Origin of the sequence: Streptomyces sedi, from assembly GCF_006335015.1 — a bacterium.
Taxonomy (GTDB): domain Bacteria; phylum Actinomycetota; class Actinomycetes; order Streptomycetales; family Streptomycetaceae; genus Streptomyces; species Streptomyces sedi.
On the sequence record NZ_VDGT01000023.1, the window covers coordinates 57299 to 109914 of the forward strand.

The following is a 52616-nucleotide window of genomic DNA, read 5'->3' on the forward strand; positions in this document are numbered from 1 at the left end:
GCTACGACGGGCTGCTCGGCCACTCGTTGGCCACCACCCGCAGGGCCGACGCGCTCAAGGTCGTCGCCACCTTCCTCGCGCTCGGCAGGCGCGGCGTGGGACGGATGCTGGAGACCTGCCACGACCTGGCCCTATTCGCCGCCGAACGGATAACGGCCCACCCACGGCTGGAACTCGTCGCCGACCCCGTGCTCACCACCGTGGTCTTCCGCTATGTCCCCGCCGGCGGCAGCCCCGACCCCGAACGTGCCGACGCCGTCAACGGCGCGCTGCGCCGCCGGCTGCTGCTCCAGGGCCGCGCGCTGATCGGCCGCACCGACGACCTGGCCGGCGACGAGGCCACCGGCCGCGTCCGACTCAAACTCACCCTGCTCAACCCGCGGGCCACGCGGGACGACATCCAGGAGCTGCTGACCGCCGTCGAGGTGGCGGGACGCGCCGTGGAGACGGAGGAACTCCCGTGACCGAGTCCGAACCCGGGCCCCCGGCCGAGCCCGAACTCGACCTGGCGGCCGTCGGCATAGGCCCGTTCAACCTCGCCCTCGCCGCGCTCGCCGACGAGGTGCCCGAGCTGCGCTTCGCCGCGTTCGACCGCCGCCCGCGCTACGACTGGCACCCGGGCCTGATGTTCGACTGGGCCTCGCTCCAGGTCGGCTTCCTCGCCGACCTCGTCACACTGATCCGCCCCACCAGCCGCTGGTCGTTCCTCAACTACCTGGTCGAACACGACCGGATGTACCCCTTCTACATCGCCGAACGCTTCCACGTCCCGCGCCGCGAGTACGCCGACTACTGCGCCTGGGCCGCCGCCCGGCTGTCGGGCTGCCACTTCGGCACCGACGTCACGGCCGTCGACTGGGACGCCACGACCGAACGCTGGCTGCTCACCCTCCGCGACACCGCCACCGGCGCCGTCACCACCCGCCGCGCCCGCCACCTCGTCATGGGCGTCGGCACCGAACCCGTCCTGCCCGAGCCGCTGCGCCGGCTCGCCGGCGAACGGGTCTTCCACTCCGGCGAGTACCTGCACCGCGTCGACGCGCTCGCCGATGCCGGCACCCGTTCCGTCACCGTGGTCGGCTCCGGACAGTCGGGCGCCGAGGTCTTCCTCGACCTGCTGCGCCGCCAGCGCGACGCCGGCTGGTCAATCAACTGGCTCACCCGCTCCTGGGGGTTCGCCCCACTGGACTACTCCAAACTGGTGCTGGAGTACACCACCCCCGCCTACATGCGGTACTTCCACGCCTTGCCACCGGAGACCAGGGACCGACTGGTCACCTCCCAGTGGCAGCTCTACAAGGGCATCGACAGCGAGACCATCGACCTCATCCACCAGGAGCTCTACGACCACCTGCTCGACGGCGACCGGCCTCCCGTCACGCTGCTCCCCGCCACGGCCGTGCGCGGCGCCGAGGCCGACGAGGACGGCGGCCTGCGCCTGACCACCTGGCACGCCGACACCGAGCGCGAGGCCGTCCACCGCACCGAGGCGGTGATCGCCTCCACCGGCTACGCGGCGCGCCGACCCGACTGCCTGGCCCCCGTCGAGAAGCTCATCCTCTGGGACGCGCGGGGCCGTTACGACGTCTCGGCCGAACACCGGGTGGCGACCGCCCCCGAGGTCACCGGCGGGCTCTTCGTCCAGAACGCCGAACTCCACACCCACGGTGCCGCCGCCCCCGACCTGGGCATCGGCGCCTACCGCAGCGCGCTGATCCTCAACGCGGTCGCGGGGCGGGACGTCTTCCGCATCCCGAGGAACACGGCGTTCCAGACGTTCGGACCGGGGGCGCCGCCGGCCGGATGACGCCGGCGCCGGGGGAGGTGCGGCAGAATCGGACCGATGAACGGGATGACAGCGCGCATCGACCCCGAGTCCGCCGTGCCGCCCTACGAGCAGCTGTGCCGCCAGGTGGCCGAGCAGGCCAGGGGCGGCACGCTGCCCGTCGGCTACCGGCTGCCCACCGTGCGAGCCCTCGCCGCCGAGCTGGGCGTCGCGGTCAACACGGTCGCCAAGGCGTACCGCACCTTGGAGGCCGACGGCGTCGTGGAGACGCGGGGCCGCCAGGGCACGTTCGTCGCGCCCGCCGACTCGGCCGCCGCCCGGGAGGCGGCAGCCGCGGCCGAGACCTTCGCGCGCCGCGCGAAGCGGCTCGGCCTCGACGCGGACGAGGCCCTCGCGGCGGCCGTCGAGGCGGTCCGCGCCGCCTACGCCTCGTAGCGCGCCGGGAGTCGCTCACTCACCCGGCCGGTCGGCCCGCCGCCACGCGGCAGCGGGCCGACCCGCCGGGGCGACGTCACCCCCGGGCGGAGCCACCGCCCCAGAGCCAGACCGTCGTGTCGGGGGGCAGCTGGCCGTTGACCAGTCGTTCACTGGTCAGCAGCACACCCCAGTTCCTCGGCAACGGGTACGGCTCGTCGGAGAAGTTGACCGCGCACCGCAGCACCGGGGAGCGCTCGAAGGCGAGCACCCCCTCCGGGGTCGCCAGCCAGCGCAGCGTCCCGCTGTCGAAGCCCGGCTGCTCCCGCCGCAGCCGCAGCGCCGAGCGGTATAGCTCCAGCATCGACCAGGGGATGCCCGACTGCGCCTGCGCCGTCAGGCTCTTCCACTCCGCCGGCTGCGGCAGCCACGGCTCCGTGCCCTTCGGGCCGAAGCCGAACGGCCCGTCGAGCCCCGACCACGGCAGCGGCACCCGGCAGCCGTCGCGCCCGCGCACCGTGCGCCCGGAACGTTCCCACGTGGGGTCGGCCAGCACCTCTTCCGGCAGGTCCTCGACCTCCCACAGGCCCAACTCCTCGCCCTGGTACAGGTAGGCGCCGCCGGGCAGCGCCAGCGTCAGCAGCGCGGCGGCGCGCGCCCTGCGCGTTCCCAGCTCCAGGTCGACGCCGCCCCCGACGGTGTTGTGCTCGTGCGTCGTGGTGTCCTCGCGCCCGTAACGGGTGACGTGCCGGGGCACGTCGTGGTTGGAGAGCACCCAGGTCGGCGGCGCGCCGACCGTCGCCAGCGTGGTCACGCTGCGGTCGATCACCTCCCGCATCGCCTTCGGGTCCCAGGAGGACTTCAGATAGGGGAAGTTGAACGCCGTGTGCAGTTCGTCCTGGCGCAGATAGCCCGCCAGCCGCTCGTCCCGCACGTGCGCCTCGGCCACGAAGACCCGGTCGCCCGCGTAGGAGTCGGCGATCTTGCGCCACGCCTGGTAGATCTCGTGGACGCCGTCCTGGTCCCAGTGCGGGTGGCTCTCCCGGTGCCGCTCGTGCTCGAAGACGGCGTCCTCGGGGATGCCCAGGTCGGGCAGGTCCGGGTCCTTCACCAGCCCGTGCGCCACGTCGATCCGGAAGCCGTCCACCCCCCGGTCGAACCAGAAGCGCAGGATCGACTCGAACTCGTCCCGCACCTCCCGGTTGCCCCAGTGCAGGTCCGGCTGGAGTGAGTCGAACAGGTGCAGGTACCACTGGCCCGGCGTGCCGTCGGGCTCGGTGACGCGCGTCCACGCGGGTCCGCCGAACCGGCTGCGCCAGTCGTTGGGCGGACGGGCGCCGTCCTCACCCAGGCCGTCCCTGAAGACGTAGCGCTCCCGCTCGGGCGAGCCCGGTGCGGCGGCCAACGCCTCCTGGAACCAGACGTGTTGCTCGGAGGTGTGGTTGGGGACGATGTCCAGCACGACGCGCATCCCGAAGGTGTGCGCCTCGGCGATCATCTCCTCGGCCTCGGCGAGGGTGCCGAAGGCGGGGTCGATGTTCCGGTAGTCGGCGACGTCGTAGCCGCCGTCGGCCATCGGGGACGGATACCAGGGGTTGATCCACAGCGCGTCCACCCCCAGTTCCTGAAGGTAGGGCAGACGGGCACGCAGACCGGCGAGGTCGCCGATCCCGTCGCCGTTCCCGTCGGCGAAGCTTCTGATGTAGACCTGGTAGATGACGGCGTCTCGCCACCAGGGCGCGGCCGACTTCTGGTCAATGCGGGTGCGGGGCACGTATCTTCCATTCCTCTTGCGAGTTGACCCTGGGAGATGCGCGGTCGGCGGCGGCTCACCGCGCGGTGGTGCTGTGCTGGTCCGGTTCAGGTCCCGGCCGAGGTGTGGAGTGATATCGGGGCGGATGTTCCCGCGCCGCGCCGGTGGTGCCCCGGACTACCAGCCGGGTCGGCACCACCACCTGGGTGGGCTCCTCGTCGCCCCCGGACAGCGCGTCCAGTATCTGGCGGGCGAGCAACTCTCCCTGGTGGGCTACGGGTTGCGCGATCGTGGTGAGATCGAGCAGCTCGGCCGTCTCGTGGTCGTCAAACCCGATGACCGAGACATCGTCGGGGGCGGATAGCCCCATGCGGCCCAACGTCCGCAGTGCGCCGAAGGCCATCTGGTCCGACTCGGCGAAGACCGCCGTCGGGGGTTCGGCGAGGCTCAGCAGCTGTGCCATCGCCGAGGCGCCCTCGTCGATACTGAGATGGCCAGGCACTTCCAGATCCGGGTCGTAGGCAATCCCGGCCTGCGCGAGCACCGTGCGGTAGGCGTGCTGGCGAACGATCGGGGTGGTGAACCCCCGAGGATCTCCGGGGGCGGCGGTGATCATACCGATGCGCCGGTGCCCCAGGTTGATCAGGTGGCGCACGGCGGTGCTCGCGCCCTCCTGGTTGTCGATCGAGACATGCCAGCAGCCCGGAATCGAGCCGCCGAGCACGGCGATCGGCACCTCCATCGAGACCAGCGCCTCGCTCTCCGCTGCGGACAGCGGGAGGTTGAGCACGATCAGGGCGTCCACCCTGCGGCGCAGCGGCATCCTGGTGAAGAACCGCTCGTGCACCCGCTCGTCACCGAGGTTGTAGAGCAGCAGATCGAGGTCGTGGGCGCGCAGCACCGAGTCGACGCCGGCCAGCACCTGGCTGTAGAACCAGCGGTTGACGAAAGGCACCACGACGCCGACGGTGCCCGTGCGGCCGGAGGCGAGCGAGGAGGCGTGCGGGGAGACCGAGTACGACAGCTCCTCGGCGGCGCGCAGCACGCGCTCCCTGGTCGCCGCCGACACGTTCGGCAGCCCGCGCAGGGCACGGGAGACGGTGGCGGTCGACACCTCGGCCCGCTTGGCGACATCGATGATGCTCGTGGCCATAACCCTCCGATCAACGGCGGTACGCCGAACGTACTGCCGACACCGGAGGTGGTGCAATCGCTTACATGAAAAAATCTTGTGCTTTCAGCCAACTCAGGGCGCGAAACGGGCGATTGACGTCCGTGTCGACCCGTCAGCCCTGTCGCGGCGCGTTGTAAACGTGTGCATGAGAACAGTTCCCGTGAAACGTTCCCCGGAAGGCATACCCACTCGGCGCGCCCGGAACGGCCGGACCCGGCCGGCCGACGCGTGGGCGTCGAGCCGACCGGGCCCGGCCGTCGTGAACGGCGTGCGCTAGCCGTCGAGCCGGGCCCGCGCGGACTCGGCCGTGGCGAGGAACTCCTCCACCGGCGCCTGGTCCAGCGTGCCCATCTGGCCCCAACGCACCACCGTGACCAGGCTTCCCTCGCGGACGACCGCGAAGAGGTTCACGTCCTGACCGGCCTGCTCCGGCGCGGTGTACACGCCGAACACCCGCCCGTAGTCCGCCTGTTCCAACTCGCCAAGCTCGTCCCAGGAGGCGGTGCCGCCCGGGTTCTGCCACAGCCAGTCGGAGGCGCAGTCCGTGCCGGCCTCGTGCAGCACCTCGACCAGCCCGGCGGCGTCCTCCTCGTTGCCGAGGTCCATCACCACCTGGGTGGCGTTGGTGTCCAGCTCGGTGCGGTGGTTGACATGGCCGGCGTTTTCATCCGGCAGCAGCGAACCGAAGCAGAACACCGGCACCTCAGGCAGCCCGTCGAACGGGCCGTCGCTGTACCAGCCGTCCGGGTGCGTCGGCAGCTCGTCGCCCGTGACGAACGTGTCCGCGTCCCTGGCCGTCGACTCCCCGGCGCTCTCCCCGGCCGTCGCGGAGCCCGCCAGCGCGGTCAGCGCCAGCGCCCCGGCCCCGAGCGCCGCCCCCGCGGCGACCGCCAGTCCGCGTGCCGACCCTCGTGTGTGTCGCATGGGTCTCCCCCTCGTCTCGTCGGCCTCGTGGGCCGTCTCCCGGCGGCCCACGGCCGCCCTGCCGAGCAGCCTGGGACGCCCCGCGACCCGGCGGCAACCCGGGCGGGAACATCTGGGAAGGTGGAACGGCCGAAGCCCCTCTGACGTCGAAGAACGTGAGCCCCTGGAACGCGGAACGGGACGCGGGAACGGGCGGACGGCGGGGGAGAGAGGCACATGGGGAACGGGCCGGCCGGCGAGTTGGCGGCCAGACTGCGGGCGCTGAAGGAGCGCTCGGGGCTCAGCTACGGCGCGTTGGCGCGGCGACTGCACACCAGCACCTCCACCCTGCACCGCTACTGCTCGGGCGCGGTGGTGCCCGCCGACTACCCGGCGGTCGAACGCCTGGCGGCGGCGTGTGGCGCGCGCCCCGACGAGCTGTTGGAGCTGCACCGGCTCTGGCTCGCGGCCGACGGCGCGCGGGGCCGCGCGGCGCCGGCGCCGTCCGCCGAGCCGCGGTCGGCCGCCGCGCCCGCGGCGGAGGAGCCCGTTCCGGCTCCGGAACCCGCCGCCGACCCCGGCCCCGTTGCCGTTCCGGCCCTCGTGTCCGCCCCCGTCCCGACCCCTGTTCCGGCCCCCGGGCGCGGGCGCCGGCCGTGGGCGGTGCTGGTGGCGGCGGCGCTGCTGGTGGCCCCGGTCGGCGGCTGGGGGCTGTGGCGGTCGGCGACGGGACCCGGCGGCGACGGCGCGTCCGCCGCCGCCCCTGGCGACGCGCCCGGCGACGCGCCCGGCGACCAGGACGCGGCGCCGCGACAGGCCGCCGCGCCGCCGCCGTTGGAGTACGCGGCCCGCTCCCACGTCTGGGCCGAGGGCTGCGGGCACCGCTATCTCGTGGACCGCGCCCCGGACGCCGTTCCGCCGCCCCCGGTGGCCCAGGACGCCGAGGCGTGGGCCACCGGACTGGGCGCGGTGCACGGCGACTCCACCATCGTCGAGGCCACCCTGACCGGCACCGCGCCGGGGCCGGTGGTGATCGAGGCACTGCACCTGCGGGTCGAGGAGCGCCGCGCGCCGCTGGAGTGGACCGCCTACGACATGTCCCCGGGGTGCGGCGGCGCGCTGACCCCTGCCGCCTTCACCGCCGACCTGGACGCCGAACGGCCCCAGCTCCGCCCCCGGGACGGCTACGACGCCATGAGCGAAAGCGAACTCACGCCGCCGAGCCTGCCGTTCGCCGTCACACCCGAGGAGCCGCTGGCGCTGCGGATCGAGGCGCAGACGGCGGAGTGCGACTGCGACTGGTACGTCGAGCTGGAGTGGACCAACGGCGACGACGGCGGCACGCTGCGGCTCGACGACGGGGGAGCCCCGTTCCGCACCAGCGGTTCAGGCGGCGGGGGCGCGCTGGCGCACGACCATGCGACGGGGGAGTGGACGGACGCCGGCTGGTGATCGGCCGCTCAGGGGGCCGCCCGTGTGGCTGACCGGAACCGACCGGTTCCGGTGGGGCACGATCACCCCATGAGCAACCTCGACCCACACCCGGCGCCCTCCCCCTGCGGCGCGGCCCACCACACAGGACCGGTGCGGGAGCTACAGGAGGGGCGTGAGGTGCCGCTCGGCGAGTCGACCGTCGTGCGGCGCCTGCTGCCCACCCTGGGGCGGCGAATGATCGGCGCCTGGTGCTTCGTCGACCACTACGGACCGGACGACATCACCGACGCGCCGGGGATGCGGGTACCGCCCCATCCGCACATCGGGCTCCAGACCGTCAGCTGGCTCCACGAAGGGGAGGTGGTGCACCGCGACAGCGTCGGCTCGTCGGCCACCATCCGGCCGCGCCAGCTGGGCCTGATGACCTCCGGGCGCGCCATCGCCCACTCCGAGGAGTCCCCGCGCCCCCACCGGCACGCGCCGGTCCTGCACGGCGCCCAGCTGTGGGTCGCGCTGCCCGACCAACACCGCCACACCGCGCCGCACTTCGAGTTCCACGAGGAGCTGCCCCGGGTCGCCGGGGGCGGCGGCCTCGACGCCACCGTCATCCTCGGCACCCTCGACGGCGCGACCTCGCCCGGCACCACCTACTCCCCGCTGGTCGGCGCCGACCTCACGCTGGCCGGCGGCACCGACGCCCGGCTGCCGCTGGAGGAACAGTTCGAGTACGCCGTCCTCACCATCGCGGGCGAGTCGGAGGTCGACGGCGTGCGCCTGACCCCCGGCTCCCTCCTCTACCTCGGCCAGGGCCGCGCCGAACTCCCCGTCCGCGCCGACCACGACGCGTCCGTGCTGCTGCTCGGCGGCCTGCCGTTCGAGGAACGCCTCCTGCTGTGGTGGAACTTCATCGGGCGCACCCAGGAGGAGATCGCCCAGGCCCGCGCCGACTGGACCACCGGCGACCGCTTCGGCACCGTCACCGGCTACGCCGGCCCACCCCTCGCCGCCCCACCGCTGCCCTCGACCCCGCTGAAGCCGCGCGGCAGGGTGCGGTGACCCCGGCTTGGCGGGGGCCGTGCTGGAACCGGTCGCGCGGGGGAGGAGGGGACGAGGGGTGACAGTCGATCATGAGTTTCCCTCCTCGTCTTCACCTCACCTGGAGCGCCTTCGCCGTCACCGAAGGTAGTATCGGGGCACGGCAGTTGGCGGGTCGGATGTCGACGGTGCCGAGGCAGAGGCGCGGGAGGTGGCCGGGGTGACGAAGCCCGCGGTGTGGGGCGTGGCCGCCGAGGAGCCGCGCGGACCCGGTCCCGTCGAGCCGCCCCCGGCCAGGTTCACGGACCGGCGCGCCGCCGGGGCGGAGGCGCCCAGGGCCCTGCTCTACGTGTCGCTGCGCGCGGTGCGTGACGCCGCCGCCAGGCGGGCGGCGGACCGCGACGCCGCGCGGCAGTGGTGCCTCCGGGAGAACGTTTCCCTCCACACCGACGACGTCGACGAGGAGGACGGTCCCGAGGTGCGCGTGCACCAGCGCACCGGATGGCGGCGGGTGCGCGCGCTGGTGCGGGACGGGTCGGTAGGGGTGGTGCTCGTCCCCGACCCGCTGTACCTCTCGATCGACGGCCGCGCCCGCCGGGACGCGGAGGAGGACCTCCACGCGGACGGCGGCGAACTCGTCTATCTCGACGGGGATTGACGTGCTCCCTGGCTTAAAGTCCAGGGATTCCGGCCTGGGTCGTCTGACCCTTCCGGGGGCTTCCTGCTTCACCGCGCTGTGCGGGCACGTGTGCCCGTCTTACCGGCGCTCCACAGGCGTTTAGCGTCTCCGCCCGTCCGGCGGCGACGATACGGCGTCCTTCGAAGAGGACGTTGCGGGCTGCGTTGTGGTCGCGGTCGTGCACCGTGCCGCACTCAGCGCACGCCCACTCACGGACGTGGAGAGGCTTCGGGCCGTCCCGGAATCCGCAGGCCGAGCAGACCTGAGAGGACGGGAAGGCCCGGTCCACCTTGGCGAAGGTGCGGCCGTGCTTGACCGCCTTGTACTCCAGCATGCCGACGAACGCGGACCATCCCGCGTCGTGCACGGACTTGGCGAGCCGGGTGCGGCCGAGGCCGGACACCGCGAGGTCTTCCACGTACACCGCTTGGTTGTCGCGGATGATCTGTGTGGATACCTTGTGGTGGAAGTCCCGGCGCCGGTCCGCCACCTTGGCGTGCTGGCGTGCGACCTTGATGCGGGCCCTGGCCCGGTTCTTCGATCCCTTGGCCTTGCGGGACAGCTCCCGCTGAAGGCGCTTGAGCTTCTTCTCGGCCCGGCGCAGGAAGCGTGGGCTGTTGATCTTCCGGCCGTCGGACAGGACGGCGAATGCGGACAGGCCGAGGTCGATACCGGCGTCGGTCTCCGCCTCGGGGAGGATGTCCGGCTCGGTGTCGACGACGAAGCTGACGAAGTACCGACCGGAGCTGTCCTTGGTGACGGTGAGAGAAGTCGGGGCTGCCGGAAGTCGGCGCGACCACTTCACCTTGAGGTTGCCGACCTTGGCCACGTACACCGTGCCGTTGCCCTGGAGGGAGAAGGCGTTGGTGTTGAGGCGGATCGACTGCCGGGTGTCCTTCTTCGACTTGTACCGGGGCGGCCTCATCTTGCGGCCCTGCCGCTTGCCCTTGACCGAGTCGAAGTAGTTCTTGTAGGCGGTGTCCAGGTCCCGGAGGGACTGTTGCAGGACGACCGCCGACACGTTGGCGAGCCAGGTGCGTTCCTCGGTGCGCTTGGCCTGGGTGATGCGCAGCCGGGACAGCTCGGCCGACTTCACGTACGGCAGCCCCGCCGCGTGCGCTTCCTTCCGGTCACGCAAGCAGTCGTTCCACACCACGCGGGCGCACCCGAACGCACTCGCCAGCGCACGGCGCTGGGAGGCATCCGGGTAGACCCGGTAGTTGTAGCGGAGCTGCACGGCCAAGATCCTACTACGATTGGTCTCATGGATGGGCAGAACGATTACAGGCGTGGCAGGCATGTGGTTTCGGCGATGCACGTACACTTGGTCTTTGTGACGAAGTATCGGCGCGGGGTGTTCAACGACGAGATGCTGACGCGCTGCGAAGAGATCATGCGCAAGGTCTGCGAGGACTTCGAGGCGGAGCTGAGGGAGTTCAACGGCGAGCGCGATCACGTCCACCTCCTGGTGCACTACCCGCCGAAGGTCGCCGTCTCCAAGCTGGTCAACAGCCTCAAGGGCGTCTCCGCCCGGCGGATACGGCAGGAGTTCACCGGCAGGACCAACCGCGCCATCATGCACGGGCACCTGTGGTCACCTTCCTACTTCTCCGCGTCGTGCGGCGGTGCGCCGTTGGCGATCGTCCGCCAATACATCGAGCAGCAAAAACGTCCGCTCTAACGTGCACGTCAGAGCAGTCTTGAGATGCATTCATCTCCGGCGTGAACGCCGGGGCTTTCTGCAAGGAACCCGGTAACGCCCCCGGGCGGCGCGGCGCGTTCTCCGTCCTGACGGTGTGCCCCGGCCGGGGCCGTTCCCTGCCCCGGCCGGGGCCGTTCCCTGCCCCGGCCGGGTGTCTGCCGTGTCCGCTAGGCGTAGGTCTCGTACTCGGCGACCCGCGGGGTGCCGTTGGCGCTGGTGATCTCGAACGTGATCTTGCGTACCGAGGTGGAGGCGAAGCGGATGGTGCCCGCGCCGTTGCCGGTCGCCAGGACGGAACCGGTGTCGGCGTTCACCACCCGCCAGTTGCCGATGACGCCGGTCGCTCCGGACGCCTCGCGGATGGTGACGGCGGAGACGCCGGTCGCCGACGGCCACTTGATGGAGATGGCGCCGGTCGAACCGGTGGGCGACCAGTAGGTGTTCATGTCGCCGTCCCGCACGTTGCCGTAGGAGGTGCCGCTGGCCTTGCTGCTGCCGTCGGCGTCGGCCGTGAGGCTGAGGTTGGTGCCGCCGGGCGGGTCGGTCGGGTCCGGCGGGTCGGGGTTGTCCGGCGGGTCGGTCGGGTCCGGGTTCTGCGGGACGCAGTTGCCGTCGGAGACCCGGTTCCCCTTGTTGGCGCCGGCGGTGTCGCGCACCACGCTGGGCACGCAGTTGGCGCCGTCGAGGCTGTGGGCGTAGGGGATGCTGACCGAGGTGTTGGACTGGGGGTTCGGGCCGGCCGGGTTGTTCTGGTTGCCGGGGCTCGACCAGCGCACGTTGTCGAAGACGTTGCCGTTGACCTGCCAGTAGCCGGCCTCGTTGGTGTAGAAGGTGCCGAGGACGTCCTTGGAGTCCTCGAAGTAGTTGTTGTCCACCCTGGCGCGGGCGCCGGCCCGGGAGTTGATGCCGGAGTCGTTCACCCTCAGGTAGTGGTTGTTGTACATGTGCCCGATCCCGCCGCGCAGCAGGGGCGCGCGGGAGTCGATGTTCTCGTACAGGTTGTGGTGGTACGTGATGAAGCCGTTGGAGGTGTCGCTCTCGCTGGAGCCGACCAGTCCGCCGCGCCCGGAGTTGCGCAGGACGCTGTAGGAGAGGGTGACGTAGCGGGTGTTGTTCTTCAGGTCGAACAGCCCGTCGTAGCCCTCCGACTCGCCGCCTGACGCCTCCAGCGTGACGTGGTCGACCCAGACGTTGCGGACGTTGTTCTCCATGCCGATGGCGTCGCCGCCGTTGGAGGTGGGCGAGCCGGACTTCTTGACGTTCCGCACCGTGACGTTCTGGATGATGATGTTGCTGGACTCCCGGACGTGGATGCCCAGTTGGTCGAAGACCGCGCCGTTGCCCACGCCGACGAGGGTGACGTTGCTGATCTGCTTCAGCTCGATCACGCCGGCGGCGGTGTTGCAGCTGCCGCCGGAGACCTTGCTGGTGTTGCCGTGGTTGATGGTGCCCTCGACCTGGATGGTGATCGGGGTGCTGCTGCTGGCCCGGCCGCAGAGGGCCGCGTGGATGGCGGTCCCCGTGGTGGCGCGGACCGTCTGGCCCCCGGCGCCGCCGGTGGTGCCGCCGTTCTGGGTCGCGAAACCGGTGGCACCCCCCGTCGCCGCCGAGGCCGTCGGGGCCGGGAACGCCACCGCTGTGGCGGCGACCATGGCCATCAGGGCCAGCGCGGCGAAGAGTCTGAGTCGGAAGCCGACGCGTCTTCTCATCTCTGGTTCGCCTTTCGTCTGCGTAAGAGGTCGTCTTCGAGACGGCGGAAACCGTGGGGAGGGGGCTTTGGCCCCCGGTGACCTGGCCGTTCGGGCGCGCGGTCCACCTGTCGGCCGGCCTCGGCGAGGCGCCGGGGACGGGTGGGGAGGAGGAGATGGGGGTGGCGGGCGACAGCCCGCCGCGGCTGCGGCGGGCCCGGCGCCGCCGGGCGTGGACGCCGTCGACGGACGTCCGCGCGTGGTGTCACGGCTCGGTGCGGGGTGGCGCGGCGCGGCCCGAGGGGGCGCGGCGCCTCACGCGCGAGGAACGCCGACCGTCGGGGGCGGCGTCCCTCCGCCCCCTCGGGCCTGCTTCTCTGACTCAGAGTAAGGGCGTGCTGCCGACAATCCAGCGCGGGGCGTGGACAATACCGCGCACCGCCGACCACGAGGGGGTTCCGATGGGTCACCGCCACACCGCGCCGCGCGTCGGGCGGCGACTGGTCCTCGCGCCGGGCGACGGCGCGCCGGACGCCGAAGCCGTGGTGACGAAACGGGGACCGGTCCACCGCCCGCGCTACCTGCTGGACGGCGGCCTCGTCACGGTCAGCGCCTTCCGCGGCGCGGCGGAACGCGACCGGGGCTACGCGGGCACCCACGGCAGCCAGGACTGGCTCTGGTCGGGCGACGACGAACTGCGGTTCCTGGACGGCACGGGCGAGCTGGCGAGCGTTCTCCTCCACGTCCCCGACCAGCCGCCGGCCGACCCGGCGACGCACGCGAGGTGGCTCGAAGTCCCCTCGGTGCGCGGCGGGTTGGCCATGCCGGAGCGGCGGGACTTCGCACTGCCCCGCACCGTGACGCGCTGGAGCGGGGACCCGGACGGCCCCCTCGTGTGCCTGCGGGAGGAACCGGGCCCCGGCGGCGCGGGACGGGCGCGGCTGCGGATCGCCGAGGGCCTCGACCTGCTGTTCCGGGACGGGACGCTCACGGGCTGGCTGCTTGCCCACCCGGAACGCTTCCTCACCGACTCCTGGGACGCGCCGACCGCCCCCGCCCCCCGCGCTCCCGCCCCGGCCGCGCTGCTGCGCGCGTACCTCGCCCTCGTCTCCGCCCCCGCCTTCGGCCTCCTGGAGGACGCCGACCCCGCGGCCGTGGCCGCGCTGCGGGCCGTCGCCCGCGCGGCCGAAGCGGGGAGCGAGGCCGGCGACCCGCGCCACCGGGCCCTGCGCGAGGCGGCGCGAGCCGTCCTGGAACGGGTGGTGGAGTAGACGACCGGCTGACGCTGTGCTCCGCTGCCGCCGGGGGCCCGGACGAGGCGGCGGCGACCGGCGGCGCGGGGCCGAACCCCACGGCGGGGCTGACCGGTTGCCCGTTGAGCTGCCCGGCCGCCGGCTCCCTCAGGAGGCGAGGCGGGGGCGCGGCAACGGAACGCCGCGCCGCGCTCTTCCACACGGCCTCACGCGGCGCCGAGGGACTCTACCCGCGATGACCGTGCCCCTTCTCTGTGCGTGGTGTGCATGTCAAAGTGGACGGGTCGCGTTCTCGCACCCCACCTCTGGAGACGCTCATGCACCTGCCCGCGCCCGTCTCGACCCGTCGACGCCGAGCGGCCGTTCTGGCCGCGCTCGGCGGTCTGGTGGCCACCGGCCTCGGCGTCGCCCCCACCGCCGCCCAGGCCGGGGAGTCCGGCGACTCCGCCACCTCGGTGACCTACCACGGCCTGAGCGTCGAGGTGCCGGACGACTGGCGCGTCGTCGATCTCGCCGAAGACCCCTCGGCGTGCGTCCGCTTCGACGTGCCCACCCTCTACCTGGGCAGCCCCGCCGGGCAGCGCGACTGCCCGGCCGGCCTCGTCGGCCGGGACGTCGGCATCGTCCTCGAACCCCTGGCCGAGGTCGCCCCCGAGCGCCTCGACGCGCGCACGGCCGTCGCCGAGGGCGCCCCCGCCGCCGCTGCCGCCCGCGCCACCTCGCACGACGGCACCCTCCAACTCGCCGTCGAACAGGCCGGACTGCTGGTCACCGCCGCCCACACCCCCGCCACCGAGGGCGAGGCGCGGGCCGTGCTCGAAGGCGCCGAGATCACGGACGCCGCGCGCCCGGCGGCGACCCCCGCGCCCGCCGAGACCGCCGCGCGTCCCACCGCCGTGGGCCCGCAGCCGGGCGACTACACGGGCCTCGGCTTCGACGCATGCGCCGCGCCCTCCCAGGCCGCGATGGACGCCTGGGGCGCCGACTCGCCGTTCCAGGCCGTGGGCGTCTACATATCCGGCGCCAGCCGCGCCTGCGACCAGCCCAACCTCACCGCCGCCTGGGTCGAGGCCCAGACCGCCGCCGGCTGGCACCTGACCCCGATCGACGTCGGTCGGCAGGCCCCGTGCACCAGTTACGCCCAGCGCATCTCCGAGGACCCGGCCACCGCCCGCGCCGAGGGCGCGCAGGCCGCCGACGAGTCGATCGCCGCCGCCGCGGCCCTGGGCATCCCGGCCGGCAGCGTGCTCTACAGCGACATCGAGGCCTACACCCCGGGCGCCACCTGCACCGCCGCCGTGCTCAGCTATCTCTCCGGCTGGACGGAGGGACTGCACGCCCAGGGCTACCTGAGCGGCGTCTACTCCAGCGGCGCCTCCGGCATCCAGGACGTGGCCGCCGCCTACGACGACCCGAACCACACCCGCGTCGACCACATCTGGTTCGCCTGGTGGAACGGCCAGGCCGACACCGACGCCGGCAGCTACGCCCCCGCCGAGTACTGGGCCGACCGCCAGCGCATCCACCAGTACGTGGGCGAGGTGACCGAGACCCACGGCGGGGTCTCGATCAACATCGACCGCAACTACCTGGACGTCGCCCCCTGACGGGGCCTCGGCGCCGCTGACCCCCCACGGTTCCCCGCGCCCCATCAGGGGCGCGGGGAACTGCGCGAGCAACCACAGTTCTGCCGCACGTGCCCCGCAGGGCCGGCGAGCAACCCCGACCGTGCCGCACGCGCCCCCGCAGGGCCCCGCCCCGCCGAACTCCACCCCTCCGCGGCAAGCGGCCCGCGTCGAAGGTATTTCCATCGCTGTAACTCCCGTGATGACATGAGCGGGTCGTCAACCGATCCCGTCACGTCGTCCGTTGGACGCGATGAGAACAAGGGAGCCGCCGATGCGCGCCCGTTCCAGAAAGAACCTGGTCGTCGCGGTGCTCGCACTGCTCGTCGGCCTGGCCTGGGTGCCGCAGGCCACCGCAGGAGACTCCATGCCACAGCACCAGACCCCCGCCACGCGGTCCGCGACCCAGACCCCCGCCGAGGCCCCCGCCGGGAACGCGACGGAGAACGCCACGGAGAACGCGGCCGAGAACGCGGCCGAGGACGCCACCCCGGCCGCCTCCGGAACCTTCCGCAACCCGCTGAACCCCGGCCCCGACCCGTTCCTCGCCTACGCGAACGGCGAGTACCACCTGGCCACCACCCAGGGCGACGGCATCCGGATGTGGAGCGCGGCCTCGCTCGCCGACCTGCTCGCCGCGGACCCCGTCACGGTCTGGACCGACACCGACCCCTCGCGTGACCAGCACATCTGGGCCCCGGAGTTCTACCAGTTCGGCGACCGCTGGTACATGTACTACACGGCCGACGACGGCGTGGACGAGCACCACCGGCTCTTCGTCCTGGAGTCGGAGGGCGACGACCCGAGGGGTCCGTACCACTTCAAGGCGAAGCTCGAACCGCCCAACCACGTCGACAAGTTCGCCATCGACCCGGGCATCCTCCAGCACGACGGCAAGCTGTACCTGGCCTACAGCGGTCTCAACGAGTACCAGCACAACGGCCTGAACATCGCCCCGATGTCCAACCCGTACACCGTCTCCGGCGACGCGGTGCCCTTCGACGCGGCCGGCGGCTGCCCCGAGGTCCGCGAGGGCCCGGCGTTCCTCTACCGCAACGGCAAGACCTGGATGACCTACTCGGCCTGCGACACCGGCAAGCCGGACTACCAGGTGTGGATGATGTCGCTGCCGGAGGGCGCCGACCCGCTGGTGCGGGAGAACTGGACCCAGCACGACGGCGCGCTGTTCTCGCGGAACGACGAGGTGGGTGTCTACGGCCCCGGCCACCACACCTTCTTCACCTCGCCGGACGGCACCGAGGACTGGATCATCTACCACGCCAAGAACACCTCGGAGAACACCTACACCCACCGCACCACCCGTGCGCAGCCGATCAGTTGGAACGAGGACGGCAGCCCGGACCTCGGCCGGCCCCTCGCGCTCGGCGCCACCCTCGACCTGCCGTCCGGCGACCCGGGTTCCGGTAACTACTGGATCAACGACGACGGCCGTTCCAGCGGCGAGGGCACCGTGACCTTCGAGGGCGACTGGAACTCGGGCTCCGGCTGCGCCACCCAGTGCTTCTGGAGCGACGACCACTGGAGCGACGAGGCGGGCGCCACCGCGACGTTCACCTTCACCGGCACCAGGATCGCGCTGCTCTCCGTCGAGGACACCGGCAACGGCATCGCCGCGATCAGCGTGGACGGCGGCCCCGAGGAGCGGGTCGACTTCCACGGCCCGATCCGCACCGGCGAGACCGTGCACTACCTCAGCCCCCGGCTGCCGGCGGGCGAGCACACGTTGACGGTCCGGGTCACCGGCGAACGCAACGGCGACTCCGACGGGGCGTTCGTGAGCGTGGACCGGGCGGAGGTCTACACCGACTGACGCGCCCACGACAGGGGGGAGACGGGCACCGGCGAGCCGCCTGGCCGCCGGTGCCCGACGCGTCTCGGGGGGCGCCGTTCAGCGGACAACCCGAGCCGTCAACGGGGGAAAACCGGCCGAACTCCCGGGAAAACGGGCCCGGAAAGCGACTGGAAGGCGACGGAACGGGAACGCTCGCTCCCACGGAGGTGGTGACGGGTCCGAGAGGCGGACCCCACGACGTCGAGGGGAGCGGACTGATGAACGGCATTCGGACGATGGGCCGGGCGAGCGCCCCACGCGGAGTCACCGTCAGCGTCGCCGGCGCGCACGGGGCCGACGTGGCCCGGGCCCGCGACCTCACCCGCGCCTTCTGCGGTGGCCTCGGCCCCGCGCGGGACCCGGAGGACGCCCTGCTGCTGGTGGTCTCCGAACTGGTCACCAACGCGCTGCGGCACGGCGGAGGAAGCTATGTGCTGCGCCTGACGGCCACCCCCGAGACCGTGGTGGTCGAGGTCGACGACGGCGAGTCGCGCCCGCCACGGCCGCGCGAGCCGGACACGCTGCGCGGCGGCGGCTTCGGCTGGCACCTGGTCACCTCGCTGGCGACCGGAGGCGTCAGCGTGCTGCCCCGCGGCGGCGGCAAGACGGTGCGCGCCGCGTTCCTCCGCGAGGCGGAGGCCCCGCGGGCGGCCTGACGGCCGGTCGGACGAGCGGGACGTGGAGCCCGTCAGCTCGGCGCATTCACGGTTCTTCGGACAGGACGGACGATCGGGATATTACTCCTTGAGGGTGGATGCCATGATGGTGGTACGGATGCGCCCCGGGGCGCCGGGGGCACCGGGGAAGGGATGATTCCCGAAGTGGCGCGGGGCGCTGGCGTGTTCGTCAACCCCGTTGCGGGAAAGCTGATTCAAGGGACCGGGATACCCACGTGTCCTTGTGGGGCGTTAGGGTTACTCTGCCCGGACCGGGTGCCGCTGTACGGGTGGGAGAGTCATGAAGCAGATAACAGCGCACGGCAGGCCGCCGCGAGTGCCTGCGATCAACTGTGGGAGCACGGTCAACAGCGCGCGCCTCGACAGGCACTTGAGCGTGCTCTCGGGCCCCGCCGTGCCGGCGGTGGAGACCGAGGAGGCGACCACGCTGATGCGTGAGCTGACCCGGCGCGACCACAAGAGCCCCACCAGGACCAACCGCACCGCGAGGGTGCTGCTGTTCGCCCCGCTCCGCCGGCTGCGCCGCACGCTCTTCGGCGGACGCGGCTGAGCCCGGCCGGCTGATTCCGTCGCCGCCGGGCCCGGTCCGGTCTTCGGCGGTGACGGCGCCCTCGGAGGAGGGCGCCGAGCGGCCCCCGCCCACGCGTCGTCCCACCCGGTCCCCGACGCCACCCGGCCCGCCTCCCGTCGCGGGGTCTCCCCACCCGCCCGCGCGGCCCCGCGTACCCGGTCGACCCCAAAAGCGCGGCGGCGTCCCCGTGCGCGGCTGGCGCGCCCAGTCAGTTGAGCCGACGTGCTCAGTTGAGCGTGCCGAGCCCGTTCTCCCGGGGCGCGACCCGCCCAGGCCCCGCGTCCTCCGCCTCCTCACCGGCCTCGACGGTGACCGTGAACGCGAAGCGGTCGCCCCGGTAGGACATCAGGGCCACGTCGACCACCCGCTCGGAGAGGTCGAACTCCACTCCCGTGATGTGCAGGATCGGGCTCAGCAGCGGCACCTGGAGCAGCCGGGCGGTGGTCGGGTCGGCCAGCCGGGCCTGCGCCGTGTTGTCGATCCTCCCGACCCGCACGCCCGCCACGTCCCGCAGCACCCGCGTCATCGGCCAACGCACCAGCGCCGAGGGGTCGATGGCGTCGGCGACCTCCGGGTGGATCAGGTTCTCCACCCAGTTGACCGGTTCCCCGTCCGGCGCGGCCCGGCGCAGCCGCCGGAAGCGCACCACCTCGGCGACGCCCGGGAAGTGCTCCGCCCACTCGGCAGGCACCGGCACGGCCACCGGCTCCGGGTCGAGCAGGGTGGTGTGCCCGCCGGACTGCTGCGCCACGATGGCGTCCAGCGAACCCAGCAGCCGCACCGGCACGCCCCTGCGGGCTTCCGGCTCGATGAAGGTGCCGCGCCGCCGGTGCCGGCTGATCAGCCCCTCGTTCTCCAGCTCCTTCAGCGCCTGGCGCATGGTCAGCACGCTCACACCGAAGTGCTCGGCCAGCCGCTCCTCGGTGGGCAGCCGCAGTGGCGCCTGCGGCGAGCGGCCCAGTATCGAGGCGCGTAAGGACTGGGAGACCTGGTACCAGAGCGGAAGCTTGCGGTTGAGGTCGAGTGAGTCGGGGGCGAAGACGTTCACGGATCAGGGCTCCGGATCGGGGAGGACCGGCGCCGGCCCGGCGGGCCCTCGCTACGGTCGCTTCGGGGAGTGGTGCCGCTCCAGACCTTGCCACACCTGGTCGTAGTGGCGCTGGCGATGGGGCGCGTCGGTGGCTGCCGCGGTCAGCGTCACCGGCCAACGTGTCTCGAACATGAACGCGAGCCCGTCGTCGACCCGTTGGGGCCTCAGCTCGGCGGCGCTCGCCCGGTCGAAGGTGGCCCGGTCGGGACCGTGGGCGGACATCATGTTGTGCAGCGAACCACCGCCGGGCCGGAACCCCTCCGCCTTCGCGTCGTAGGCGCCCTCGACCAGCCCCATGTACTCGGTCATCACGTTGCGGTGGAAGTACGGCGGCCGGAACGTGTCCTCGCCGACCAGCCAGCGGGGCGCGAAGACCACGAAGTCGACGCCCGCCTGGCCCGGCAGCTCGGACGGCGAGGTCAGCACCGTGAAGAGCGACGGGTCGGGGTGGTCGTAGCTGATCGTGCCCAGCACGTTGAACCGGCGCAGGTCGTAGAGGTAGGGCACGTGGGTGCCGTGCCAGGCCACCACGTCCAGCGGCGAGTGCGCGTACTCGGCGGCCCACAGCCGCCCGCAGAACTTGTTGACCACCTCGACCGGCCCCTCGGACTCCTCGGGGGCGGCCGTCGGCGCCAGGAAGTCGCGGGGGTTGGCCAGGCCGTTGGCGCCGATCGGGCCCAACTCGGGCAGGGTGAACGGCTGGCCGTAGTTCTCGCAGACGTATCCCCTGGCCTCGCCGTCCGGCAGCTCCACCCGGAAGCGCACCCCGCGCGGGATCAGCGCCACCTGCCCCGGCGCCGCCACCAGCACGCCCAGCTCGGTGCACAGCCGCAGCGCCCCGCGCTCGGGCACCAGCAGCAACTCGCCGTCGGAGTCGCCGAAGACCCGGTCGGTCATGGGGGAGTTGGCGTGGTAGAGGTGGATCGCCATGCCGGAGCGCAGCCGGGCGTCCCCGTTGCCGCCGAGCGTCCACAGCCCGGCGACGAAGTCCGTGCCGGCGGGCGGCTCGGGCAGCGGGTCCCAGCGCATCCGGTTCGGGTCGGGCTCGGTCTCCTCGAACGGCGCGCCGCGCAGCGAGCCGTTCCCGATGCGGTGGAACGGCGGGTGCGCGGCGGAAGGGCGCGCACGATAGAGCCATGTGCGCCGGTTGTGCGCCCTCGGCTCGGTGAACGCCGTGCCGCTGAGCTGCTCGGCGTAGAGCCCGAGGGGCGCGCGCTGCGGGGAGTTGCGCCCCACCGGGAGCGCGCCGGGCTCGGCCTCGCTGCTGTGCTCGTTGCCGAACCCGGACAGATAGCGCGGCGCGGCGTCGGCCGGCCGCCCGTCCCCCGCCGCCGACGCGGTCACCTCTTCGGTGTCCATCCCACACTCCCGCCGCCCGATGATTCCTTCGGTGTCGCTGAGGAATCGACGGTAGAAACGTCCGTCGGGCAAGTCAACGACCCTGCGGAGTACGGCTCAACAACTCGGCCGTCTGCCGCCGGTTGCGATAGGGCTGCAACGCCTGGCGCATCGCGCGGAGCGCCTGCTCGGCGTCGCCGGAGCGCAGTCGTTCCCGCCCGTCGAGGAAGCCGCTCCAGGCCGCGCACGCCTCGTCCAGCCGCCCGGCGCGCAGCAGGAGTTGTCCGAATCTCGCCTGCGTCAGTGCCCGCCCGCGCAGATCGGCCGCCGAGCGTTCGACGGTCGAGCGCCGCAACGCCCCCAGCGCCCCCGGCAGGTCGCCCAGCGCCTCCAGCACCTCCGCCGTCTGGAAGTGCAGGGCCGCCGCCGGATAGCTGTCGAACGGTCCCCCCTGGGTCCCCGCCTGCTCCGCCGCCCGCTCGGCCCGCCCCAGCGCGGCCAGCGCCTCCCTGCGGTCCCCGCTGTGCGCGAGCACCACGGCCAACTGGGTGCCCACGTAGAGCTGGTGGGGCACGGGCGCCCCCCGCGCGCCCTGGTGCGCCGCCTCCGCGAGCTGGAGCGCGGAGGGCAGATGGCCCAGGCGCTGGGCCTGCGCGCTCATCGCGCGCAGCACCACGCTCCACGCCGTGCGGTCACCGGACTCGCCGGCCAGCCGCTGCGCGTAGTTGTAGTAACGCTGGGCCACCCCGTGCAGCAGCCCGTCCTCGTACATCCTGGCCAGCAGGAACGCCAGCCGGCTCGCCAGCACCAGCAGCTCGGCGCGCATCCGGGGCGTCTGCCGGGAGCCGAGCAGCGGCACCACGTCGTCGGCGAGATAGGCGGAGAGCGCGCTGCGCGCGTGTCGCCCGCCGTGCGAGTCGATCGAGGTGGCGAAGAACTCCACCGCGTCGTGCAGCGCCTTGGTCTCCTCGGTCCGCCGCCCCAACCCCCGGAAGAGTGGCGGGCCCTGCGGCGGCTTCGGCACCACGGCGTCGGCGACCCGGTACGGGCGCTGGTGGAGCGGGACCCGGCGGGCCGCGTCGGCGTCGGAGCGGCACAGCGCGGTGAAGCCGGTGACGGGGTCGATCGGCGGGCCCTCGCTGGCCAGGTCGACGAAGCCGGCGGCCTCCGGCGTGATGGCGCGGCCGATCCGCCGGGAGAGCGCCTCCGCCGCGAGCTGCGGCACGGGGTGGCGCGGCTGGGTGCCCGAGAGCCAGTGCGCGACGGCGGTGCGGTCGTACCGGAGGGAGGAACCGATCTCGGCCCCGAGGATGTTCACGGAACGCGCCAGCGCCTCCTGAGTCCAACCGGCCTCGGTGAGTAAGGCGCGCAGCCGGTGGTTCGGCCCCTGCCGCTTCTTCATGCCCTCAGTCGTCTCACGCGGGGGGCGCGAGACACCAGGGCGCATGGAGGCATGGGGCGCGGGCGTCCTGCACCCCGATCACACGATCGGGTTGCTTTTGGGGCATCCGCTCACTCTCAAGTGGCGTGTGCCGGGCGGTTGGTTGACCGTATGGGCATGAATGATCCCCACGCCTACGCAGCCGTCGTCCGCCCGCCCCAACCGTCCGACACCGCCCCGCCCACGCCCGCCGAACCCCGGCCGCCCGCGCCGCCGCCGGGCGCGAACACCCGAGCCTGCCCCGGGACTCGGGGGTGCGAGGGCCCCGGCCGTCTCAGAGGGCGAAACGGGTGAGGGTCTCCGCGGCGCACACCGGCCTGGCTCCGCCCTCCCGCTCCACCGTGACCGCCAGTGTCAGCTGCCAACCGCCGGGCACCGGCTCCGCGTTGACCACCGAGCCGTGCGCCCGCACCCGCGAGTCCACCGGCAGGGGGGCCGGGAAACGCACCCGGTTGCTCCCGTAGTTGAGCGCCATCCGCACCCCCTCGACGCGCAGCAGCTGGGGGGTCAGCACGGGCAGCAGGGCCAGGGTCAGATAGCCGTGGGCGATCGTCGCCCCGAAGGGGCCGGTCGCCGCCCGTTCCCGATGGGTGTGAATCCACTGGTGGTCGCCCGTGGCCTCGGCGAACTGGTCGATCCTGCGCTGGTCGACCAGCAGCCACTCGGTCGGGCCCAACGGCTCGCCGATCGCGCCCGGCAGCTCGTCGGGCGAGGAGAAGATCCGGGGTTCAGCCATCGGGCCAGGATACTCACGAGTAGCCCCGCGGGGGAGTGCGCGCCCGCGCTCAGCCGAGCGTCACCACGGTCAACACCCCGGCCGCCACCGCCAACAGGACCACCGCACCCGCCGCGAACAGCACCGTCGACGCCGCCACCCCCTGGCCGCCGCTCCGCGACAGCGCGACGATCCGCCGCTGCGCCAGCACCAGGAAGCCCGCCCAGACCAGCCCTCCGCACGCCACCACCCACGCGCCGACCAGCACCCCCGAGCCCGCCATCACCAGGCCGCGCACCGCCAGCCCCAGCGTCAGCGCGAACGCCAGCGTCGTCCGCCGCCAGGAGAGCCGGGTGCGCTCCGCCTGCCCCCCGGCGTCGGCCCCGCCGCCCGGGCCTAGCGCGGCCACAGCAGCGCGCCGATGACCAGCAGCGCGATGAGCACCGTGCCCACCGAGAGCACCGCGGGGAAGCGGGTCAGCGGCAGGTCGTCGCCGCGCCGTATCGCCCGTTCCGTGCGCACCCAGCGGTCGACGGCCCGCACCGCGCACAGCGCGCCGCCCGCCACCAGCAGCAGCGCGACCGTGGTGCGGAACGCCCGCGGCAGCTCGGTCAGGAACTGCTGCACGGCGATCCCGCCGGCCAGCAGCGCCAACGCCGTCCGCAGCCAGGCCAGAAACGTCCGTTCGTTGGCCAGCGAGTAGCGGTAGTCGGGCGTCGGCCCCTCGTCCCGCACCCGCCGCGGGGCGAACCACCAGCGCAGGGTCTCGCGCACGCGTCCGATCATGTGTGTGAGCGTAGGTCACGGCGTTCGGTTCCCCGCGGGGCACGGTGTCGCGCCGTTTCGTCCCCTCCCCACGGTTGACGACCGCCTCCGGCCCGCCCAGGATCACTAACGGTCGAACGAAAGGTCCCTGGGATGGCGTATGACGCCGACGTGATCGTGATCGGTGCCGGACTGGCGGGCCTGGTGGCCGCGGCGGAGGCGGCCGACGCCGGCCGGAAGGTCATCCTGCTGGACCAGGAACCCGAGGGCTCCCTCGGGGGCCAGGCGCACTGGTCGTTCGGCGGGCTCTTCCTGGTCGACTCCCCGGAGCAGCGCAGGCTGCGGGTGCGCGACAGCCGCGAACTGGCCTGGCAGGACTGGCTCGGCACCGCCGGCTTCGACCGTGCCGAGGACCACTGGCCGCGCCGCTGGGCCGAGGCGTACGTCGACTTCGCGGCGGGGGAGAAACGTTCCTGGCTGCGCGGGCAGGGCGTGCGCTTCTTCCCGGCCGTCGGATGGGCCGAGCGCGGCGGCTACGACGCCTCGGGCCACGGCAACTCCGTGCCGCGCTTCCACATCACCTGGGGCACAGGACCCGGCGTCGTCGCGCCGTTCGAGCGCCGGGTCCGCGCGGCGGCCGAACGCGGCCTGGTCGACCTGCGCTTCCGCCACCGGGTCAGTGGCCTCGCGCGCACCGGCGGGCGGGTCGACACCGTCCTCGGCGAGGTACTCGCCGACGACACCGCGCGCCGGGGCGTGGCCAGCAACCGCGAGGTGGTCAGCGCCTTCGAACTGCGCGCCCAGGCCGTGATCGTCACCTCGGGCGGCATCGGCGGCAACCCGGAGCTGGTCCGCGAGGCCTGGCCCGAACGGCTCGGCGCCCCGCCGGCCCACCTGCTCAGCGGGGTCCCGGCACATGTCGACGGCCTGATGCTCGGCATCGCCGAACGGGCCGGCGCCCGGCTGATCAACCGCGACCGGATGTGGCACTACACCGAGGGCATCACCAACTGGGACCCCATCTGGGCCCGCCACGGCATCCGCATCCTGCCCGGGCCCTCCTCGCTCTGGCTGGACGCCAGGGGACGCCGGCTGCCCGTCCCGCTCTTCCCCGGCTTCGACACCCTGGGCACCCTGGAACACCTCAGGCGCACCGGCCACGACCACAGCTGGTTCGTGCTGACCCAGAAGATCGTCGAGAAGGAGTTCGCGCTCTCCGGCTCCGAGCAGAACCCCGACCTCACGGAGAAGAGCCTCCGCCAGGTCGCCGGGCGCGTCCGCCCCGGAGCCCCGGCCCCCGTGCGGGCGTTCCTCGAACGCGGCGCCGACTTCGTCGTGGAGCACGAACTGGGCGCGCTGGTACGGGGGATGAACGCCGTCTCGGGTGAGCGGCTGATCGACGAGGGCGAGCTGCGCCGGACCATCGAGGAACGCGACCGCGAGATGGGCAACCGTTTCACCAAGGACGCGCAGATCACCGCGATCCGGGGCGCGCGCGGCTACCTGGGCGACCGGCTGGTGCGGGTCGCCTCCCCGCACCGGCTTTTGGACCGGAAATCCGGGCCGCTGATCGCGGTGCGGCTGCACATACTGACCCGCAAGACGCTCGGCGGGCTGGAGACCGACCTCTCCGGCCGGGTGCTCACCGAGGGCGGCGAGCCGCTGCCCGGCGTCTACGCGGCGGGCGAGGCCGCGGGCTTCGGCGGCGGTGGGATGCACGGCTACCGCTCCCTGGAGGGCACCTTCCTCGGCGGCTGCCTCTTCTCCGGGCGCACCGCGGGCCGCGCCGCCGCCCGGGACCTCTGAACCCGCCCGCCCCGGAACGAGGGAGACCCCGGGGCGGACGGCCGGCGCCGACCACCCCGGGGTCTCCCACCGAGCGGGGTACCGCTAGGACTTCGCGGGACCCGAGGGCCCGGTGTCCTTGACGTCCGTGGAGCCGGAGCCCCCGCCGTCCTCGCCGTTGCCCTCGCCCGGGCCGATCCGGATCTCGAAGTCGCCGGCGTACTTCTCGCTGCCCGCGATGACGGCCATCTCGACGACCTCCTCGCCCTTCTCGGCGCGCAGCACCAGGGCGTCGCGCCGCAGGTCCTTCATCAGCGCGAAGCAGAGGCCGATCATCACCACGGTGAACGGAACGGCCGCCAGAATCGTCATGTTCTGCAGGCCGTCCAGGGCCTTGTTCTCCCCGTCCTCGCCCGTGCCGCTGCCGACCAGCAACATGATCGCGGCGACCGCACCGGTCAGGGCGCCCCAGAAGATGACGACCAGGCGGTGCGGCTCCTGCGAGCCGTGCTGCGAGAGGGTGCCCATCACGATGGAGGCCGCGTCGGCACCGGAGACGAAGAAGATGCCGACCAGGATCATGACCAGCAGCGAGGTGACCGTGGCGATCGGGTACTCGGCGAGCACCGCGAACAGCTGCGCCTCCTCGGCACCCTGGCCGGCGACGTCCACGCCGCTCTCCTGCACCCGCATCCCGGTCCCGCCGAAGATGGCGAACCACAGCAGGCTGACCGCGCTGGGCACCAGGATCACGCCGCCGACGAACTGACGGATGGTGCGGCCACGGCTGATGCGCGCGATGAACATGCCGACGAAGGGCGTCCAGGAGATCCACCACGCCCAGTAGAAGACGGTCCAGCCGGAGAGCCAGGCGCCGACGCCCTCGCCGCCGCTGGCCTCGGTGCGGGCGGCCATCTGCGGCAGCTGGTCGACGAACGAACCGATCGAGGTGGGGATCAGGTCCATGATGATGACGGTCGGACCCGCGAGGAAGACGAACAGCGCGAGCAGGCCGGCCAGCACCATGTTGATGTTGGACAGCCACTGGATGCCCTTGGCCACACCGGAGACGGCGGAGAGGATGAACGCCGCGGTCAGCACGGTGATGATGACGACGAGCAGGCCCTCGCCGACGTCGGTCATCCAGTCCAGTTCCTCTATGCCGCTGCCGATCTGGAGCGCGCCGAGACCGAGGGAGGCGGCGGAGCCGAAGAGGGTGGCGACGATGGCCAGGATGTCGATGACCTTGCCGAGGCCGCCCTCGGCGCGACGCTTCCCGATCAACGGGGTGAAGACGGCGCTGATCGTCTGCCGGCGCCCGCGCCGGTAGGCGCTGTAGGCGATGGCCAGACCGACGACCGCGTAGATGGCCCAGGGGTGCAGCGTCCAGTGGAAGAGCGTGGTCGCCATGGAGGTCGCCATGGCCTCGCCGGAGTCGCCGGGCGTGGTGCCGGGAGGGGCGGTGACGTAGTGGCTGATGGGCTCGGCCACTCCCCAGAACATCAGCCCGATGCCCATGCCGGCGCTGAACATCATCGCCACCCAGGACACGGTCTTGAACTCGGGCTCCTCGCCCTCCTTGCCCAGGGTGATCCGCCCGTAGCGGCTGGCGGCGAGCCAGAGCGCGAAGACCACGAAGCCGGACGCGGCGAGCACGAAGGCCCACCCGGCGTTCTTGATGATGCTCTCCAACGCTTCGCCCGCCGCGTCGGCCAGCGAGTCGGTGGCGACGGCGCCCCAGATGACAAAGGCGAGAGTGATCGCGGCGGAGACGCCGAACACCACGGGGTCGGTCCGTGGCTTGGCGAAGGCGGCCCGCCGGGGCTCTTCCGTTGTCGGTGAGTTCTGATCGCCTGGCACGCGATTCCACCTATCTGTTTCGTTGTGTTCCCTGGTCAGGATGGAAACCCGCACAGGGCAAGCGGTTGGTACGCGGTGGCGGCTACCCGGGCTCGGCACCGCCATGCGTCATGGTTATCGACCCGATACCTCACGTTCTTGGCAGAAAGTGATCCTGCCGACGCAAACGGTAGCCGCTGGGTCTGACAAAGCCCTTGATTGGGGTGGAGGTGTGGACGTAACGGCGTCGCCGGCGTCCGCTCTCCGTGTCGCGTCGCTCGCCCTGCGTTTCTCTCCACCGCCGGTATGAGGGCCCGTCAGGCCGGTCACGCCGTTCCGTATGTGGAGGATTCATGGTCGCGTCGCGGCGTCAAGAGGGCATGGGCGAAGGGCAGTTGATCGGGCGACAGCAAGAGGCGGTCAACGGGGTGAAGTGTTCGCCCAATGTCGCTCGTTATTGACATGGGCACTTCCATCAACGCGCGTTGCTTGGTACAAACGGTGCCACAGCGACCGCCATGGAGGTTCCGTGAGACTGACCAGACGCCTGTCCACCGCCGCCGCCCTCGTCCTCGGCTTCGCGCTGGCGATGATGGGCGCGACCCCCGCGCAGGCAGCCGGCCCCGCGTATGTGGCCCTCGGGGACTCGTACTCCTCGGGCAACGGCGCCGGCTCCTACATCGACTCCAGCGGTGACTGCCACCGCAGCGAGAACGCCTACCCCTCCCTGTGGGCCGAGGCCAACGACCCCTCGTCGTTCGACTTCGTGGCCTGCTCCGGCGCCGTCACCAGCGATGTGACGGGCTCCCAGCTCGGCGCGCTCGACAACTCGACCGGCCTGGTGAGCATCACCATCGGCGGCAACGACGCGGGCTTCGCGGACGTCATGACGACCTGTGTGATCAGCTCCGACAGCGGCTGCCTGAACCGGATCGCCACCGCGCGCGACTTCGTCAACAGCACCCTCGCCACCCGCCTCGACGGCGTGTACAACGCCATCAAGACGAACGCGCCCAACGCGCAGGTCGTGGTGCTCGGCTACCCGCGCTTCTACACCGAGCCCTCCGGCATCTGCCTCGGGCTCAGCCAGACCAAGCGGCAGGCCATCAACGACGCGGCCGACCTGCTGAACTCCGTGATCTCCTCGCGCGCCGCCGCCCACGGCTTCGCCTACGGCGACGTGGCCGCCGCCTTCGACGGCCACGAGCTGTGCTCGGGCGACGACTGGCTCCACGACCTGGCGCTGCCGATCTGGGAGGCCTACCACCCGACCGCCCTCGGGCACTCGGGCGGCTACTACCCGGTCCTCAACGCCAACGACTGACCCGCGTCCGCCCACGGCACGCGGCGGCGTGCCGTGGGCGGCTCACCGCCGCGCCGCCGACGGCCGAAGTCCCGCCCCCGAGCGGAATCCCGTGGCGGACGCCCCGCGTCGCGGGTGATACTCCGGCACCATGAGCACGTCTCCCTCCCCGTTCCCCGTCCTGTGGCTCAGCGGTCCGCCCGGGGTCGGGAAGTCCACCGCCGGGTGGGCCCTGTACCGGCGGCTCGCCGCGGGCGGGACGCCGGTGGGGTACGTGGACATCGACCAGCTGGGGATCAACTACCCCGAGCCGCCGGGCGACCCCGGCCGCCATCTGCTGAAGACCGGCAACCTCGCCGCCCTGGCCGCCAACCACCGGGCCCACGGCGCCCGTTGCCTGGTCGTCTCCGGGGTGGTCGACCCGGTGGCCGGCGTCGACCGGGGGCGGCTTCCCGGCGTGGACCTCACCCTGTGCGCGCTGACCGCGGGCCGCGAGGAGCTGAGCCGGCGCTACCGGGGGCGCGGCACCGGGCCCGAGCACCTGGCGAGGGTGCTGGCCGAGGCCGAGTGCGAGTCCCTGGGAACGGCAGCGGCAGGCCCGCCCGACGTGCGAGTGGACACCGACGGCCTGGCGCCGGCCGAGGTCGTCGAACGGGTGCTGGCCCACTGGTGTCCGCCGACAGCCGCTCCCGCGCCGCCGCCGGAGGAGGAGGCCGTGGGGGAGCGGGAGCGGAGCGACGCCCGCGTGGCCGTCCTGCTGCTCTGCGGCGCGGAGGCCGTCGGCAAGTCGACCGTCGGCTGGGAGGTGGGGCAACGGCTCCAACGCGCCGGTCGGCCCACCGCGTTCGTCGACCTCGGGCAGGTCGGCTTCCTGACGCCCGCGCCCGTCGACGATCCCGGCGGGCACCGGCTGCGCGCGGCCAACCTCGCCGCCCTCCTCGACCGCTACGCGGCCCTCGGCACCCGCCGGCTGGTGGCCGTCGGCCCGGTCCCCGACGCCGCGACCGCCGACCTCTACCGCCGCGCCCTGCCCGGGGCGGCGCTCGCCGTCTGCCGGCTGGACGCGGACCCGGGGACGCTGCTCGACCGGGTCCGCCGGCGCGGCGCCGGGCAGGCCCCGCCGCTCGCCGGCGACCGGCTGCGCGGCGCGCCGGACACGGCGCTGCGCCGCGTCGCCGCCGAAGCGGCGCGCGGGGCCCGCGCGTTGACGGCCGCCGCCGTCGGTGACCACCGGGTGGCCACCGACGGGCGGAGCGTCGCCGAACTCGCCGACGCCGTCCTCCGGCTCTGGGCGGCGGACGCCCCCGACGCCGGCTGAGCCTCAGCCCGCGCCCTCGACCACGAAGAACGTGGTCAGGAACCCGACCACCCGCCCCGCCGCGTCCCGCCCGACCCAGGTCGGGTACGCGCCGTCGCCCCAGCCGGAGGGGAACGCGACCATGCCCACCCCCGACTCCGGCTCCACCACGGCCGCCGGCCGGGGCGTGAGGGAGGGCGACGCCGTGCCGTAGACCGCGTCGATCAGCGGGCCCCCGTCGCCGTCCTCGCCCAGCAGCGGGCGCAGGCGCGGCGTGACCGAGGCGTCGACGAAGCAGGCGGTCCCGGTGTCCACGCCGTAGCCGAACCACTCGCCGTGCGCCAGCTCCGCCGGGTCCTGCCCGGCCGTGAGCGCCGCCGACCAGTCGGCGGCCGGCCGTTCGCCGATCCGCAGCCAGGCGGCCGCGGCCCGTTCGTGGGTGTACGACGCGTCGTCCGGGCGCGCGACCTCCGCGACGGAGAGCACCACCGGGTAGGTGCCCGGCGGCACCTCGTCGGTGAACGGCTCGACGCCCTCCTCGATGCCGATCATCGGATCGCAGGCGGCGACTCGCCCGGTCGGCAGCGTCAACGGCGCCTCGTGCAGGGAGACGACCGTGGCGATCAGCCCGTCCGCGCCCCGGTGGGAGCCGCCCACGGTGAAGAGACGCGCGACATCGGGGGCGGGGAGGGTCATCACGGGGTCCGATCGTGTGCTCGGGAAGGGAGGGGGAAGGGGGCGCGTTCGGGTCGGTGGGCGCCGTGCTCAGAACCCCCAGGGCGCGGGGTGCGGTTCCCGCGCCGGGTCGGGGGACCAGACCAGCCGGGTCTCCAACGCGTCGCCGAGCAGCGCGCGCAGCCGCCGGGCCGCCCAGCCGTTCCAGTGCACCGCCGTCGGGTACTGCGGGATCCGGAACGCGGGCAACGCCGTCGGGACGGCCTCGGGGCGCAGCACGGTCCGCTCCAACTCGCCGGTCGACTCGTAGCGCACCGTCGAACGGCCGGCATCCACACAGTCCACGACGGCGTCCACCCGCAGCAGCCGGTACTCCTCGGCTTCCAGGCCGTCGATCTCCACCGGCAGCAGCTCCCCCGCGGACGGGATCTCCTCGGCCAGCGCCTCGCGCGACCGGGCGCCCAGCACCGGGGCGCCCGGGTATCCCGAGGGGAATTCGGGCCTCCGGCCGCCCGCCGACGCGTACCACTCGGCGCGCACGCCCGTGGGCAGCGGTCTGGCGTCGCCGTGCAGCTGCCACTGGGCGAGCGCCGCCAGCGACTCGTTGGTCAGCCGCAACGTCGCCGTCTCGGAGGCGGAGGGGAGGAGCCGGTAGACCTCGTCCGGCTCGCCCCGGGTGGGATCGGTCATGGTCGTTGTGTCCAGACGTCGGCCGGATTGGACTGGTTGTTGGCGGTCTGAGTCGGAGTCAGCCCGTTCACCTCCGCCTGGACCTCGCTGCCGATCCTACGCAACTCGGCGCGGAGGTCCGCGGCGATCTGGGTCTGGTTGATCCCCTGCGCGATCCGGGTCTGCTCGAAGTTCTGGAGGTGGGTGTCGAGCCGGTTCAGATAGGCGTTGGTGTGGGTGTAGTTGTGCGGGCGGGGGTGGTTCAGCGGGACGCCGTTGGCCGCCTCGTTGACGTCGATGTTGTAACGGGACAGCAGCGCCCGCATGTTGGGCGCGCCGCCGCGGTTGAGCCCCGAGGGGACGATGTGCGCGGCGGCCTGGCCGGCGCCGACCGGGCGGCCGTCGGCGGTGAGGTTGCCGCTGAGGATCGTGGAGCACTGGGTCAGCCCCAGGTAGTCCGTCCACACCAGCGGGTTGAGCACGTAGCCGCGCGGGTTGGGCCCGGCCGCCAGGCCCAGCGGGTCGGGGGTGAGATACCGCCCGGTGTCCGGGTCGTAGGACCGGAAGTAGTTGTCGTGCAGGCCCGTCTCGGCGTCGTGGTACTGCCCGGGGAAGCGCAGCGGCGTCTCGGTGCGCGCCGCGGGGTCCTCCACGGTGCGTCCCCAGAGCGTCGCCTCGCGCCGCCAGGCGATCTCGCCGTCCTCGGTGACCAGCTCGGTGGGGGTGCCGACCAGATCGGTGACGATCGCGAAGAAGCGCTCGTCGACGACCTCCTGCGGCCGGTCGGCCGCGCCGCGCCGCTCGGTCTGGGTCAACGGGTGCACGTCGTCCCGCTCCCAGCTGAGCGTCACCGCCTCACCGCCGTCGACGAGCGTGGTCTGCTCGACGAGATGGGTCTCGGACCAGGTGAAACGCGTCTCCTCCACGACGCGTTCACCGTCGGCCGCCAACCGCAGCTTCGCCACCCGCCGGCCCTTGGCGTCGTGCAGATAGCGCCACCGCGTGCCGTCCGGGGTGACCACCCCGACCAGCCGGTCCTCCGCGTCCCAGGAGTAACGCCACACCTCGGGCTTCTTCGACAGCCGCTTCCGCGCCCGCAGCACCACCCGGCCGGCCGCGTCGAACTCCTGGCGGACGGCGCCGGCCCGCACCACCCGGGTGCCGGAGAACGTGCGCTCGCCCCTGGCGTCCGCCCCGCCGCCCTCGGCCGGCCACTCGGCGTGGGTGAGGTCGCCGGCCGCGTCGTAGGCGTACCGCTCGGTCCACTCCCCGGCCCGCACCTCGGTGACCCGCCCCGCCGCGTCCAGGCCGAAGTCCCGGCGCGCCGCCTCCCGCCCGGCGACCCGGTCGACCACCGCGGTCGGGTAGCCGTCGGCGCGGTAGTGGTAACTCCGCTCGCGCGGACCGCCGTTCGGCAGGGTCAGCTTCTGGGCGCTCAGCCGGCCGCCGTCGTCCCAGGACTGCTCAAGGACCGGGCCGAGGTCGCCCACGTGGCGGCTGACCTCCCGCCCCACCGCGTCCCTCCGGGAGGTCAGGGTGCGCCCCGCGACCGTGAGGCCGGTGCGCCTGCCGACGACGTCGTAGGCGAACTCGCTGGTCACCCCGGCCGGGGTGGTCCGTCGCACGGGCAGCCCCCGCGCGTCGTAGGCGGTGCGCAACGTCCGCCCGTCGACGGTCTCCTCGACGCACCGGCCGACCGGGTCGTAGGCGAGGGCCAGCGACACCTCGGGGCCGACGGCGCTCAGCAGCCTGCCCTCGGCGTCGTGGGCGTAGCGGATGACGGACCCGTCGACGTCCTTGGTGGTCAGCCGGCCTCCGTCGTCGTAGGCGAAGGTCACGGTCTGCCCCAGCGGGTTGGTCCGCCGCACCAGCCGGCCCAGCCCGTCGTGGGCGTAGGTGAGCGTCCGCCCGTCGAAGTCGGTCTCCGAGGCGAGGTGGTAGCCGGCGTTGTACGTGTACTCCCAGGCGCGGTCCCGCGCGTCGGTGACGCGGACCAGGTGCAGCTCCGTGTCGTGCGCGAAGCCGTGCCGCCCGCCGTCCGGGGTGCCGCGCGCCGTGAGCTGCCCGAACGGGCCGAACTCCCGCCAGGTGGTGCCGCCCAGCGGGTCCGTGTGGCCGGTGCAGTTGCCCTCGCCGTCGTAGGACCAGCTCTCCACGGCGCCGTCCGGCGCGGTGCGGGAGGCCAGCAGCCCGTCGTCCGTCCAGGTCAGCCGGGTGACCTGGCCGAGCTGGTCGGTGATGTCGGTGGTCCTGCCGCACGCGTCGTAGGCGTAGTGGAGGGTGGCGCCCAGCGGGTCGGCGGTCGCGACCGGCCGGCCCGCCGCGTCGTTGACGAACGTGTGCGTCGCGCCCGCCGCGTCCGTCAGCGACGTCAGCGCGCCGAACCGGTCGTAGGCGAACGTCGAACGCGCGCCCGCCGGGTCGGTGAGCGCGACGCGGTTGCCGCGCGCGTCCCACTCCGTGCGCCACACCGCGCCGTCGCGCCCCCGGCGCTCCACCGGCAGGTCGTTCTCGTCGTAGGTGACGGTCGCGGCGCCGCCCTCGGGCTGCCGGACGGCGACCAGGTTGCCCCGCGCGTCCCACTCCAGCCGCACGGTGTTGCCCACGGCGTCCGTGAAGGAGAGCAGCCGGTCGTAGCGGTCGTGGGTGCGCTCCGTGTGGTGGCCCAACGGGTCGGTCTCGCGCACCAGTTGGTAGCTGTCGTTGAACTCGTAGACGAAGGTGTTGCCCAGCGAGTCGGTGAACAGCGTGCGCCGGGACGCCGTGTCGTAGCTGATGCGGCTGGCCAGCACGCCGCCGGAGCCGTCGGTCGCCACGCAGCGGCCCTGGTCGTCGTACGTGTACGTGTACCAGTCCCCGAGGCGGTCCTCCCAGCGCACGATACGCCGCCTGTCGTCGTAGAACAGCCGGCGGGGCCGTTGGTGCGGGGCGTGGTGGATCTCGGTGAGGTTGCCCCGCTCGTCGTACCCGTAGCGCACCAGCGGGCGCCCGTTCGCCGCGCCGCGCACCCGGAGCGCGGTCACGCGCCCGCCGCCGGTGGTGATGTCGACGTGGTAGCCGCCGTCGTGGACGAGGGAGGCCGGCGCGCCCTCGGCGTCGTAGCCGACGGTGATCCGGGTGCCGTGGCGGTCCTCCACGGCGATCAGCGGCAGCTCGCCGCCGCGCCGGCCCCGCACCGGCGCGAAGTGCAGCGCGTGGCCGGTCTCCGGCTGCCGCACCACGAGCGGGGCGCCGGGCTGCCCGGTCTCCCAACCCAGCTCCCAGCGCGGGCCCTCCACGGGCAGCACCGGCTCGCCCGGCAGCGGCCGGGGGTAGTCCAGCACCATGCCGTCGTCCGTGACCAGTCGGGCGCCGCTGTCGTCGAGAACCAGCCGCTGGTCCAGCGTGGAGGCCCAGTTGGGGCCGAACCAGGTGCCCTCGCGCAGGCTGGTGCGGTAGTGGCGGCGGACCACCAGCGGCAGCACGCCCGGCAGTCGGAGGTCGGTCTGGTCCATGACCATCTCGCCCGTGGCCATGTCGACGGGGTCGGTCCTGCACACCAGGTCGTCGCCGCCGCGCCCCAGCCGGCGGAGGTTCTGCCCGAGCCCGCGCACGCCCTGCTGGATGCCGCGCAGCCCGGTGCGCCCGAGGCCGCGGAGTCCTCGGGCGAGGCCGCCGAGCGTCGTGAGCCCCTTCAGGCCCGGGATGCAGTCGAGTGCGGCGAAGGCGACGTCGAGGAGTCCGGCCTTGCCCTGGGCGAACTTGATGAGGGTGTCGGCGAGGACGACGACGGCGGCGGCGAGGACGACCCAGGCGAGGGGGCCGCCGATGATCATGACGACGACGCCGAGGACGGCGACGATGACCTTGCAGATCTCGACGAGGGTGTCCCAGGCGTCGGAGAACCACTCGATGAGCTTCTCCCACCACTTCTTGTTCTGGATGCCGGCGTCGGAGGCCTCCTCGATGCCCTGGGCACAGACGCGGGCGGCCTCCTCGCGCATCTCCTGGGCGTCGAGGGCGAGTTGGCGGGCGGCGGAAAGGCGTTCCTCGGCGTCGGCGACGCGGGACTGGGCGGCGCCGGCGGCGGCCTCGGCGGCCTGCTGGTCGCGGGCGGCGGCGCGGACGTCGGACTCGGCGGGGGGTTCGACGTCGTCGCGTTCGCCCTCGCGTTGGAGGCGGTCGGACTCCTCGCCGGCGCGGCCGACCCAGTCCTCGGCGTCGCCCAACGCGCCCTGGGCGGCGGCGAGGTCGACCTGCGCGGAGAGCGCGCGGTCCAGGGCGCGGTCGGCCATGCCCTGGGCGGTCTGGAGCTGCGGCCAGTAGCCGTCGAGTGCCTGCGCGCACAGGCCGTAACTGTCTTCGAGCTTGGTGAGGTTGCCCGGGACGCCGTCGAACTCGGCGCGGAAGGTGTCGGCGGAGAGCCCGGCCCACTCCAGCATCGCGCGCTCGGAGGACATCGCCCGGATCTTGCCCAGCGCCTCCCCGACATCGTCGGCGAACTCCTGGAGCTCCTGCGCCAACTCCCTTACCTCGTCGGGATCGCCGGGCGTCGGGTCCCGGTCCATGTCGACGGGCGACCAGTCGGACGGACGTGCCACGGGCTTCCCCTCCCACGGGCGGCGGGGGCGCGACCGGAGCGAGGGGGCGCCACCCAACGCGAGCACACGCTGACGTGGCGTCAGTATCGCCCAGACGGCGCGGCGAGGGAATCCCACATTCGGGCGAAGTCGGGACGCGGCTGCGGGAGTGGCGTCGGCGCGGGCGGCTGAGTCGACCGGAGCTGTCCTCGAACGGGCGCGCACGGCCGCCCCGACGGGCTGAGCCGTCCGCGTCACTCGTCGGGGCAGCGCACCTCGTCCCTCGGCACGTAGTGGGTGTCGAAGCTCTGCCGGTCCACCTCGGAGCCGTCGCGCACGAAGATCCGCTCGACCGTGACGTCGAAGCCCTCCAACGGCGGCTGCGGCACGCAGTCCTCGCCCTCGCCCTCCCGGCGTTCCGGCTGCGCGACGTTCTCCCGCGAGCCGGTCTCGGAGCGCACCTCGTCGAAGCGCCCGGTGCCGAGGAAGGTGATGGTCACCGAGCTGTCGCCGGCCGAGGCCAGCACGTAGAGCGCGTTCCCCGAGTCGTTGCGGAAGCGCAGGTCGAGGCTGCCCCAGGCGACGGTGGCCTCGCGTCCCTCCGGGTAGCGCTCGATGTAGAACGAGTGCGCCCCGTACTCCACGATCTCGACGCCGGCGAAGAACATCGCGTTGAAGACCGTGGTGGCCACGGCCGAGACGCCGCCGCCCTGCGCGGTCTGGTACTGGTCGTCGAGGATGATCACGCCCTCGACGAAGCCGTTCTCCGGGGTGCGTTCGCCGACCGTCTCGTTGAAGCTCCACACCTCGTCCGGCAGCACCAGTGAGCCGTTGATCAGCTCGGCGGCCCGGCCGATGTTGGTGATCCGGTAGGCGGCCGGCTCGAACTCGACGGTGAAGGAGGAGATCTCCTCGACCACGCCGAGCTCGCGGAAGTTCTCCTCGCTCAGGGTCGGTTCGACGGTCTCCATCGGCAGCACGCCGGTGCGCGCGCCCGCGCCCGCGCCGGTGAGCAGCGGCAGCACGGCGGGGCCGACCTCCGCGACGTCGACCTCGCTGCCCTCGCCGCCGCCCGAGGCGACCACCTCGCCGCCGGACAGGCTCAACGTCGCGTCGCTCGGCTCGGTCGAGGCGGCCTCCAGCATCGGGACCACCCGTTCGTCGCCGACCAGGCCCTCCTCGTCCAGCCGCGGCTCCAACCCGCCCTCGTCGTCGGCCTCCAGCGTCAGATGGTCGCCGAGCACCGCGGGGGAGAGGGAGACCTCGGCCCCGCCGTCCTCGGCGCGCAGCACCACCGGGCCCGACATGGCCGGCTCGGCGAACTCCGCGAGGGCGCGCGCCACCTCGTCCTCGTCGGTGCGGGGCGCGGCGAGCGAGACCGGAAGCCGTACCGGCTGGGTCTCCTCGCGGAGATAGCCCTCGCGCAGCAGCTCGACGGAGGGGCCCACGTCCAGCGCCCTGCCCGAGGACGGCTCGGTGACGCGCACCGCTCCGTCCTCGAAGGCCACGGCGCCCTCGGTGACGGCGGCGTCCGCCGCCTCGGCGAGGCCGGTCAGCGCCGCCTCGGAGCGCTCCTCGTGCTGCACGACGACGGGGTCGAGCGCGCCGCCGCCGGTGCCGAGGAGCTGCCCCAACACGCCCGGGCGGCTCGCTCGTTCGACCGTGGCGGAGACGTCGAGGAGCAGTCCGGCCTCCTCGGGGTCGACCTCGTGGACCTCCTCGTCCCGCTCGCCGAGCACCACCCGGATCGGCGCCGACCGCTCCTCGCGCAGCTCCTCGTCGAGCCGCTCGGCGGCGGCCTTCTCGGAGAGCCCCCCGATGTCCACGCCCAGCACGGTGGTGCCGGAGGCTATCCGCCCGCCCCAGACCATGCCGGCCAGGAGATAGAGGAGCACGACGACCAGCAGTCCCGCGCCGCCCCACAGCGCCCAGCGCTGCCAGTGCGGCGGGTCGGGCCGCGGCACGCGCGGCGGATGGGCCGGGATCGGCGGGATGACGGCCACGGAACTCCCTTGAGGCGACGGGCGGCGAGCGTGCGACGCGGGAAGTACAGCCTCGAAAGGCTAGCAAAGGCCGGGCCGTCGACAAGGTCCGGGTGACAGAAACGTGCGGCCTCGGAACGTTCCGGTGCGGAAACGCTCAGCATGTGGAAAAAAAGGGCCAACCGCTGCGGTGGGACGCGTGTGCGAGGGCTGGTTCAGCCGGGAAGCAGCGCCTCGCGCGCCCGGGACGGCGCCCGCTCGGTGGCCGAGGCGGCGGGGGGTGCGGCGGCGGGGTCCGACTGCTGGGCGGCGGCGGTGAGTTCGGCCCAGACGGTGCAACCGGACCGCTGGTCGGGGGAGACCACGCCCCAGCGGACGGCGAGCGCGTCGAGCAGCAGCAGGCCCCTGCCGTTCTCCGCCTCCGAGTCGGCGGCGCGCGGGCGGGCGCGGGAGAGTCCGGGCCCCTCGTCGGCGACCTCGATCCGCAGCAGCTGCCCGCTGGACCACAGCAGGCATCTGACGTGACTACTCCGCGTGTGCAGTATGGCGTTGGTGACCAGCTCGGAGACGACCAGCAGCGCGTTGTCGCAGGTGGTGCTCGGCAGACCCCAGCCGTACAGTTGGTGCCGCACCCGGCGCCGGGCGACGGCGACCGAGGTGTCCCTGGAGGGCAGGGCGAAGCTCTCGCCCGGCGGTCGCGGGGGAGCTGCCGCTGGTTCTCCGAGGGGGGACGGCGTCGCGCCGTGAGCAGGGGGCACGAGCGTGGTCGCCTTCCGGGGAGCTGGGGCCGTCGTGAGCCGGGTCACGCGAACAACTATGCGGTGGGTGTGGCGTCCACGCAAGGGGAGTTCTGCAATTCGCAGAAAGCGAAGGGATCTCTGTGGATGTCGCTACCCGGTGTGGCAAACTTCTGTGCAGCGTAGGCGAGATGACGAAGGCGCGGCACGAACGGCAAGAGGAGCCAAGGTGGCAGAGGCGCGGTCGGGGCCGACCGTGGGACAGATCGTCCTGGGGTTGCGGCTGAAGGAGTTGCGCGAACGGGCCCGGTGTTCCTTCGCCGACGCGGCTGCCGCGCTCAGCGTCAACAGCACCACCGTGCGCCGGATGGAGAAGGCCGAGGTCGGCCTCAAGCCGCTCTATGTGAAGGCCCTGCTGGAGCGGTACGGGGTGGGTGCCGAGGAGTCCGAGTCCTTCCTCCGGCTGGTCGAGGAGGCCAACCGCCCCGGCTGGTGGCACGGCTACCGCGACGTGCTGCCCGACTGGTTCAGCCTCTATGTGAGCCTGGAGGGCGAGGCCAGCCTCATCCGCGCCTACGAACCGCACTGCGTGCCGGGTCTGCTGCAGACCGCGGCCTACGCGCGCACCCTGCTGCGCACCGGGTTTCCCGGCGCCTCCGACGCCGAGTTGGAGCGCCGGGTAGCGCTGCGGATGGAACGTCAGGAGCTGCTCACCCGGCCGCGCGCCCCACTGCTGTGGGCCGTGATCGAGGAGCATGTGCTGAGGCGTCGGGTCGGATCACAGGCCGCGATGCTCCAGCAGGTGGACCGGCTGATCGAGGCGACGCAGTTGCCCAATGTCACGCTTCAGATCATGCCGTTCAGCGCCGGACCCCATCCCGGCATGTTCGGGCCTTTCCAGCTTTTTCGATTCGAGATCCCGGAGCTGCCCGACATCATCTACGCCGAGAGTCTGACCGGAGCGACCTACCTCGACGAGCGGCCCGACACCGTGGCCTATCTGGAGGTTCTGGACCGCATGGGAACGCAAGCGGCGTCAGCGCAGGACACCGAGGTCATCCTCGGTGAGATTCGCAAGGAGCTGACCGCATGATCACACACATATACAACGGAATGCCGGCGAGGGAGCTGGGCAGCGAGGGCTGGCGGAAGCCGTGGAGCGGCACCAACGGCGGGAACTGCGTCGAGGCCCTGAAGCTCTCCGACGGCCGGGTGGCGATCCGCCAGTCGACCGACCCGGACGGCCCGGCGTTGATCTACACCATGCACGAGATGGAGACGTTCATCAGCGGCGCCAAGCGCGGTGAGGCCGACTTCCTGTTCGCCTGACCCCGCCGTGCCGCACGCGTCCTGCCGTGTGGCGCCCGACCGGGCCACCCCTCGGCCCGTGTGAGCCGACCGACCACCAGCACAGCACAGACCCCCCTTGACCCGTCCGCAGAGGCGGGGTGCATCCTCCGACCCCCGGGCCGCGGCGTGGGGGTCTTTTCCGTGTCCGGGGCCGGCGCCGCGTCGTTGTACGGGCGGGCGCGCGTGATCCATGTCTCAGGGGGGCACCCGACGGCAGTCCCGCCCCAATGGTTTAGGGTTCAACCATTGTATCGGTCCCGCTCGATCCGGAGGTCAACTCCCCATGTCCACTCCCGTCAAGGTCGCCATCGTCTACTACTCCTCGACCGGAACGGTCTCCCGGCTCGCCACCGAGCTGGGCGACGCCGCGACCAAGGCCGGCGCCGAGGTGCGGGTGCGCAAGGTGACCGAGCTGGCCCCCGCCGAGGCCATCGCCTCCAACGAGCGCTGGGCGGCGCACGCCGAGGCCACCGCCGACGTGCCGGTCGCCACCCCGGACGACGTCCTCTGGGCGGACGCGGTGATCTTCGGCACCCCGACCCGGTTCGGCAACGTGGCCGCGCAGCTCAAGCAGTTCCTCGACACCCTCGGCGGGCTCTGGGCCGAGGGCAAGCTGGCGGACAAGGTCTACAGCGGCTTCGTCGGCACCGCCACCCTGCACGGCGGCCAGGAGTCCACGCTGCTCGCCCTCTACAACTCCGTGCACCACTTCGGCGGCGTGCTGGTGACCCCCGGCTACACCGACCCGTCCAAGTTCGCCGACGGCAACCCCTACGGCACCTCCCACGTCGACGCCCAGGGCGCCAACCCGGTCGACGAGGTGGCCCTCACCGCCGCCCGCGTCCAGGCCGAGCGCGTGGTCCGTCTCGCCGCCGCGGTCCGCACCGCCTGAGCGACGGCACCCCGCGACGCCCCGCACGGGGGCTGACGCGACGAACCCCCGCCGCCCACCCCGGACTCGGGGCAGGGCGGCGGGGGTTCGTCGCGTGGCGGGGCCGTCAGCGGCCGGGGCCGGTGTGGGTGCGCAGCGCGATCTCGCGGATGAAGACCGTCAGCAGCAGCGAGCCCAGCGCGATCGGCGCCGTCGTCAGGAACACGTCGGCCACCCCGTGCCCGTACGCGCTCGCGACCACCGTCCGCACCGGCTCCTCCAGCGCGGCCATGTTCGGGATCTGCCCGCCGCCCTCCGGGGCCACGCCCAGCTCGGCCAGCCCGCTGCTGGAGTAGTCGGCCACCCGGTTGGCCAGCAGCGCGCCCAGCACGGCGACGCCGACCGCGCCGCCGAACGTGCGGAAGAACGCGACCATCGAACTGGCGGCGCCCAGGTCCCCGGGGGCCACCACGTTCTGCGCCGCCAGCACCATGTTCTGCATGGTCATGCCGATGCCGAGCCCCAGCAGCGTCATGGAGACGGCGATCTGCCAGTAGGGAGTGTCGTAGCGCATGACGCCCAGCAGCGCGCAGCCGCCGGTCAGCAGCACCCCGCCGGCCAGCAGCCAGGACTTCCAGCGGCCGGTCCTGGTGATCAGCCGCCCGGAGACCGTCGAGGCGAGCGTCATGCCGGCGATCATGGGGATGGTCATCACGCCGGACATGGTGGCGCTCTCGCCGCGCGCCAGCTGGAAGAACTGGGCGAAGAAGACCGTGCCGGCGAGCATCGCGACGCCGATCAGCAGCGAGGCGGCCGAGGTCAGTGAGATGGTCCTGTCCCGGAAGAGCCGCAGCGGGATGATCGGCTCGGCCGCCCTGGTCTCCACCAGGACGAAGAGGGCCGCCAGCAGCACCGAGCCGCCGACCATGGCGAGGCTCTGCCAGGACGCCCAGTCGTAGGAGTCGCCGGCCAGCGTCACCCAGATCAGCAGCAGCGAGACGGAGGCGCTGACCAGGCCGGCGCCCGTCCAGTCGATGCGCACCCCGGGGCGCCGGGTCACGGGCAGCTTCAGCGTCCGGTGCAGCACCACCAGCGCGGCCACGGCGAACGGCACGCCGATGTAGAAGCACCAGCGCCAGCCGAGCCAGGAGGTGTCGGTGATCACGCCGCCGATCAGCGGCCCGCTGACCGTGGCGGCGGCGAAGGTGGCACCCAGGTAGCCGCTGTAACGGCCGCGCTGCCTCGGCGGGATCATCGCGGCCAGGATGATCTGGGAGAGCCCGATCAGCCCGCCCACACCCAGCCCCTGGACCACCCGCAGGGTGATCAGCATGGCCGGGCTCTGGGACAGACCGGCGATCATCGAGCCGATCACATAGATGCTCAACGCGACCTGGATCAACAGCTTCTTGTCGAAGAGGTCGGCGAGCTTGCCCCACAGCGGCATGGAGGCGGTCATCGCCAGCAGCGTCGCGGTGACCACCCAGGTGAAGGCGGACTGACCGCCGCCCAGGTCCGCGATGATGCGCGGCAGGGCGTTGGTGACGATGGTGGAGGAGAGGATCGCGGCGAACATGCCGAGCAGGAGCCCGGAGAGCGCCCGCATGATCTCGGGGTGGCTCATGTCCGTGGACGCGGGCGCCGGGATCTCCGGCGGCTGGACGGGGTCGACGGCGGTGGCCGGCTCGGGTATGGATTCGCTGCTTCGCGTGGTCAAACGATCTCCCCATGATGTGGTTCCGCCCGCGACCCTATGACAAGTTGCTTACTACACGTAAACGAGTTGGGGAAAGCTTTAGGCGGTTCGGGATATCGCCCACGTTCCCCGGCGCCCCCGGTCGCTCCACGGGGCGCTCGGATCGAACGGAATGCGCTGGTCCGTTGTTCCCCCGGCCGCCGTTATTCCCGGGTCCCGCCACCGACGTGTGTGAACTCCCGCACATCACGGGGCCGTCGGGCGCGCGGGAGTCGTCAGCGGAATTCCCGCCGCGCGGCCCCGGAAAGGCGCGGCGATCCGGGAAAGCCGGGAAAAGGGACAAGCCACGGACGGCGTACCGGCGTTGACCCCGCGCCCGCTCCGGTGCCACCGGGCGAAGGCGGGATGAACACATTGGGTAACGTGGGTGGATCATCGCCCGCCCGAAGGGACCCTGACGGTCATGAGACTCCGCTGGCACCGGAACAACCGTCGGGCCTGGGCCGGCCTCGGCGCGTTCACGCTGCTGGTCGGAGCCGGAACGGTCGGCCTCGCCCTCGCCGACGACGCGCCGGCCGTGCACCGCGTCGACCGGGTGCTGACGATGCCGGAGGAGCCGGGGTCGGAGCGCACCGTCGACATCGACACCTCCTACTTCCTCGCCGAGCAGGCCGAGGGCGGGGAGCCCCGCCCCGCCGTGCTGCTCGGCCACGGCTTCGGCGGCAGCAAGGACGACACCCGCGAGCAGGCCGAGGCGCTGGCGGCGGACGGCTACGCCGTGCTCACCTGGTCGGCGCGCGGCTTCGGCGCCTCGACCGGCGAGATCGGGCTCAACGACCCGGACCGCGAGGTGGCCGACGTCTCGCGGCTCGTCGACTGGCTCGGCGAGCGCGCCGAGGTCGCCCAGGACGGCCCGGGCGACCCCAGGGTCGGCGTCGCCGGCGCCTCCTACGGCGGGGGTGTCGCGCTGCTGGCCGCCGGCCACGACGACCGGGTCGACGCCATCGCGCCGGCCGCCACCTACTGGGACCTCGGCGAGGCGCTCTTCCCGAACGGCGTCTTCAAGCGGCTGTGGGCCGGCATCCTCTTCACCACCGGCGCCGCCGCCCCGATCGGCGGCGAGCCGCCGGCCGAGGCGGGCGCCGACCCCGGGTGCGGCCGGTTCACCGACGAGCTGTGCGCGCTCTACCAGCGGGTCGCGGTCGCCGGCGCGTCCGACCCGGAGGCGCTCGCGCTGCTCGCCGAGCGCAGCCCGGCCGCCGTCGCCGACCGGATCGACGTGCCGACGCTGATCCTCCAGGGCCAGCACGACTCGCTCTTCCCGCTCGACCACGCCGACGCCATGGCCGAGGCGCTGCGGGCCAACGGCGCGCCGGTGCGCGTCGAGTGGCTGTGGGCGGGACACGACGGCGGCGTCTCCGAGGCCGGCCGCACCGAGGAACGGATCGCCTCCTGGTTCGACCGCTATCTGCGCGAGGACACCTCGGCCGACGTCGGCCCGCCGTTCCGCGTCACCCGGATCACCGGCTTCGACACCACCAACGGCGACACGCTGCTCGCCGGCGCCTCGGGCGACGGCTACCCCGGGCTGGACGGCGAGGAGACCGAGACGGTCGAACTGGCCGGCGAGCCGCAGACGTTCGTCAACCCGCCGGGCGGCGCGCCGGCCGCCGTCTCCACCGTGCCGGGGCTCGGGGGCCTCGGCGGGTTCACCGGGCTCGGCTTCCTGCCGGCGATCGACTTCCCCGGCCAGTTCGCCCGCTTCGACTCGCCGCCGCTCGCCGAGGCCACCCGGGTCACCGGCGCCCCGACCGTCCGGCTGCGGGTCTCCTCCGACACGGACGAGGCCGTGCTCTTCGGCAAGCTCTACGACGTCGCGCCGGACGGCGGCAGCGAGTCGCTGCCCGCCCAGCTGGTGGCGCCGCTCCGGGTGGAGGACCTCGGGCCCGAGGGGCGGGTGGTCACCTTCCGACTGCCCACCGTGGACTACCCGTTCGAGGCCGGGCACCGGATGCGGCTGGTCGTCTCCAGCACCGACATCGGCTACGCCTCGCCCACCGGCACCGCCCGTTACACCGTCGCCCTCGACGACCCGCAGCTCACCCTGCCGACCGCCCCCGACGTCGCCACCGCGGCGACCCCGGTGCCCTGGTGGGTGTGGGGGCTTCCGCTGGGGGCGCTCGCCGTCGCGGTCGCGCTGGTCGCGCCGCGCGTGCGCCGGCGCGCCGCCGTGCCCCACGATCCCGAGCTGGCCCACGTGCCGCTGGCGATCACCGGGCTGACCAAGCGATACGCCCGGCACAGCGACCGCTACGCGGTGCGCGACCTCTCCCTCCGCGTCGAACGCGGCCAGGTGCTCGGCCTGTTGGGGCCGAACGGCGCGGGCAAGACCACCACGCTGCGGATGCTGATGGGCCTGATCACCCCCGACGCCGGGGAGATCACCGTCTTCGGCCACCGCGTCGGCCCCGGCTCGCCGGTGCTCTCCCGGGTGGGCGCCTTCGTCGAGGGCGCCGGCTTCCTGCCGCACCTGTCCGGCCGCGCCAACCTGGAGCTGTACTGGCGCGCCACCGGCCGCCCGGCCGCCGACGCGCGGCTGGAGGAGGCGCTGGAGATCGCCGACCTGGGCACCGCGCTGGCCCGCCCGGTGCGCACCTACTCCCAGGGAATGCGCCAGCGGCTGGCCATCGCCCAGGCGATGCTGGGCCTGCCCGACCTGCTGATCCTGGACGAGCCGACCAACGGCCTGGACCCGCCGCAGATCCGCGCCATGCGGGAGGTCATGGTCCGCTACGCGGAGCGCGGCCGGACCGTGATCGTCTCCAGTCATCTGCTGGCCGAGGTCGAACAGACCTGTACGCATCTGGTCGTGATGGACGGCGGCCGGCTGGTCGCCTCGGGGCCGGTGGCGGAGATCGTCGGCACGGGGGACACCGTGCTGGTCAGCACCGCCGAGCCGATGACCGACGACCGGCTGGCGACCCTCCGCGCGCTGCCCGGCGTCGGCGACGTCACCGACACGGAGTCCGGGGTGCTGGTCCGCCTCGAAGGCGCCGGCCCCGAGACGCTGGTCGCCGCGCTGGTGGAGGCGGGCGTCCCGGTGAGCGGGGTGGTGCCGCACCGCCGGCTTGAGGACGCCTTCCTGACCCTGATCGGCGGTGCCCGACCATGACCACGACCCCTGCCGACCAGCGCGAAGCCGCCGTCGACCCGACCGCGCCCGCCGCCCCCGGGTACGTGCCGCGCCGCACCCTGCCGCTGCGCGTGGAGGCCGTGCGCCAGCTGCGGCGGCGCCGCACCCTGGTGGTGGGGCTGCTGCTGGTGCTGCTCCCGCCGCTGGTGGCCGTCGCCTTCGCGGTGGGCGGCGCGCCCGACGACTCCGAGTCCGCGCTGCTGGACTCCGCCACCGCCTCCGGCCCCAACTTCGCCGCCGTCTGCCTCTATCTCTCGGCCGGCTTCCTGCTGGTGGTGCCGGTGGCGCTGTTCTGCGGCGACACGGTCGCCTCCGAGGCGGGCTGGTCCTCGCTGCGCTATCTGCTGGCCGCGCCGGTGCCGCGCTGGCGGCTGCTGACGGCGAAGCTGCTGGTGGCGTTGGCGTTCTCCGCCGTCGCGATGGTGCTGCTGCCGCTGTCGGCGCTGGGCGTGGGGACCGTCGCCTACGGCTGGGGCGAGCTGCGGCTGCCCACCGGCGGCACGCTGCCCGGCGGTGAGGCGGCGCTCCGACTTGGCATCGCGCTCGTGGCGATCTTCGTCGGCCAACTGGCCACCGCCGCCCTGGCGTTCTGGCTGTCCACGGTGACGGACGCGCCGCTGGGCGCGGTGGGCGGCGCCATCGGGCTGACCATCCTCGGCTCCATCCTCGACGCCATCACCGCGCTCGGCGACTGGCGCCAGCTGATTCCGGCACACTGGCTCTTCGCCTGGTTGGACGCGCTCCAACGCGACGTGGAGTGGAACGGGATGCTGCGCGGCGGCGCGGTCTCGCTCGCGTACGCGCTGCTCCTGGTGGCCCTGGCCTACCGCCACTTCGCCCGCAAGGACATCGTTTCCTGAGGGCAGGTGCCCGCACGCGCGAGCGGGGCCCGGGCCGACGACCGGCCCGGGCCCCGCGGCCTCCGCGTTCAGCGGACACCGTCGGTCACTTCGGTGAACGAAGCGGTCAGAACTGAAGCGCCCAGCCGTTGAGGGTGCCCTCGTCCCGGCTGGCGTTGTCGGCGACGGTCAGCGTCCACTCACCGTCGGCCGACACCCCGGCGCCCGGGACCCGGTAGGTGGCGAGCAGGTCCTGCTGGCTGCCGCCCGAGCGGTCCCGCAGCACCCGGCTCGTCCCGTCGGGGCCGGTCAGCTCCACGGTGAGGTCGCCGACCCAGGTGTGGCTGATGTCGAGGTCGACCTCGAACGCACCGGTCAACGCGCCGACGCCGCTGACGTCGATCGTGGAGGTCACGGAGGTGTTGTCCACGATCGCCACCGGCGCCGCGCTCTCGAACCGCTCGCCGGACGGCGGCGCCCCGGGGCCCGAGCCGTCGCCGCTGACGTTCAGCAGGACGTTGGCCGTGTCCCCCGGGATGCCGCTGAGCACGTCGCCGAGTCCGGAGCCGACCAGCGCGTCCTCGACCTCGGCCGGGGTGGCGTCCGGGTTCTCACCCAGGTACAGGGCGGCGGCGCCCGCGACGTGCGGGGTGGCCATGGAGGTGCCGGAGATGGTGTTCTCCGCCGTGTCGCCGGTGTTCCACGCCGAGGTGATGGCGCTGCCCGGCGCGAACAGGTCGACCACCGAACCCACGTTGGAGAACGGCGAGATGTCGTCGGCCGACGTGCTCGACCCGACCGTGATGGCCTCCTCCACTCGCGCGGGGGAGCTGAGGGAGGCGTCCGCGCCGTAGCTGTTGCCGGCGGCCACCGCGTAGGTGATGCCCGCGTCGACGGAGTTGCGCACCGCCGTGTCCAGGGTGCTGTTGGCGCCGCCGCCGAGGCTGACGTTCACCACGGAGGGGCCCGAGGCGTTGCCGGTGATCCAGTCGACGCCGCCGACCACCGCCTCGATGGTTCCCGAGCCGCTGTTGTCCAGCACGCGGACGGAGACCAGGTCGGCGTTCTTGGCGACCCCGTACGCGCCCCCGGCGGCGGTGCCGGCGACATGGGTGCCGTGGCCCTGTCCGTCGCCGCCGTCGCCTCCGTAGGCGTCGAAGCCGAAGGTGGCCCGGCCGTCGAAGTCCTGGTGGCTGTAGCGGACGCCGGTGTCCAGGACGTAGATGGTGACGCCCTCGCCGCCGTGGTCGGGGTAGGTGTAGGAGGAGTCGAGCTGCGCCGACGGCTGGTCGATCCGGTCCAGCCCCCAGGACGGCGGGTCGTCCTGGGTGGCGGTGGTGCGCACGGTCTGGTTGTGGGTGACCTCCGCGACGGCCGGGTCGGCGGCCAGGGCGAGCGCCTCGGCCTCGGTGGCCTCCACGGCGAAGCCGTTCAGCGCGTGCTGGAAGACGCTGGTGACCTCGGCGCCGTGGGAGTCGGCGAGGGACTCGGCGGTCGCCGCGACGCCCTGGGACGTCACCCCGCCGCTGAGCGTGACGAGGTAGCTGCCGGGCACGATGTCCTCCGCCCCGGCGTTGGCGATCACCCCGGTCGGGGTGTCGTCGGCCTGGGCGCTCGCGGGCAGGGCGATCCCGGCGATGACCACGCCGGCGGCGGTGGCCAGTCCGGCGCCGCGGCGGAACCGCGTCGACTTGCGCGTCTTGTCCATCAGACAGGTGCTCCTTGTGGGGTACGTGCGGGACGGGATGCGGGATTACGTGCCCATGACAACTTGGGGCTTCCATGGGCACGTCACAACTGTCGAACCGTTCGGTCACCTTCGCAAGGCCGCCTGGAGAGGCTTCACATGAACGACATGGGCGCGTAGCGCGCGTCGATGTGACGTCGTGTCGGCGTAAACGCGGGCGTGCGGGCGCCCGGGCCGGCGCCGCCCCGTCGGGGGAACGCCGCCGGCCCGGGCGCGGGGCGCGCGCTCAGTCGTCGCCGCCCAGGGCGTCACCGATCTCGTCGACGATCTCGGCCGCCACCATGCCGCCGACCACCCCGGCCGCCAGCCCGGCGACCGCGCCGCCGATGCCCGCCCCGACGCCGCCGTGGCCGCCGTCGCTCTTGCGCTCGTGCCCGTGACCGCCGCCGAGGAAGCCGCCGGAGCGGCGCTCCGCGAGCTGCCGCAGCCAGGAGTCGACCAGCGCGGCGAAGTCCGTGCCGTCCACGTCGCCATGGCCGACGGTGAAGATGTTCAACGCGTCGCCGCCGCCCGAGAACAGCCCGCCGCGCCGGTCCGCCTCCAGCACCACCGTCAGCCCCGCCGGGTCGGCGAGGAAGCTGATCTCGACCTCGCGCATCGCGTGGGCGTGGTCGGGGCCCGGCGTCAGCTCGATCTCCTGGTAGAAGGGGAGCGTCTGGTTCGTTCCCCGAATGCGCCCCAGCTCCAGGTCGGTGGAGCGGAAGCCGAAGCCGAGCCGCCCGAACGCGTCCAGCACCGCTTCCTGGACCGGCAGCGGACGGATCATCAGCGGATCGAGGTCGCCCGTGTCCACCGCGCCCGCCACGGCGAGCTGGGTGCGCACGCCGAGCGGCCTGCTCAAGGGCTGCCCGAAGACCTCGGTGATCGGCGCCTCCCACGGCAGCGGGAAGGAGAACGGGATCGACAGCTCCTGCTCCTCCGCCAGCCGGAACCCGCCGCCGACCACCACCCGGTGGAACCGCACCGTGCCGTGACGTTCCTCCTCGCCGGCCTCCGACTCCACGCGGGCCGCCAACTCCAGGGTGACCTCCGTGATCTCCACGTCCATCGAGCCGCCGCGGATCAGCACGTCGCCGGAGACGGTGTCGCCGGGCAACACCGTCCCCCGGTGCAGCACCGTGTCAACCGAGGGGCCACCGACGCCCAGCTTTCCGAGCAACCGCTTGAACACCATGCCGGCGTTCTCCTCCTGTGTCGTCGCGACGGCCGCCTCCCGGCTGCCTCCCGGTCGGTCGGCCGGGAGGGAGCGCGACGGCGGAGCGGGGACGGAACGCGCCCCAACCTCCGCCGTGCGCCGGGGGGTTCGGGGTCCCGCCGCTGTTCCTCCGGTCACGCTACCGCGTCGTGGCATCCCCGTCGGCGAAACGGTCGGTGGCCTCCACCAGCCGCGCGGCCATCCCCTCGCCGGAGGTGGAGTGCCCGGCCGTGCCGACCACGCGCAGCTCGCACGCCGGTCCCCAGCGGTGGGCCAACTCCCAGGCGGTGCCCAGCAGATTGCCCGGGTCCAGGCTGCCCTGCACCACCACGCCGGGGATGCCGGCCAGCTCCGGCGCGCGACGCAGCACCTCGCCCTCGGGCAGCCAGGAGCCGCGGCTCCAGTAGTGGGTGACGATCCGCGCGAAGGCCAGCCGGAAGGCCGGGTCCTCGTAACGGGAGGGGCCGGCCGGGCCGCCCACGTCGATCGCCTCCTCCCAGTCGCACCAGGCGCGCGCGGCGGCCTCGCGCACCCGGGGGTCGGGGTCGTGGAGCAGCCGGTCGTAGGCCGACGGCAGGTCGCCGTCGCGCTCGGCGGCCGGCACCGCGTTCCGGAAGGCGCGCCAGGGCTCGGGGAAGTAGACGCCCAGGCCGCGGGTGAGCAGGTCGGTCTCGGCGCGACGGCCGGTGGCCAGGCCCATCAGCACCAGCGCGCTGACGCGGTCGGGGTGGCGGAGCGCGTAGACCAGGGAGAGCACCGAGCCCCAGGAGCCGCCGAAGAGCAGCCAGCGCTCCACGCCCAACTCCTCGCGCAGCGCCTCCATGTCGGCGAGCAGATGCTCGGTGGTGTTGGTGCTCAGATCCACCTCCGGCTCGGAGGCGTGCGGCGTGGAGCGGCCCGCGTTGCGCTGGTCGAAGAGGACGATCCGGTATCTGGCCGGGTCGAAGAAGCGCCGCACCCTCGGGCCGCAGCCGGACCCCGGGCCCCCGTGCACGACGAGGGCGGGCAGGCCCTCGGGGTTGCCGCAGGTCTCCCAGTAGACGCGGTGGCCGTCGCCGACGGAGAGCCAGCCGCGGTCGTAGGGCTCGATCGGTGGATACAGCTCTGACATGGGGTGACCTCCGGGCTCGGCATCCGAATATTATGACAGCGCTGTTATATCAGGGCTTTCGGAAGTGCGTCGCTCGGTTATCTTGCTGGCATGTCCACCCAGCGCCCCCTCACCGGCATCGGCACCCGGCTGCGCCATCTGCTCGACCTGCTGGAGGCCGACCTGGCCTCGGCCTACCCCCGGCTCGGGCTCGACGACTACCGCCCCCGCTACAGCCCGGTGATCAGGGCGCTGGTTGCCCACGGGCCCAGCACCATCGGGGAGTTGGCCGAGGCGATGCGCGTGACCCACTCCGCCGCGAGCCAGACCGTGGCGCAGCTCGACAGGCGGGGCCTGGTCGAGCTGAGCGTGGGGCGCGACGCCAGGCAGCGCGTCGCGTGCCTCACGGAACGCGGCCGGGAGCTGCTTCCGGTGTTGGACGCCGAGTGGGAGGTGGCCGAGGCGGCGATGGCCGACCTCGACGCGGAGCTGAGCGTGCCGCTGTCCCGGCTCCTCACCGAGCTGGAACAGGCGCTGGAACGCCGCCCCTACCGGGAACGGGTCGCCGAGGCCGTCCGGGCCGTCGGGCCGGTCGGGGCCGGAGAGTCCGTTGGTGCTGTTGGTGCTGTTGGTGCTGTTGGTGCTGTTGGTGCTGTTGGTGCTGTTGGTGCTGACGGGGCTGTCGGGGGCGTCGGGTCCGCTGGTGCCGTCGGGGGCGTCGGGTCGGTCGGGGTCGAGGAGTCGCCCGGGGCCGACGAGCACTCTGGGTGAGCCGTTCGGCGCCGGCGGTGGTGCGACGGGGCCCGAGCCGGGGCACGATGAAGGGCATGAGCACAGAGGTGCGAGACAACAGCCAGCTCGGCCGGTTCGAGGCGTGGATGGACGGCGAGTTCGCCGGCTACGCCGACTACGCGCGCGAAGAGGGGCGGGTGGTCTATCCGCACACCGAGGTGCGCGTCGGCTACGAGGGCAGAGGCGTCGGCGGCGCGCTGGCCACGGAGGCGATGGAGGACGCCGAACGCCGTGAGCTGCGCGTCGTGGCCAGCTGCCCGTTCATCGCCGGCTGGCTGACCAAGCACCCGGAGTACCAGCACCTGGAGGAGACCACCCCGTAACGGGTGGGGATCGCGTCCGCCGGGCCCGTCCCTCAGCCCTGGCCGCGCAGGCGGTCCAGCTCGCGGCGCTCGCGCTTGGTGGGCCGGCCGGCGCCCCGGTCGCGCACCGGGACGGCGGGCACCTCCACGCGGGGCGGCGGCGGGGGGCTGTTGTCGATCAGGCACTCCGCGGCCGTGGGGGCGCCGACCCGCTTGCGGATCAGCCGGGTGGCCTTCACGACCCGTTCCCGGCCGGCGTGCCAGACGCGCACCTCGTCGCCGACCTTCACGTGCTGCGCCGGCTTGACCCGTTCCCCGTTGATCTTGACATGACCGGCGCGGCAGGCCGAGGCGGCCATCGACCTGGTCTTGACCAGGCGCACCGCCCAGATCCAGGTGTCCACCCGCACGCTTCCCTGCTCATCGGTCATGGCCTCGACTCTAGGCCGTCTCGTTTGGATCTTCGTGGAGCAGGGTGCGGCGTCAGATGCGGTGCATCGCAAGGCGCCGGATCGCAGCTCATACTTCGTCGTATTTGCGCGATTTGGTAACGCAGCGAGGTGCCGTAGCTGGCGTCGCGCCCCCGCGAAGATCTAAACGAGACGGCCTAATACTGCAACCGCATCTGGGGTGACGATCAGCGTCGGTCGTCGTTGGTGTCACTGTGTGCTGATGAGGTGACGGTCGAGCAGGTTGAGTCTTGGTCCGAGGGGATAGCCGGGCTGCATGCCCGGTTCGCCCACCGTTTCGGCAGGTCCGAGCCGCGTGAACGGGCACTGGACTACCTGGAGGGGCTGGTC

43 protein-coding genes and 2 pseudogenes (1 of these 45 cut by a window edge) are annotated in these 52616 nt (G+C 73.1%); 23 read left to right on the forward strand and 22 right to left on the reverse strand.

What is annotated here, in order from left to right; genetic code table 11:
• The 3 genes in view from FH715_RS24175 to FH715_RS24185 are tightly spaced (at most 45 nt apart) and all read left to right on the forward strand, a layout consistent with a single transcriptional unit that may run on beyond the window.
• On the forward strand, positions 1–464 hold the 3' end of the coding sequence (locus FH715_RS24175; protein WP_139648872.1) for a pyridoxal phosphate-dependent decarboxylase family protein. Its footprint begins 1081 nt before the window's first position; the window shows 464 of its 1545 coding nt (coding positions 1082–1545); its start codon lies beyond the left edge, outside the window; the stop codon is at positions 462–464.
• A complete protein-coding gene (locus FH715_RS24180; RefSeq protein WP_139648874.1) occupies positions 461–1807 on the forward strand; it encodes a lysine N(6)-hydroxylase/L-ornithine N(5)-oxygenase family protein in 1347 nt (448 codons plus the stop codon). Before FH715_RS24175 ends, FH715_RS24180 begins: the two co-directional genes overlap by 4 nt.
• 45 nt (positions 1808–1852) lie before the next feature.
• Positions 1853–2221 (forward strand): GntR family transcriptional regulator, encoded by a 369-nt coding sequence (locus FH715_RS24185; protein WP_139648949.1) that lies wholly within the window; start codon positions 1853–1855, stop codon positions 2219–2221.
• A gap of 76 nt (positions 2222–2297) precedes the next feature.
• On the opposite strand, the gene FH715_RS24190 is transcribed toward FH715_RS24185, so the two are convergent.
• From FH715_RS24190 to FH715_RS24200, 3 genes are all read right to left on the reverse strand, one after another.
• A complete protein-coding gene (locus tag FH715_RS24190; RefSeq protein ID WP_139648876.1) occupies positions 2298–3974 on the reverse strand; it encodes a glycoside hydrolase family 13 protein in 1677 nt (558 codons plus the stop codon).
• Positions 3975–4029: 55 nt separating this feature from the next.
• On the reverse strand, positions 4030–5106 hold the full coding sequence (locus tag FH715_RS24195; RefSeq protein ID WP_139648877.1) for a LacI family DNA-binding transcriptional regulator: 1077 nt from the start codon (positions 5104–5106) through the stop codon (positions 4030–4032).
• 294 nt (positions 5107–5400) lie between these two features.
• On the reverse strand, positions 5401–6051 hold the full coding sequence (locus FH715_RS24200) for a hypothetical protein (protein ID WP_139648879.1): 651 nt from the start codon (positions 6049–6051) through the stop codon (positions 5401–5403).
• Between the two features lie 216 nt (positions 6052–6267).
• On the opposite strand from FH715_RS24200, the gene FH715_RS24205 reads away from it, so the two are divergent.
• From FH715_RS24205 to FH715_RS24215, 3 genes are all read left to right on the forward strand, one after another.
• Positions 6268–7482 carry a helix-turn-helix domain-containing protein gene (locus FH715_RS24205; RefSeq protein WP_139648880.1) on the forward strand — a complete coding sequence of 405 codons (1215 nt, stop codon included), beginning with the start codon at positions 6268–6270 and terminating at the stop codon, positions 7480–7482.
• 69 nt (positions 7483–7551) lie between these two features.
• Positions 7552–8520, forward strand: coding sequence for a pirin family protein (locus FH715_RS24210; protein WP_139648882.1), 969 nt, complete (start codon positions 7552–7554; stop codon positions 8518–8520).
• Between the two features lie 199 nt (positions 8521–8719).
• Entirely contained in the window at positions 8720–9157 is a 438-nt protein-coding gene (locus FH715_RS24215) for a hypothetical protein (protein ID WP_139648884.1), read from the forward strand.
• A gap of 13 nt (positions 9158–9170) precedes the next feature.
• Here the strand turns inward: FH715_RS24215 and FH715_RS24220 are convergent, their stop codons facing one another.
• On the reverse strand, positions 9171–10415 hold the full coding sequence (locus FH715_RS24220) for an RNA-guided endonuclease InsQ/TnpB family protein (RefSeq protein WP_139648886.1): 1245 nt from the start codon (positions 10413–10415) through the stop codon (positions 9171–9173).
• A 27-nt stretch (positions 10416–10442) separates the two neighbouring features.
• On the opposite strand from FH715_RS24220, the gene tnpA reads away from it, so the two are divergent.
• A complete protein-coding gene (gene tnpA / locus FH715_RS24225; RefSeq protein ID WP_139648888.1) occupies positions 10443–10859 on the forward strand; it encodes an IS200/IS605 family transposase in 417 nt (138 codons plus the stop codon).
• 188 nt (positions 10860–11047) lie between these two features.
• Here the strand turns inward: tnpA and FH715_RS24230 are convergent, their stop codons facing one another.
• Positions 11048–12589 carry a pectate lyase family protein gene (locus FH715_RS24230; RefSeq protein WP_139648890.1) on the reverse strand — a complete coding sequence of 514 codons (1542 nt, stop codon included), beginning with the start codon at positions 12587–12589 and terminating at the stop codon, positions 11048–11050.
• A gap of 440 nt (positions 12590–13029) precedes the next feature.
• Between FH715_RS24230 and FH715_RS24235 the strand changes: the two genes are divergently transcribed.
• From FH715_RS24235 to FH715_RS24255, 5 genes are all read left to right on the forward strand, one after another.
• On the forward strand, positions 13030–13839 hold the full coding sequence (locus tag FH715_RS24235; protein WP_139648892.1) for a hypothetical protein: 810 nt from the start codon (positions 13030–13032) through the stop codon (positions 13837–13839).
• Between the two features lie 299 nt (positions 13840–14138).
• Positions 14139–15428, forward strand: a complete 1290-nt coding sequence (locus tag FH715_RS24240) for a glycoside hydrolase domain-containing protein (protein WP_139648894.1) — start codon at positions 14139–14141, stop codon at positions 15426–15428.
• A gap of 292 nt (positions 15429–15720) precedes the next feature.
• On the forward strand, positions 15721–17277 hold the full coding sequence (locus FH715_RS24245) for a glycoside hydrolase family 43 protein (RefSeq protein WP_246108945.1): 1557 nt from the start codon (positions 15721–15723) through the stop codon (positions 17275–17277).
• A gap of 239 nt (positions 17278–17516) precedes the next feature.
• The gene (locus FH715_RS24250; protein WP_246108946.1) at positions 17517–17954 is read left to right on the forward strand and encodes an ATP-binding protein; all 438 of its coding nucleotides are present in this window, start codon (positions 17517–17519) and stop codon (positions 17952–17954) included.
• Between the two features lie 301 nt (positions 17955–18255).
• Entirely contained in the window at positions 18256–18525 is a 270-nt protein-coding gene (locus FH715_RS24255) for a hypothetical protein (RefSeq protein WP_139648896.1), read from the forward strand.
• Positions 18526–18772: 247 nt separating this feature from the next.
• On the opposite strand, the gene FH715_RS24260 is transcribed toward FH715_RS24255, so the two are convergent.
• The 6 genes from FH715_RS24260 to FH715_RS24285 all read right to left on the reverse strand — a co-directional run bounded on the left by FH715_RS24260 (position 18773) and on the right by FH715_RS24285 (position 23916).
• The gene (locus tag FH715_RS24260) at positions 18773–19594 is read right to left on the reverse strand and encodes a GntR family transcriptional regulator (protein ID WP_139648898.1); all 822 of its coding nucleotides are present in this window, start codon (positions 19592–19594) and stop codon (positions 18773–18775) included.
• Positions 19595–19645: 51 nt separating this feature from the next.
• Entirely contained in the window at positions 19646–20995 is a 1350-nt protein-coding gene (gene hmgA / locus FH715_RS24265) for a homogentisate 1,2-dioxygenase (protein ID WP_139648900.1), read from the reverse strand.
• Between the two features lie 73 nt (positions 20996–21068).
• Positions 21069–22376 (reverse strand): NsdA family TPR-like regulatory protein, encoded by a 1308-nt coding sequence (locus FH715_RS24270; RefSeq protein WP_139648902.1) that lies wholly within the window; start codon positions 22374–22376, stop codon positions 21069–21071.
• Between the two features lie 313 nt (positions 22377–22689).
• A complete protein-coding gene (locus FH715_RS24275; RefSeq protein ID WP_139648904.1) occupies positions 22690–23151 on the reverse strand; it encodes a MaoC family dehydratase in 462 nt (153 codons plus the stop codon).
• Positions 23152–23200: 49 nt separating this feature from the next.
• On the reverse strand, positions 23201–23539 hold the full coding sequence (locus tag FH715_RS24280) for a DUF202 domain-containing protein (RefSeq protein WP_139648906.1): 339 nt from the start codon (positions 23537–23539) through the stop codon (positions 23201–23203).
• The gene (locus tag FH715_RS24285; RefSeq protein WP_139648909.1) at positions 23527–23916 is read right to left on the reverse strand and encodes a YidH family protein; all 390 of its coding nucleotides are present in this window, start codon (positions 23914–23916) and stop codon (positions 23527–23529) included. The genes FH715_RS24280 and FH715_RS24285 overlap by 13 nt, the downstream gene beginning before the upstream one ends.
• A gap of 108 nt (positions 23917–24024) precedes the next feature.
• Between FH715_RS24285 and FH715_RS24290 the strand changes: the two are divergent.
• A pseudogene (locus FH715_RS24290) lies at positions 24025–25701 on the forward strand (FAD-binding dehydrogenase); the annotation flags it as partial.
• Between the two features lie 84 nt (positions 25702–25785).
• Here FH715_RS24290 and FH715_RS24295 read toward each other — a convergent pair.
• Positions 25786–27540 (reverse strand): BCCT family transporter, encoded by a 1755-nt coding sequence (locus FH715_RS24295; protein WP_246108947.1) that lies wholly within the window; start codon positions 27538–27540, stop codon positions 25786–25788.
• A 568-nt stretch (positions 27541–28108) separates the two neighbouring features.
• Between FH715_RS24295 and FH715_RS24300 the strand changes: the two genes are divergently transcribed.
• Both FH715_RS24300 and FH715_RS28380 read left to right on the forward strand, forming a co-directional pair.
• Positions 28109–28843: an SGNH/GDSL hydrolase family protein gene (locus FH715_RS24300; RefSeq protein ID WP_139648958.1), complete on the forward strand. Its 735-nt coding sequence runs from the start codon at positions 28109–28111 to the stop codon at positions 28841–28843.
• Positions 28844–28973: 130 nt separating this feature from the next.
• Positions 28974–30140 carry an ATP-binding protein gene (locus tag FH715_RS28380; protein WP_170184806.1) on the forward strand — a complete coding sequence of 389 codons (1167 nt, stop codon included), beginning with the start codon at positions 28974–28976 and terminating at the stop codon, positions 30138–30140.
• A gap of 3 nt (positions 30141–30143) precedes the next feature.
• Here FH715_RS28380 and FH715_RS24310 read toward each other — a convergent pair whose 3' ends face one another.
• The 5 genes from FH715_RS24310 to FH715_RS29400 form a co-directional block, all read right to left on the reverse strand.
• On the reverse strand, positions 30144–30815 hold the full coding sequence (locus FH715_RS24310; RefSeq protein WP_246108948.1) for a DUF4241 domain-containing protein: 672 nt from the start codon (positions 30813–30815) through the stop codon (positions 30144–30146).
• A gap of 69 nt (positions 30816–30884) precedes the next feature.
• Complete coding sequence (locus FH715_RS24315) at positions 30885–31484, reverse strand: hypothetical protein (protein WP_139648915.1); 600 nt, start codon at positions 31482–31484, stop codon at positions 30885–30887.
• Positions 31481–36043 carry a DUF6531 domain-containing protein gene (locus FH715_RS24320; protein WP_139648917.1) on the reverse strand — a complete coding sequence of 1521 codons (4563 nt, stop codon included), beginning with the start codon at positions 36041–36043 and terminating at the stop codon, positions 31481–31483. The genes FH715_RS24315 and FH715_RS24320 overlap by 4 nt, the downstream gene beginning before the upstream one ends.
• Positions 36044–36276: 233 nt before the next feature.
• The gene (locus FH715_RS24325) at positions 36277–38025 is read right to left on the reverse strand and encodes a VanW family protein (RefSeq protein WP_342782190.1); all 1749 of its coding nucleotides are present in this window, start codon (positions 38023–38025) and stop codon (positions 36277–36279) included.
• A 194-nt stretch (positions 38026–38219) separates the two neighbouring features.
• Complete coding sequence (locus tag FH715_RS29400; RefSeq protein ID WP_170184807.1) at positions 38220–38762, reverse strand: ATP-binding protein; 543 nt, start codon at positions 38760–38762, stop codon at positions 38220–38222.
• 208 nt (positions 38763–38970) lie between these two features.
• Between FH715_RS29400 and FH715_RS24335 the strand changes: the two genes are divergently transcribed.
• The 3 genes from FH715_RS24335 to wrbA all read left to right on the forward strand — a co-directional run bounded on the left by FH715_RS24335 (position 38971) and on the right by wrbA (position 40983).
• Entirely contained in the window at positions 38971–39834 is an 864-nt protein-coding gene (locus tag FH715_RS24335; RefSeq protein ID WP_139648921.1) for a helix-turn-helix domain-containing protein, read from the forward strand.
• Positions 39831–40070, forward strand: a complete 240-nt coding sequence (locus FH715_RS24340; RefSeq protein ID WP_097230235.1) for a DUF397 domain-containing protein — start codon at positions 39831–39833, stop codon at positions 40068–40070. The genes FH715_RS24335 and FH715_RS24340 overlap by 4 nt, the downstream gene beginning before the upstream one ends.
• A 304-nt stretch (positions 40071–40374) precedes the next feature.
• Entirely contained in the window at positions 40375–40983 is a 609-nt protein-coding gene (wrbA, locus tag FH715_RS24345; RefSeq protein ID WP_097230234.1) for an NAD(P)H:quinone oxidoreductase, read from the forward strand.
• 106 nt (positions 40984–41089) lie between these two features.
• Here the strand turns inward: wrbA and FH715_RS24350 are convergent, their stop codons facing one another.
• Complete coding sequence (locus FH715_RS24350; protein WP_139648962.1) at positions 41090–42586, reverse strand: MDR family MFS transporter; 1497 nt, start codon at positions 42584–42586, stop codon at positions 41090–41092.
• Positions 42587–43121: 535 nt separating this feature from the next.
• Here FH715_RS24350 and FH715_RS24355 point away from each other — a divergent pair.
• Both FH715_RS24355 and FH715_RS24360 read left to right on the forward strand, forming a co-directional pair.
• Positions 43122–45830, forward strand: coding sequence for an alpha/beta fold hydrolase (locus tag FH715_RS24355; RefSeq protein ID WP_139648923.1), 2709 nt, complete (start codon positions 43122–43124; stop codon positions 45828–45830).
• Positions 45827–46711 (forward strand): ABC transporter permease, encoded by an 885-nt coding sequence (locus FH715_RS24360; protein ID WP_139648925.1) that lies wholly within the window; start codon positions 45827–45829, stop codon positions 46709–46711. Before FH715_RS24355 ends, FH715_RS24360 begins: the two co-directional genes overlap by 4 nt.
• 106 nt (positions 46712–46817) lie before the next feature.
• On the opposite strand, the gene FH715_RS24365 is transcribed toward FH715_RS24360, so the two are convergent.
• From FH715_RS24365 to pip, 3 genes are all read right to left on the reverse strand, one after another.
• Complete coding sequence (locus FH715_RS24365) at positions 46818–48398, reverse strand: S8 family peptidase (protein ID WP_139648927.1); 1581 nt, start codon at positions 48396–48398, stop codon at positions 46818–46820.
• A 265-nt stretch (positions 48399–48663) separates the two neighbouring features.
• Positions 48664–49611: a sporulation protein gene (locus FH715_RS24370; protein WP_139648928.1), complete on the reverse strand. Its 948-nt coding sequence runs from the start codon at positions 49609–49611 to the stop codon at positions 48664–48666.
• 160 nt (positions 49612–49771) lie between these two features.
• Positions 49772–50743: a prolyl aminopeptidase gene (gene pip, locus FH715_RS24375; protein ID WP_139648929.1), complete on the reverse strand. Its 972-nt coding sequence runs from the start codon at positions 50741–50743 to the stop codon at positions 49772–49774.
• A 90-nt stretch (positions 50744–50833) separates the two neighbouring features.
• Between pip and FH715_RS29405 the strand changes: the two genes are divergently transcribed.
• Both FH715_RS29405 and FH715_RS24385 read left to right on the forward strand, forming a co-directional pair.
• Positions 50834–51493 (forward strand): MarR family winged helix-turn-helix transcriptional regulator, encoded by a 660-nt coding sequence (locus FH715_RS29405; RefSeq protein ID WP_139648930.1) that lies wholly within the window; start codon positions 50834–50836, stop codon positions 51491–51493.
• Positions 51494–51549: 56 nt separating this feature from the next.
• Complete coding sequence (locus FH715_RS24385; protein WP_139648931.1) at positions 51550–51837, forward strand: GNAT family N-acetyltransferase; 288 nt, start codon at positions 51550–51552, stop codon at positions 51835–51837.
• 32 nt (positions 51838–51869) lie between these two features.
• Here the strand turns inward: FH715_RS24385 and FH715_RS24390 are convergent, their stop codons facing one another.
• Positions 51870–52247 carry an RNA-binding S4 domain-containing protein gene (locus tag FH715_RS24390; protein WP_139648934.1) on the reverse strand — a complete coding sequence of 126 codons (378 nt, stop codon included), beginning with the start codon at positions 52245–52247 and terminating at the stop codon, positions 51870–51872.
• A gap of 246 nt (positions 52248–52493) precedes the next feature.
• Between FH715_RS24390 and FH715_RS29605 the strand changes: the two are divergent.
• Positions 52494–52616: pseudogene (locus tag FH715_RS29605) on the forward strand (IS701 family transposase); the annotation flags it as partial.

Excerpts from the sequence above, each read along its gene's own strand:
- FH715_RS24185 (WP_139648949.1), top strand. The coding sequence starts at position 1,853 with ATGACAGCGCGCATCGACCCCGAGTCCGCCGTGCCGCCCTACGAGCAG.
- FH715_RS24195 (WP_139648877.1), bottom strand. The coding sequence starts at position 5,106 with ATGGCCACGAGCATCATCGATGTCGCCAAGCGGGCCGAGGTGTCGACC.
- FH715_RS24200 (WP_139648879.1), bottom strand. The coding sequence starts at position 6,051 with ATGCGACACACACGAGGGTCGGCACGCGGACTGGCGGTCGCCGCGGGG.
- FH715_RS24205 (WP_139648880.1), top strand. The coding sequence starts at position 6,268 with ATGGGGAACGGGCCGGCCGGCGAGTTGGCGGCCAGACTGCGGGCGCTG.
- FH715_RS24210 (WP_139648882.1), top strand. The coding sequence starts at position 7,552 with ATGAGCAACCTCGACCCACACCCGGCGCCCTCCCCCTGCGGCGCGGCC.
- tnpA (WP_139648888.1), top strand. The coding sequence starts at position 10,443 with ATGGATGGGCAGAACGATTACAGGCGTGGCAGGCATGTGGTTTCGGCG.
- FH715_RS24230 (WP_139648890.1), bottom strand. The coding sequence starts at position 12,589 with ATGAGAAGACGCGTCGGCTTCCGACTCAGACTCTTCGCCGCGCTGGCC.
- FH715_RS24235 (WP_139648892.1), top strand. The coding sequence starts at position 13,030 with ATGGGTCACCGCCACACCGCGCCGCGCGTCGGGCGGCGACTGGTCCTC.
- FH715_RS24240 (WP_139648894.1), top strand. The coding sequence starts at position 14,139 with ATGCACCTGCCCGCGCCCGTCTCGACCCGTCGACGCCGAGCGGCCGTT.
- FH715_RS24245 (WP_246108945.1), top strand. The coding sequence starts at position 15,721 with ATGCGCGCCCGTTCCAGAAAGAACCTGGTCGTCGCGGTGCTCGCACTG.
- FH715_RS24250 (WP_246108946.1), top strand. The coding sequence starts at position 17,517 with ATGAACGGCATTCGGACGATGGGCCGGGCGAGCGCCCCACGCGGAGTC.
- FH715_RS24255 (WP_139648896.1), top strand. The coding sequence starts at position 18,256 with ATGAAGCAGATAACAGCGCACGGCAGGCCGCCGCGAGTGCCTGCGATC.
- hmgA (WP_139648900.1), bottom strand. The coding sequence starts at position 20,995 with ATGGACACCGAAGAGGTGACCGCGTCGGCGGCGGGGGACGGGCGGCCG.
- FH715_RS24270 (WP_139648902.1), bottom strand. The coding sequence starts at position 22,376 with ATGAAGAAGCGGCAGGGGCCGAACCACCGGCTGCGCGCCTTACTCACC.
- FH715_RS24275 (WP_139648904.1), bottom strand. The coding sequence starts at position 23,151 with ATGGCTGAACCCCGGATCTTCTCCTCGCCCGACGAGCTGCCGGGCGCG.
- FH715_RS24285 (WP_139648909.1), bottom strand. The coding sequence starts at position 23,916 with ATGATCGGACGCGTGCGCGAGACCCTGCGCTGGTGGTTCGCCCCGCGG.
- FH715_RS24300 (WP_139648958.1), top strand. The coding sequence starts at position 28,109 with ATGATGGGCGCGACCCCCGCGCAGGCAGCCGGCCCCGCGTATGTGGCC.
- FH715_RS28380 (WP_170184806.1), top strand. The coding sequence starts at position 28,974 with ATGAGCACGTCTCCCTCCCCGTTCCCCGTCCTGTGGCTCAGCGGTCCG.
- FH715_RS24310 (WP_246108948.1), bottom strand. The coding sequence starts at position 30,815 with ATGACCCTCCCCGCCCCCGATGTCGCGCGTCTCTTCACCGTGGGCGGC.
- FH715_RS24315 (WP_139648915.1), bottom strand. The coding sequence starts at position 31,484 with ATGACCGATCCCACCCGGGGCGAGCCGGACGAGGTCTACCGGCTCCTC.
- FH715_RS24340 (WP_097230235.1), top strand. The coding sequence starts at position 39,831 with ATGATCACACACATATACAACGGAATGCCGGCGAGGGAGCTGGGCAGC.
- wrbA (WP_097230234.1), top strand. The coding sequence starts at position 40,375 with ATGTCCACTCCCGTCAAGGTCGCCATCGTCTACTACTCCTCGACCGGA.
- FH715_RS24350 (WP_139648962.1), bottom strand. The coding sequence starts at position 42,586 with ATGAGCCACCCCGAGATCATGCGGGCGCTCTCCGGGCTCCTGCTCGGC.
- FH715_RS24355 (WP_139648923.1), top strand. The coding sequence starts at position 43,122 with ATGAGACTCCGCTGGCACCGGAACAACCGTCGGGCCTGGGCCGGCCTC.
- FH715_RS24360 (WP_139648925.1), top strand. The coding sequence starts at position 45,827 with ATGACCACGACCCCTGCCGACCAGCGCGAAGCCGCCGTCGACCCGACC.
- FH715_RS24365 (WP_139648927.1), bottom strand. The coding sequence starts at position 48,398 with ATGGACAAGACGCGCAAGTCGACGCGGTTCCGCCGCGGCGCCGGACTG.
- FH715_RS24370 (WP_139648928.1), bottom strand. The coding sequence starts at position 49,611 with ATGGTGTTCAAGCGGTTGCTCGGAAAGCTGGGCGTCGGTGGCCCCTCG.
- pip (WP_139648929.1), bottom strand. The coding sequence starts at position 50,743 with ATGTCAGAGCTGTATCCACCGATCGAGCCCTACGACCGCGGCTGGCTC.
- FH715_RS29405 (WP_139648930.1), top strand. The coding sequence starts at position 50,834 with ATGTCCACCCAGCGCCCCCTCACCGGCATCGGCACCCGGCTGCGCCAT.
- FH715_RS24385 (WP_139648931.1), top strand. The coding sequence starts at position 51,550 with ATGAGCACAGAGGTGCGAGACAACAGCCAGCTCGGCCGGTTCGAGGCG.
- FH715_RS24390 (WP_139648934.1), bottom strand. The coding sequence starts at position 52,247 with ATGACCGATGAGCAGGGAAGCGTGCGGGTGGACACCTGGATCTGGGCG.